The 57,671-nt window shown below is 69.8% G+C and carries 43 protein-coding genes, 4 tRNA genes and 1 pseudogene (1 of these 48 running past the window's edge); 29 read left to right on the plus strand and 19 right to left on the minus strand.

What is annotated here, in order from left to right:
* Positions 1 to 1,754, minus strand: a 1,754-nt coding sequence (locus ACIBK1_RS36515; RefSeq protein WP_396740222.1) for a tetratricopeptide repeat protein, incomplete at its 3' end; no start/stop codon positions are given.
* A 1,643-nt stretch (positions 1,755 to 3,397) separates the two neighbouring features.
* Between ACIBK1_RS36515 and ACIBK1_RS36520 the strand changes: the two genes are divergently transcribed.
* The 8 genes from ACIBK1_RS36520 (at position 3,398) to ACIBK1_RS36555 (ending at position 12,316) form a co-directional block, all read left to right on the plus strand.
* Positions 3,398 to 4,066, plus strand: a complete 669-nt coding sequence (locus ACIBK1_RS36520; protein WP_396740224.1) for an HAD family hydrolase — start codon at positions 3,398 to 3,400, stop codon at positions 4,064 to 4,066.
* A 79-nt stretch (positions 4,067 to 4,145) separates the two neighbouring features.
* A tRNA-OTHER gene (locus ACIBK1_RS36525) sits at positions 4,146 to 4,214 on the plus strand.
* Positions 4,215 to 4,927: 713 nt separating this feature from the next.
* Complete coding sequence (locus ACIBK1_RS36530; RefSeq protein WP_036409127.1) at positions 4,928 to 5,755, plus strand: cyanophycinase; 828 nt, start codon at positions 4,928 to 4,930, stop codon at positions 5,753 to 5,755.
* 44 nt (positions 5,756 to 5,799) lie between these two features.
* Complete coding sequence (gene cphA / locus ACIBK1_RS36535) at positions 5,800 to 8,529, plus strand: cyanophycin synthetase (RefSeq protein ID WP_051762733.1); 2,730 nt, start codon at positions 5,800 to 5,802, stop codon at positions 8,527 to 8,529.
* A gap of 169 nt (positions 8,530 to 8,698) precedes the next feature.
* Positions 8,699 to 8,772 (plus strand) — tRNA-Phe (locus ACIBK1_RS36540).
* A gap of 147 nt (positions 8,773 to 8,919) precedes the next feature.
* Positions 8,920 to 9,096 (plus strand): class I tRNA ligase family protein, encoded by a 177-nt coding sequence (locus tag ACIBK1_RS36545; protein WP_396740226.1) that lies wholly within the window; start codon positions 8,920 to 8,922, stop codon positions 9,094 to 9,096.
* Positions 9,093 to 9,215, plus strand: a complete 123-nt coding sequence (locus ACIBK1_RS36550) for a hypothetical protein (protein WP_269321832.1) — start codon at positions 9,093 to 9,095, stop codon at positions 9,213 to 9,215. The genes ACIBK1_RS36545 and ACIBK1_RS36550 overlap by 4 nt, the downstream gene beginning before the upstream one ends.
* Positions 9,216 to 9,238: 23 nt before the next feature.
* Positions 9,239 to 12,316 carry a helix-turn-helix transcriptional regulator gene (locus ACIBK1_RS36555; protein WP_396740228.1) on the plus strand — a complete coding sequence of 1,026 codons (3,078 nt, stop codon included), beginning with the start codon at positions 9,239 to 9,241 and terminating at the stop codon, positions 12,314 to 12,316.
* 208 nt (positions 12,317 to 12,524) lie between these two features.
* Here ACIBK1_RS36555 and ACIBK1_RS36560 read toward each other — a convergent pair whose 3' ends face one another.
* Both ACIBK1_RS36560 and ACIBK1_RS36565 read right to left on the minus strand, forming a co-directional pair.
* Complete coding sequence (locus ACIBK1_RS36560) at positions 12,525 to 13,064, minus strand: RICIN domain-containing protein (protein WP_030512059.1); 540 nt, start codon at positions 13,062 to 13,064, stop codon at positions 12,525 to 12,527.
* A 145-nt stretch (positions 13,065 to 13,209) separates the two neighbouring features.
* Positions 13,210 to 13,398 carry a hypothetical protein gene (locus tag ACIBK1_RS36565; RefSeq protein WP_030512058.1) on the minus strand — a complete coding sequence of 63 codons (189 nt, stop codon included), beginning with the start codon at positions 13,396 to 13,398 and terminating at the stop codon, positions 13,210 to 13,212.
* A gap of 20 nt (positions 13,399 to 13,418) precedes the next feature.
* Here ACIBK1_RS36565 and ACIBK1_RS36570 point away from each other — a divergent pair.
* Positions 13,419 to 13,484, plus strand: a tRNA-Phe gene (locus ACIBK1_RS36570).
* Between the two features lie 195 nt (positions 13,485 to 13,679).
* Here the strand turns inward: ACIBK1_RS36570 and ACIBK1_RS36575 are convergent.
* Both ACIBK1_RS36575 and ACIBK1_RS36580 read right to left on the minus strand, forming a co-directional pair.
* Complete coding sequence (locus ACIBK1_RS36575) at positions 13,680 to 14,318, minus strand: HD domain-containing protein (RefSeq protein ID WP_396740231.1); 639 nt, start codon at positions 14,316 to 14,318, stop codon at positions 13,680 to 13,682.
* Positions 14,319 to 14,477: 159 nt separating this feature from the next.
* Positions 14,478 to 15,506 carry a sulfite oxidase gene (locus tag ACIBK1_RS36580; RefSeq protein ID WP_051762730.1) on the minus strand — a complete coding sequence of 343 codons (1,029 nt, stop codon included), beginning with the start codon at positions 15,504 to 15,506 and terminating at the stop codon, positions 14,478 to 14,480.
* A gap of 240 nt (positions 15,507 to 15,746) precedes the next feature.
* Between ACIBK1_RS36580 and ACIBK1_RS36585 the strand changes: the two genes are divergently transcribed.
* The 4 genes from ACIBK1_RS36585 (at position 15,747) to ACIBK1_RS36600 (ending at position 17,705) form a co-directional block, all read left to right on the plus strand.
* Positions 15,747 to 16,091: a YidH family protein gene (locus ACIBK1_RS36585; RefSeq protein WP_396740234.1), complete on the plus strand. Its 345-nt coding sequence runs from the start codon at positions 15,747 to 15,749 to the stop codon at positions 16,089 to 16,091.
* A 351-nt stretch (positions 16,092 to 16,442) separates the two neighbouring features.
* Complete coding sequence (locus ACIBK1_RS36590) at positions 16,443 to 16,877, plus strand: nitroreductase/quinone reductase family protein (RefSeq protein WP_030508721.1); 435 nt, start codon at positions 16,443 to 16,445, stop codon at positions 16,875 to 16,877.
* Between the two features lie 172 nt (positions 16,878 to 17,049).
* Positions 17,050 to 17,128 (plus strand) — tRNA-Ser (locus ACIBK1_RS36595).
* 88 nt (positions 17,129 to 17,216) lie between these two features.
* Entirely contained in the window at positions 17,217 to 17,705 is a 489-nt protein-coding gene (locus ACIBK1_RS36600; RefSeq protein ID WP_396740236.1) for a hypothetical protein, read from the plus strand.
* Positions 17,706 to 17,801: 96 nt separating this feature from the next.
* Here the strand turns inward: ACIBK1_RS36600 and ACIBK1_RS36605 are convergent, their stop codons facing one another.
* Positions 17,802 to 18,356: a CGNR zinc finger domain-containing protein gene (locus tag ACIBK1_RS36605; RefSeq protein ID WP_030508723.1), complete on the minus strand. Its 555-nt coding sequence runs from the start codon at positions 18,354 to 18,356 to the stop codon at positions 17,802 to 17,804.
* 116 nt (positions 18,357 to 18,472) lie between these two features.
* Here ACIBK1_RS36605 and ACIBK1_RS36610 point away from each other — a divergent pair, with 116 nt between their 5' ends.
* On the plus strand, positions 18,473 to 19,336 hold the full coding sequence (locus ACIBK1_RS36610) for an NAD(P)-dependent oxidoreductase (protein WP_396740238.1): 864 nt from the start codon (positions 18,473 to 18,475) through the stop codon (positions 19,334 to 19,336).
* Positions 19,337 to 19,515: 179 nt separating this feature from the next.
* Here ACIBK1_RS36610 and ACIBK1_RS36615 read toward each other — a convergent pair whose 3' ends face one another.
* Positions 19,516 to 19,917: a PIN domain nuclease gene (locus tag ACIBK1_RS36615; RefSeq protein ID WP_357312228.1), complete on the minus strand. Its 402-nt coding sequence runs from the start codon at positions 19,915 to 19,917 to the stop codon at positions 19,516 to 19,518.
* A complete protein-coding gene (locus tag ACIBK1_RS36620; protein WP_030508726.1) occupies positions 19,914 to 20,138 on the minus strand; it encodes a type II toxin-antitoxin system VapB family antitoxin in 225 nt (74 codons plus the stop codon). The genes ACIBK1_RS36615 and ACIBK1_RS36620 overlap by 4 nt, the downstream gene beginning before the upstream one ends.
* A gap of 604 nt (positions 20,139 to 20,742) precedes the next feature.
* Between ACIBK1_RS36620 and ACIBK1_RS36625 the strand changes: the two genes are divergently transcribed.
* Complete coding sequence (locus ACIBK1_RS36625) at positions 20,743 to 23,424, plus strand: fibronectin type III domain-containing protein (protein WP_396740241.1); 2,682 nt, start codon at positions 20,743 to 20,745, stop codon at positions 23,422 to 23,424.
* A 141-nt stretch (positions 23,425 to 23,565) separates the two neighbouring features.
* Here the strand turns inward: ACIBK1_RS36625 and ACIBK1_RS36630 are convergent, their stop codons facing one another.
* The 3 genes from ACIBK1_RS36630 to ACIBK1_RS36640 form a co-directional block, all read right to left on the minus strand.
* Positions 23,566 to 24,909, minus strand: coding sequence for an FAD-binding oxidoreductase (locus tag ACIBK1_RS36630; RefSeq protein WP_396740243.1), 1,344 nt, complete (start codon positions 24,907 to 24,909; stop codon positions 23,566 to 23,568).
* 126 nt (positions 24,910 to 25,035) lie between these two features.
* Entirely contained in the window at positions 25,036 to 26,031 is a 996-nt protein-coding gene (locus ACIBK1_RS36635) for an alpha/beta fold hydrolase (protein ID WP_396740245.1), read from the minus strand.
* 32 nt (positions 26,032 to 26,063) lie between these two features.
* On the minus strand, positions 26,064 to 26,861 hold the full coding sequence (locus ACIBK1_RS36640) for an alpha/beta hydrolase (RefSeq protein ID WP_396740247.1): 798 nt from the start codon (positions 26,859 to 26,861) through the stop codon (positions 26,064 to 26,066).
* A 224-nt stretch (positions 26,862 to 27,085) separates the two neighbouring features.
* Here ACIBK1_RS36640 and ACIBK1_RS36645 point away from each other — a divergent pair, with 224 nt between their 5' ends.
* The 7 genes from ACIBK1_RS36645 (at position 27,086) to ACIBK1_RS36675 (ending at position 38,784) form a co-directional block, all read left to right on the plus strand.
* Positions 27,086 to 29,869, plus strand: a complete 2,784-nt coding sequence (locus tag ACIBK1_RS36645) for a helix-turn-helix transcriptional regulator (protein ID WP_396740249.1) — start codon at positions 27,086 to 27,088, stop codon at positions 29,867 to 29,869.
* 190 nt (positions 29,870 to 30,059) lie between these two features.
* The gene (locus tag ACIBK1_RS36650; RefSeq protein WP_396740251.1) at positions 30,060 to 32,327 is read left to right on the plus strand and encodes a helix-turn-helix domain-containing protein; all 2,268 of its coding nucleotides are present in this window, start codon (positions 30,060 to 30,062) and stop codon (positions 32,325 to 32,327) included.
* Between the two features lie 128 nt (positions 32,328 to 32,455).
* Positions 32,456 to 33,139 (plus strand): alpha/beta fold hydrolase, encoded by a 684-nt coding sequence (locus tag ACIBK1_RS36655; protein ID WP_396740253.1) that lies wholly within the window; start codon positions 32,456 to 32,458, stop codon positions 33,137 to 33,139.
* The gene (locus ACIBK1_RS36660; protein WP_396740255.1) at positions 33,136 to 35,940 is read left to right on the plus strand and encodes a LuxR C-terminal-related transcriptional regulator; all 2,805 of its coding nucleotides are present in this window, start codon (positions 33,136 to 33,138) and stop codon (positions 35,938 to 35,940) included. Before ACIBK1_RS36655 ends, ACIBK1_RS36660 begins: the two co-directional genes overlap by 4 nt.
* Before the next feature lie 243 nt (positions 35,941 to 36,183).
* Positions 36,184 to 36,990: an alpha/beta fold hydrolase gene (locus ACIBK1_RS36665; RefSeq protein ID WP_081903615.1), complete on the plus strand. Its 807-nt coding sequence runs from the start codon at positions 36,184 to 36,186 to the stop codon at positions 36,988 to 36,990.
* A 51-nt stretch (positions 36,991 to 37,041) separates the two neighbouring features.
* Positions 37,042 to 37,830: an SDR family NAD(P)-dependent oxidoreductase gene (locus ACIBK1_RS36670; protein WP_030508736.1), complete on the plus strand. Its 789-nt coding sequence runs from the start codon at positions 37,042 to 37,044 to the stop codon at positions 37,828 to 37,830.
* A gap of 228 nt (positions 37,831 to 38,058) precedes the next feature.
* Complete coding sequence (locus tag ACIBK1_RS36675) at positions 38,059 to 38,784, plus strand: alpha/beta fold hydrolase (RefSeq protein WP_030508737.1); 726 nt, start codon at positions 38,059 to 38,061, stop codon at positions 38,782 to 38,784.
* Between the two features lie 32 nt (positions 38,785 to 38,816).
* Here the strand turns inward: ACIBK1_RS36675 and ACIBK1_RS36680 are convergent, their stop codons facing one another.
* The 3 genes from ACIBK1_RS36680 to ACIBK1_RS36690 all read right to left on the minus strand — a co-directional run bounded on the left by ACIBK1_RS36680 (position 38,817) and on the right by ACIBK1_RS36690 (position 41,933).
* A complete protein-coding gene (locus ACIBK1_RS36680; protein WP_396740258.1) occupies positions 38,817 to 39,770 on the minus strand; it encodes a D-2-hydroxyacid dehydrogenase family protein in 954 nt (317 codons plus the stop codon).
* A 104-nt stretch (positions 39,771 to 39,874) separates the two neighbouring features.
* Positions 39,875 to 40,852, minus strand: a complete 978-nt coding sequence (locus tag ACIBK1_RS36685) for an aldo/keto reductase (protein WP_396740260.1) — start codon at positions 40,850 to 40,852, stop codon at positions 39,875 to 39,877.
* A gap of 187 nt (positions 40,853 to 41,039) precedes the next feature.
* Positions 41,040 to 41,933, minus strand: a complete 894-nt coding sequence (locus tag ACIBK1_RS36690) for an MBL fold metallo-hydrolase (protein WP_396740262.1) — start codon at positions 41,931 to 41,933, stop codon at positions 41,040 to 41,042.
* Between the two features lie 110 nt (positions 41,934 to 42,043).
* Between ACIBK1_RS36690 and ACIBK1_RS36695 the strand changes: the two genes are divergently transcribed.
* Positions 42,044 to 42,469 carry a MarR family winged helix-turn-helix transcriptional regulator gene (locus tag ACIBK1_RS36695; protein WP_396740264.1) on the plus strand — a complete coding sequence of 142 codons (426 nt, stop codon included), beginning with the start codon at positions 42,044 to 42,046 and terminating at the stop codon, positions 42,467 to 42,469.
* Positions 42,470 to 42,693: 224 nt separating this feature from the next.
* On the opposite strand, the gene ACIBK1_RS36700 is transcribed toward ACIBK1_RS36695, so the two are convergent.
* Positions 42,694 to 42,897, minus strand: a complete 204-nt coding sequence (locus ACIBK1_RS36700) for a cold-shock protein (RefSeq protein ID WP_030508742.1) — start codon at positions 42,895 to 42,897, stop codon at positions 42,694 to 42,696.
* Between the two features lie 297 nt (positions 42,898 to 43,194).
* On the opposite strand from ACIBK1_RS36700, the gene ACIBK1_RS36705 reads away from it, so the two are divergent.
* The 6 genes and pseudogenes from ACIBK1_RS36705 (at position 43,195) to ACIBK1_RS36730 (ending at position 53,404) form a co-directional block, all read left to right on the plus strand.
* Positions 43,195 to 43,983 carry a hypothetical protein gene (locus ACIBK1_RS36705; RefSeq protein ID WP_396740266.1) on the plus strand — a complete coding sequence of 263 codons (789 nt, stop codon included), beginning with the start codon at positions 43,195 to 43,197 and terminating at the stop codon, positions 43,981 to 43,983.
* A gap of 169 nt (positions 43,984 to 44,152) precedes the next feature.
* A pseudogene (locus tag ACIBK1_RS36710) lies at positions 44,153 to 44,389 on the plus strand (low temperature requirement protein A); the annotation flags it as partial.
* A gap of 13 nt (positions 44,390 to 44,402) precedes the next feature.
* Positions 44,403 to 44,615 (plus strand): hypothetical protein, encoded by a 213-nt coding sequence (locus tag ACIBK1_RS36715; RefSeq protein ID WP_396740268.1) that lies wholly within the window; start codon positions 44,403 to 44,405, stop codon positions 44,613 to 44,615.
* A 176-nt stretch (positions 44,616 to 44,791) separates the two neighbouring features.
* Positions 44,792 to 46,795: a WD40 repeat domain-containing protein gene (locus ACIBK1_RS36720; protein ID WP_156080956.1), complete on the plus strand. Its 2,004-nt coding sequence runs from the start codon at positions 44,792 to 44,794 to the stop codon at positions 46,793 to 46,795.
* A 322-nt stretch (positions 46,796 to 47,117) separates the two neighbouring features.
* Entirely contained in the window at positions 47,118 to 52,709 is a 5,592-nt protein-coding gene (locus ACIBK1_RS36725; RefSeq protein WP_396740270.1) for a metallophosphoesterase, read from the plus strand.
* A gap of 167 nt (positions 52,710 to 52,876) precedes the next feature.
* Entirely contained in the window at positions 52,877 to 53,404 is a 528-nt protein-coding gene (locus tag ACIBK1_RS36730; protein ID WP_030508747.1) for an EF-hand domain-containing protein, read from the plus strand.
* A 13-nt stretch (positions 53,405 to 53,417) separates the two neighbouring features.
* Here the strand turns inward: ACIBK1_RS36730 and ACIBK1_RS36735 are convergent, their stop codons facing one another.
* The 4 genes in view from ACIBK1_RS36735 to ACIBK1_RS36750 are tightly spaced (at most 4 nt apart) and all read right to left on the minus strand, a layout consistent with a single transcriptional unit that may run on beyond the window.
* Positions 53,418 to 54,344, minus strand: coding sequence for an alpha/beta fold hydrolase (locus ACIBK1_RS36735; protein ID WP_030508748.1), 927 nt, complete (start codon positions 54,342 to 54,344; stop codon positions 53,418 to 53,420).
* Complete coding sequence (locus ACIBK1_RS36740) at positions 54,341 to 55,333, minus strand: NAD-dependent epimerase/dehydratase family protein (RefSeq protein WP_396740273.1); 993 nt, start codon at positions 55,331 to 55,333, stop codon at positions 54,341 to 54,343. The genes ACIBK1_RS36735 and ACIBK1_RS36740 overlap by 4 nt, the downstream gene beginning before the upstream one ends.
* Complete coding sequence (locus tag ACIBK1_RS36745; RefSeq protein WP_396740275.1) at positions 55,330 to 57,072, minus strand: fatty acid CoA ligase family protein; 1,743 nt, start codon at positions 57,070 to 57,072, stop codon at positions 55,330 to 55,332. The genes ACIBK1_RS36740 and ACIBK1_RS36745 overlap by 4 nt, the downstream gene beginning before the upstream one ends.
* Positions 57,073 to 57,076: 4 nt before the next feature.
* A protein-coding gene (locus tag ACIBK1_RS36750; protein ID WP_396740277.1) for a 3-oxoacyl-ACP synthase III family protein crosses the window boundary here: on the minus strand, positions 57,077 to 57,671 show its 3' portion. The gene runs 422 nt beyond the window's last position; only the last 595 of its 1,017 coding nucleotides appear in the window; its start codon lies off the right edge, out of view; its stop codon occupies positions 57,077 to 57,079.

Consider the following 57,671-nt stretch of genomic DNA (forward strand, 5'->3'; position numbering starts at 1 on the left):
AGGTCGTGGCGGTAGCGGTCGGGGTAGGTCGCGGCCAGCTCTCGCCGGATCTCGACGGCCTCCTCGTCCACGGGCAGGGCGTCTGCCGGGCGGCCCACCTCCAAGTACCGTGCACCGAGGTTGGACAGGGATGCGGCGAGGTCGTGGCGGTAGCGGTCGGGGTAGGTCGCGGCCAGTTCGCGGTAGATGGTGACGGCCTGCTCGGCCGCCGGGAGGGCGTCTGCCGGACGGCCCAGTTCTGAGTACCGTACGCCGAGGTTGGTCAGCGAGCGGGCGAGGTCGGGGCGGTAGCGGTCGGGGTAGGTCGCGGCCAGTTCGCGGTAGATGGCGACGGCCTGCTCGGTCACCGGGAGGGCGTCTGCCGGGCGGCCCAGCTCCGAGTATGTGATGCCGAGGTTGGACAGCGAGGAGGCGAGGGTGGGGCGGTAGCGGTCGGGGTAGGCGGCGGCCAGTTCGCGGTAGATGGTGACGGCCTGCTCTTCTACGGGCAGGGCGTCTGCTGGGCGGCCCAGCTCCGAGTACCGTACGCCGAGGCTGGACAGCGATCCCGCGAGGTCGGGGCGGTAGCGGTCGGGGTAGATCGCGGCCAGTTCGCGGTAGATGGTGACGGCCTGCTCGGTCACCGGGAGGGCGTCTGCTGGGCGGCCCAGTTCTGAGTACCGTACGCCGAGGTTGATTAGGGATGCGGCGAGGTCGGGGCGGTAGCGGTCGGGGTAGGTCGCAGCCAGTTCGCGGTAGATGGTGACGGCCTGCTCGGTGACCGCGAGGGCGTCTGCTGGGCGGCCAATCTGGGAGTACCGTATGCCGAGGTTGGACAGTGAGCGGGCGAGGTCGGGGCGGTAGCGGTCGGGGTAGGCGGCGGCCAGTTCCCGGTAGGTGGCGACGGCCTGCTCGGTCACCGGGAGGGCGTCTGCCGGGCGGCCCAGCTCCGAGTATGTGATGCCGAGGTTGGACAGCGAGGAGGCGAGGGTGGGGCGGTAGCGGTCGGGGTAGGCGGCGGCCAGTTCGCGGTAGATGGTGACGGCCTGCTCTTCTACGGGCAGGGCGTCTGCCGGGCGGCCCATATAGGAGCATGTGGTGCCAAGGTTGGTCAGCGAGCGGGCGAGGTCGTGGCGGTAGCGGTCGGGGTAGGTCGCGGCCAGTTCGCGGTAGATGGTGACGGCCTGCTCGGTCACCGCGAGGGCGTCTGCTGGGCGGCCCAGTTCTGAGTACCGTACGCCGAGGTTGGACAGTGAGCGGGCGAGGTCGGGGCGGTAGCGGTCGGGGTAGGTCGCGGTCAGCTCTCGCCGGATTTCGACGGCCTCCTCTTCTACGGGCAGGGCGTCTGCCGGGCGGCCCACCTGGGAGTAGACGGAGCCGAGATTGGACAGCGATCCGGCGAGGTCGGGGCGGTAGCGGTCGGGGTAGGTCGCGGCCAGTTCGCGGTAGATGGTGACGGCCTGCTCGATCACCGCGACGGCGTCTGCTGGGCGGCCCAGCTCCGAGTACCGTACGCCGAGGCTGGACAGCGATCCGGCAAGGTCGGGGCGGTAGCGGTCGGGGTAGGTCGCGGCCAGTTCGCGGTAGATGGTGACGGCCTGCTCGTTCAGGGGCAGGGCGTCTGCTGGGCGGCCCAGCTCCGAGTACCCTACGCCCAGGTCGGCCAGCGAACGGGCAAGGTCGGGGCGGTAGCGGTCGGGGTAGGTCGCGGCCAGTTCGCGGTAGATGGTGACGGCCTGCTCGTTCAGGGGCAGGGCGTCTGCCGGGCGGCCCACCTCCGATAGATGGGCACCCAAGGCGGATAGCCAACCTGCACTTTCACCGGGATTAGCATCTGCCGGAATGCTGTCCAGCAGCCTTCGGGCGAGCACAGCATTGGCCTCCGCCCAGGTGTCTGACGGATAAGGCAGGGCAGCGTACAACGCCTGCAGCGTCTCTCGGGATGCCGGAATTGAGCCGACCTCACCGACCACTTTGGGCAGTAGCTGTTGCAACAGCTCAGTAGCAGTATCGAGCTCCTGGGCCGCCCGAGCCAGTGTCACGAGAGCTTGTCGGCGTTGACGTTCATCAACGCACTCCATGCATGCATCCAGCAACTCGGAAATCCCGTACAGGGTCTGGGTAACGTGCAGTTCGGCTAACCTGTCCGGGCGTAGCCGTCCTAGCCACTCGTGACTATCCGTCGGTGGGTACAACTCGCGGAGCCACTCGGCGAGTCGCCCCGCGTCCACAAGTACCGGGCGACCTGGTATCCGCTGCACTACTTCCGTCGCTTGTGCGCGATCACGGGCACCCAGCAGAGTGCCAATAGCAACCAATTGCTCAATAGTTGTCAAGCCTAGTCCATGTCCACCACCCAAGAATCCCCAGGCCGCAGCGCTCTGCTGCCAGTAGCGACGTTCATGGCCGAGCAGCTCATTCAGCACATCAGCTACCTTCAGCCGCACCTGCATGCCGCCCGTACGGGCCGAGCGCAGTACCGCCACCAGAGCAGCCGCGTGCAAATCTAGGATCCGGGGCTCCTGGTCGCCGAACTCAACAATCACACGTGCGGGGGCACTTACACCGACCTTCTCGGCGAAGAAAGGGACCGCTCGCATCACCTCGCCCTGTTGAGCGCCAAGGCTGTGGTCCTGGGCAAGTTGAATTCCCTCCCCAGCTTCGGCAACCATCTGCCGTACCCGGACCGATCCGCCGCCGAGACGCTGCCACCATTCCCCGGCACTTCGGGCCACCAACAGCACCCGCGTCCGTCTCGCCTCATCTGCAGCGACCTCCTGTAGCAGGGACGCCAGATCGGTGCGGGTTTCGGCGTAGTCAACCACCATAAGTAGTTTGCCCTGCTCGGCCGCCCGCCATCTCGACAAGGCTTCCTTCTCCGCGTCGTCGCGAACCTCCACAAATCCCCATGAAGAGTCGAGCCGGTTGCTCAACTCCACGGCAAGCCGGGACTTGCCCACCCCGCCTGAGCCAACCAGTAATCGCAATCGCCCAGAATCCCGTGTGTGACACCAGTTCAGCAGTTCAGAGAGTTCCTGGTCTCTGCCCCGGAATGGGACCACCTGCTGGGAAGGGTGCAGCATGTACGCCACACTGTCTTTAGGCGTATCGGGTAACAGTTCTGCCACGTCTTCCAGGGACCGAAGGGCTTCGTCGCGCTGTTTCCAGTGCTCCCACAACGTCGGTGCGAACGCGCCAGCGGCACCACCGGCGGCAGCCCACAAGACTGTACCGAGGGGCTTGCTGTCCGCCGCTGCCGCCGCACCCGCCGCGGTAGCGGCGACTGCGAAAGCTGTCGCCAAGCGCCATCGCAAGGTCATGTCTCATTATCTAGGCCACCTTCGACGTACCAGGCATGGTCTGTTACGTAATCGCAAGCGCGGCGCCTGAGAAAACCCAGTGGATACCCTGATCGTCCATGCAGCAGCTCGCGCTCTTCGATATGGACAACACCCTCATAGACCTTGACGCGGCGTTCCGGATGTGGGTTGAGGAGTTCGCCAGCGAGCACCGGTTGAAGGACGGGGCGGTCGACTGGCTGATCGGGCTTGACCGGGACGGCTACCCACACCGAGAGGTGTTTTTCGGCAAGGTACGTGAGCGCTTCGCCCTGCCTGCTTCGGTGGAGGAGTTGTGGGGCCGCTATCGGAGGCGGATGCCGTACCTCGTGCGCTGTCGACCTGAGGTGCTGGACGGCCTGGGCCAGCTACGCGCTTCCGGGTGGCGCGTCGCTATCGTCACCAACGGGACCGCAGACAACCAGCTTGGGAAGATTCAGCAAACAGGGTTGGCCGAGGCCGTAGACGCGTTTGCGCTGTCAGGGGCCGAGGGCATCCGGAAGCCCGATATCGGTTTGTTCGAGATCGCGGCCAAGCGGTGTGGGGTGACTCTCGACCGGGGCGGGTGGATGATCGGTGACAATCTCACCGCGGATATAACGGGTGGACGAGCGGCCGGCCTCCGGACGATCTGGATCGACCGAGGAACCTGGCCCGGAGTCGACCACCAGGCCGACCATGTAGTCACGGACGTACTCCAGGCCATCGAGATCTTGCAGACGAGCAACGAAGGCGGCAGCTCACGATGACAGCAGTGGTGACAGCAACGTCGGCCACCAAAACCATCCGGCGGCAGCTATTCACCGCCCTCTGGCCTCGGCCTCCTGCAGAGGAGCAGGGTGATTGTTCCGCCTGAAAAGCGGAAGGTCGGCAGTTCGACCCTGCCCCTGACCACCACCCTTGAACAGCCCAAACGCCCCGAGCCGATCACGGCCGGGGCGTTCTTGTTTGGCTTTGACGACAACGTCTCCTGGCTAGGGCGTGCGGCTCCTACTGGCATCGCTTGGCAGCTCTGCTCTGTTTCGCACCGATCGCATGGCCTCAGCTCGCGCTTGCTGGCGGCACCCAAAGTCAGTTCTTCGGTCGAGTCGCCGATGAGTCCACATAGCCGGGAGCCGTGGTAGACCCGAGGCCGGCCATGGTTCCTGACGTTGACAGTCGGGTAGTCCCGCCAGCCCATCACTTCTGCGATCTCAGCCGCTGCCCTCTCTTCAGCAGACCTTATGGCGTCTTCAACTGCGTCCGACGATCTCGCGGACCACGTGCGGAGGCACGCCCAGATCGAGGAGGAACGAGACGGCGGTGTGCCGGATGTCGTGAAATCGGTACGTCTCCAGTCGGGCACGCTTCCGGACCGCGTAGACGTGCCGCAACAGTGAACCCGGGGCGCGTATGGAGGCTGAGGTTGGTGATGGTGTGGGCAGGGTGCGCTTTAGCTGCCCGAGGAGCTGTCCAGGGAGCGCTCCGGGCCCGGGCACGGCCGGCACGTCCGTGGCGCCCTGCGCTTCGAGTCACGCGAGCACCCGCGCTCCCACACCGGCCCATACGGTACGAAGTTGCTCTCGGATGATATCTGACGCCTAAGGGTAACAACTGGTCGAGGAGGGAGCATGGACGCGGACGAAGGGGATAAGCCTGGTGATCCGGGCCGCCTGCTTATCATCGGGGGCGCCGAGTGCCGCGGTTCCGGCCTGCTCGAGCGATTCGTGGAGCTGTCCGGCGGCGAGGCGGCCCAGATCGTGCTGGTCACTACGGCCACCGGGGCGCCCGAGGAGGTGCACGCCGACTACGAGCGGGTGTTCCGCAAGCTCGGCGTGGACCACACCAGGGAATTGCGGCTGCGCGGGCGCTCCGACGCCGACGGCGACAACGCGGCCAAGCTCCTCGACGACGCCACGGGTGTGTTCTTCTCCGGCGGCGACCAGTCGCGGCTGCGCGCCCTGGTCGGCTCACGGGCCAACGAGATCCTGCGCGACCGGCTGCGCACAGGCGGCGCGGTCATCGCCGGGACCAGCGCCGGCGCCACCGCCATGGGCCGCACGATGATCCTCGGCGGCGAGGGCTCCAGCGTGTCCGCCGCCACGGTCCGCACCGGCCCGGGGCTCGGCCTGCTCCCGAAGGCGCTCATCATCGACACGCACTTCAGCGAGCGCGGCCGGCTCCCCCGGCTGCTCAGCGCCATGGCACTCGACCTGGAGTACCTGGCCGTCGGCATCGGCGAGAACACCGGGATCCTGGTCGACGGCACCCGCTTCGAGGTGCTCGGCGCCGGCGTGGCCACGGTGGCTGACGGGCGGAACGCCACGGTCATCCACGCCGCCGGAGACGAAGATCCGATCACCCTGTTCGGCGTCCGGCTGCACCTGCTGCCCGCCGGGTGTGTCTTCGACATCGCGACCCGCGAGGCCACCATCGGGCCCGCCCACGACCGGTACTGATCACCGCCGGCCCGCCCATCCGCCCAACCCTTGGGGAGTGTCACGTGCGTCTCGACGACCTGCGTCACCTGAGCGGACCCAACTCATTCAGCACCCGGCCGGTCACCATCGCGCGGCTCGAGCTCGAGGAGCTGACCGGCCGGAACACCACCGAGTACCCGGGCTTCGCCGGGCGGCTGACCGCGGCCCTGCCCGGGCTGGCCGAGCACCACTGCGCAGCCGGGCGTCCGGGCGGGTTCCTGGAGGCGATGGCCCGGGGCACCTACTTCGGCCACGTCACCGAGCACGTGACGCTGGAGCTGTCCAGCCTGGTGGGTCGCGACGTGTACCTGGGCCGGACCATGTGGGCCGGCGCCGACGGCCGCTACGACGTGATGACCGAGTGCCCGCAGGACGAGCCCGCGCAGTCCTCGGTGCCGGCCGAGCTGCTGGAACTGGCCATCACCACGGTCAAGCACATTCTCCTTGAACGCATCCCCGACCTGCCGCTCGAACTGGCCAGGATCGCTCGGATCGTGGATCGGGAGCGCCTCGGCGTGAGCACGGCCGCGCTCGCGGGCGCGGCCCGCCGCCGGGGGATACCAGTCCGCCGGGTCGGCCGGCTGAGCATGCTACGGCTCGGCTACGGGCGCTATCGCCGGCTGGTGTGCGCCGCGCTGACCGAGCAGACGTCGGTGATCGGTGTGGACATCGCGTCCGACAAGATGCTAACCAAGCAGCTGCTGACCGACGCGGGCATCCCGGTGCCCGATGGGGTGGTGGCCTGGAGCGCGGCCGACGCCGCCGGGGCGCTGGGCCGGCTCGGCGGGCCGGTCGTGATCAAACCGCTCCACGGCAACCACGGTGCCAACGTGACCGTCGGCGTGACCACCGCCGCGGCCGCGGCCGCCGCATACGCTCAGGCGGCGGCCGACGGCGAGGGCGCGATCGTGGAGAAGTTCGTGCCCGGCACCGACTACCGGGTGCTGGTGGTCGACGGCCAGGTGGTGGCCGCGGCCGAGCTGCGGCCCGCCTCGGTGACCGGCGATGGTGCCTCTGACATCACCCAACTCGTCGATATGGTGAATGCCGACCCGCGCCGGGGCGAGGGCCACTCCCGAGAGCTGACCAAGATCAATCTGGACGAGCGCGCGCTCGCGCACCTGGAGGCCCAGGACCTGGGCCCGGCGTCGGTCCCGGCCCGCGGCCAGCTCGTGACCCTGCGCCGGAACGCGAACCTGTCCACCGGCGGAACCAGCCGCGACGTGACCGACCTGGTGCACGAGGACGTGGCCGACATGTGCCGCCGGGCCGCGGCCGTGGTCGGCCTGGACATCTGCGGCATCGACGTGCGGCTGGCCGACATCGCGGCACCGATGCGCTGCGGCGGGGCCGGTCACGGCGAGGCCGAGCCTGGCGCCGTGCTCGAGGTGAACGCGTGCCCGGGGCTGCGGATGCACCTGTCCCCGGCCGAGGGGGCGCCGCGGGATGTGGCCGGCGCGGTGATCGACAGCCTGTACCCGCCCGGCGCCCCAACTCGGGTCCCGGTCGTCGCGGTCACCGGGACCAACGGGAAGACCACGACGGTCCGCATGATCGGCCACATCCTGAGCAAGGCCGGGATGCGGGTGGGGATGTCCACCACGGATGGGGTCTACTCGGGCGGCCGGCTGGTCTACGACGCCGACGCCTCGGGCCCGCGGTCCGCGGACATGGTGCTCGACGACATCAGCATCGAGGCCGCGGTGCTGGAGACGGCGCGCGGCGGGATCATCCGCGGTGGGCTCGGCTACAACCAGGCCGACGTGGCCGTGGTCACCAACATCACCGCCGACCACCTGGGCGCGGACGGCGTGGAGGATCTCGGCGAGCTGGTCGAGGTGAAGGCGCTGGTCGCCGAGGAGGTTCGCGAGGGCGGGACCGTGGTGCTGAACGCCGACGACCCATTGGTCGCCGCGCTCGCCGACCGGCCGCGGGTGCGCAGGAACGCGTCCGTGATCAGGTATTTCAGCCTGGTGAACGGCAACCCGGTCATCGAACGGCACCGGCAGGCGGGCGGCCTGGCCTACGAGCTTCGCAACGGCGAGCTGGTCGAGTTCGATGCGGACCGGGATCGGGCGCTGCTCAGCGTGGCCGAGCTGCCCGGCGCGTTCGGCGGGCTCGCCCCGCACGTGATCGCGAACGCGCTGGCCGCGGTGGCGGCCTGCCGCGGGCTCGGGGTCAGCGCCAAGGACATCCGGCGCGCGCTGGGCACGTTCACGCCGGGCGAGTCGAACCCGGGGCGCGGCAACGTCTACCTGGCCGGCGGCCCGGTGATATTGGACTACGGCCACAACGCCGCCGCGCTCGACGCGACCGGCCGCATGATCAGCGATGTCTGGGACGGCGAGCCCGTGGCCGCGATCACGCTGCCCGGGGACCGCCGCGACGATCTGGTGGCCCGCTCGGCCGAGGCCGTCGCCGCGTGGTTCGGCCGGGTCGTCGTCTACGAGGACGCCGACAAGCGCGGCCGCCGCCCCGGTGAGATGACCGGGCTGATCGCGGAGGCCATGCGCCGGGCCCGGCCCGGCATCGGCCTCGCCACCGCCGAAGGACCGCAGGCTGCCCTGCGCATCGCGGTCACGATGGCCGCCGGCCACCCGGTCCTGTTCGTCTACGAGAAGCTAGCCATGGCCCGCCAGGCCCTCGAGGCCCTGAACGCCCGCCCCTGGCCCGCCGGCGCAGTCCCGCCCGCACCCGCCGACGCCGGTCCCGCCTGCTCCTTCTATCGAGACGCCGCAATCACGGATGACTGAAAGCCCCCTCCGGGGGATGAAGGCGAAGGGGTGAGCTGCCGAGGGTTTTCGGAACGCTTCGAGCCTGTGCCGCCGACTACAGGACGTAGGGCTGACGACAACGGCGACGACAACGTCGGCCACCACGAGCACACCGCGGCAGCCGTCCACAGCCTTCTGGCCTCGTGTGGGCCGAGCGGAGCAGGGCGGTCGGTCTGCCTGAAAAGCGGAAGGTCGGCAGTTCGACCCTGCCCCTGACCACCACCCTTGAACAGCCCAAACGCCCCGAGCCGATCACGGCCGGGGCGTTCTTGTTGAGCGTTGACGACAACGCCGAGCTGGTGAAGTCGCGCGCACGGCTCGGACGCGGCGGCGGCCTCCGCACGCGCGGCCCCGCGGCGGGCGCTTGACGTGTTGCTGCGGCTGTTCGCGCCGTTCCTGCCGATGGTGACCGAGGAGGTGTGGTCGTGGTGGCGGGACGGTTCCGTCCACCTTGCGCCGTGGCCCTTGTCCGAGGAGCACAGCGGCGCGTACGACGTCCCGCCGCTCATGCGAGAGAGTCATGGGAGCTCTACGGCCCAATCGTGATGAAGGGGACGCGGATGTCGGCGGGCTACAACCGCGTGGAGCTGGCGCTGATCATCGGCTTCCTACGCGGCACCCGCGAGCTCTACGAGCGAAACTTAGAGCAGGTGCGCCATCTGTAAGCTTAGATTCGATTGTGTCCAATATGCGCGACATTGTGGCGAGTCCCGTGTTCGTGGGGCGCCAGGAGGAGTTGGCCAGTCTCGCGCGCGAGGCGGCACAAGTGGCCGCCGGCGCCGTGCGCCTTGTGTTGGTGGGCGGCGAGGCCGGGGTAGGCAAGACGCGGCTGGTCGAGGAGGCCGCGCAGGCCGCGGCGGGATTGCATGTGCTGTGGGGCCACTGCGTGGAGCTGGGGCCGGAGGGCCTGCCACTGGCGCCGCTGGTGGAGGCCCTGCGCATGCTGGCACGGTCGGCTTCGCCGCAGCAGTTGGACGACTGGCTGGGGCCGGCTCGCGGTCCGCTGTCCCAGCTGCTGCCGAGCCTGGATCCCACGGCCGTTCCAGGCGCGGGGCATGGGATGGGGCTGGGTGCCCAGCTCCCGGAGCTGGTGCTGGGGCTCATCGAACGGGTCAGCACGTCGCGACCGCTGTTGCTCGTGATCGAGGATCTGCAATGGGCGGACCAGTCCACCCTGGAACTCCTGGCCTTCCTGGTCAGGGGGCTGCGCGACGCTCCGGTCCTGTTCGTGGCGACATACCGCTCCGATGAGATCGACCGGCGCCATCCGCTGCGACCGCTGCTGACCGGTTGGGAGCGGATGCGCGAGGTGCGTCGCCTGGAGCTGCGCCGGTTCCGGCCCGATGAGGTGGCCGCTCAGGTCGCGGGCATCCTCGGCCGCCGCGCCGACACTGAGCTGCTGGACCTTGTCGTGGACCGCTCCGAGGGCAACGCGTTCCTGGTCGAGGAAGTCGTGAGAGTGGTGCGTGACGGCGGTGACCCCGAAGGTCTTTCCCCCTCGTTACGCGACCTGCTGCTCGTGCGGGTGGAGGTGCGTTCTGCGGCGGCCCAACGGCTGCTGCGAGCCGCGTCCGTCGCCGGGCGGCAGGTGCCGGAGCGCCTGCTGGCCGCCGTAACGGGCATGGAGCCGCCGGCGTTCTTCACGGCGCTGCGCGAGCTGGTGGAGAACCATCTGCTGCTGGTGGACGAGGCGGGGCAGGGCTACACGTTTCGCCACGCGCTGGCGCGCGACGCGGTCTATCACGACATGCTGCCCGGCGAGCGGGCCGGCTGGCACATCGCTTTCGCGCGGACGTTGTCGGGCGACGCGCGACTCGCGCCCGAGGGGGCCCTCGTTCCGGCCGCGCTGGCCCATCACTGGCTCGCAGCCCTCGATCTCCCCTCGGCGTTGCCGGCGTTGCTTGCCGCCGCGGAGGCCTCCTCGGCGTACGCGCCGGCGGAGGAGCTCAAGCACCTGGAGCGGGCGCTGGAGATCTGGCCTTGGGTACCGGATGCCACGACGCTCACGGGCACCGATGTGATCGAGGTGTTGACCTCCGCCGCCGACGCCGCGTATAGCGCCGGATCCGCGAACCGGGCGATGTCCTTGCTGGACCAGGCATTGGCTGAGCTGGGCGAGGGCAGCTCGGCCTCTCGCCGGGCGCTGCTGATGGAGCGCCGCGCACGCGCGCTTCGGGACCTGGGCAAGGAAACGGAAAGCCTGGCCGTGCTGGAGGCGGCTCAGGAACTGCTGCCCGCCGAGCCGTGGACGTATGCCCACGCCGCCGTCTTGACCTCGCTGGCGAACACGTTGATGCGAGGCGGCAACTCCTGGAGGCGGACGCAGGCCACCGCTGAGCACGCGGTCGCCGTCGCTTCCGCCGTCGGAGCTGAAACCGAGCAGGCCGAGGCTCTCATCACGCTCGGCGTCACCCACGCCTACCAGGGAGACGCCGAGAAGGGCCTGTCGACGCTGCGGGCGGGCCTGCGGCTCGCCGAGCAGATCGGGGCAGCGGAAACGACGCTGCGCGGCCACGCGAACCACAGCGACCTGCTGGAACTGCTCGGCCGTCATCAGGATGCGATCGAAGCGGCGAAGGCGGGCCTGGAGCTGGCGGCACGGACCGGCACCAGCAGGACGCTCGGCGCGTGGATCACGGGGAACATGGCCGAGCCGATGCTGCGGGCCGGCCGCTGGCAGGAGGCCGAGCACGCCGCCGTGGAGGCGCTGCGGGGTGAGCCGGAGGGTGTCTTCGCAGCGACGCTGCTCGACTTCCGTGCCCAGCTCGCCGCCCTGGCCGGGCGGCGTGAAGACGCGGAACGGCTCGCCGGCCGGGCGGGGCAGCTGGTGAGCGCCTCGATCGACTGGCAGTTCCGGCTCTCCCTGACTTTCACCATGGTGGAGTGCCATCGGCTCGCCGGCGACCTGGACACCGCTGCCACGACCGCCATGGAGGCGCTCAGGGCCACGCCCCCTGTGGGGGCAGCCCGCTATTCATGGCCGCTGGTCTGGCTGGGCACCCGGATCGCGGTGGATCGCGTGATTCTGGCGCGTGATCGTCGTGTGCCCGATTCCGACGCGGCCGCCATGGTTGCCCTGGTCGACGGGCTGGCCGCCATCGCTGACTCGCTGCCCACCCTCATGTCGGCGTACCGGGGCTATGCCGCGGCGGCAGCGGCCGAACGTGCCCGTCTGGCCGAGACGCCGGCCGTTCAGGAATGGAGCGTGGCCGTCGACGCCTGGCGGCCCGTCGGTGAGCCGTACCTCCTCGCGTACTGCCTGCTGCGACTGGCCGAGGAGCTGTGCACCGCCAACGACCGGCGGGCCGCCACCACGGCCCTGCAGGATTCGGTACGGCTGGCCGCCGAGATGGGCGCGCTGCCGCTCTCGCGGGAGGCGGAGGCGCTAGCCCGCCGGGCACGGCTCACCCTCGTCCAGCGCGACGACGGCGAAGCCGCGGGAAATGAGACGGCAGGGGGTGGGCAGGGCCCCGATGAAAGAGGCCCCGACGAGAATGCGTCGCACGCCGGAGCACAGGGGGCCGGGCGACCCGCGGCCCAGCCGGAGAACCCCGATCCGCTCGCGCATCTCGGCCTGACCGAGCGCGAAAGGGAGGTGCTCCGATTGCTGGTCGACGGCCGCTCGAACTCCCAGATCGCCACGACCCTGTTCATCAGCCCGAAGACCGTGAGCGTCCACGTCTCCAACATCCTCGCCAAGCTCGGCGTCAGCCGTCGTGTCGAGGCCGCAGCCCTTGCGTACCGGTTGATCACCGCGCAGAGCTGACCGGTGCCGGACCGGCGCTGTCGCCGGTCCGGTTCGATCCGATCAGCTGCAGAGCCGGCGCGGCCAGCCGACCCGCCGGTCTGTGAGCGGTGAGCGGCGAGCCGGCGGGTGCCGCGGTCGTTGAGCTGTCGCACTACCGTCGGCCGGTCGAAAACGGGCCGCCACGGGTGGTGACGTGGCGGCCCTGGTCGGTGTGCGAGGTGGGCGGCTAGGAGTTGTTCAAGGCGTTGAAAAGTTGGTTGGTGCCGCCGGTGTAGTGGTAGCCGATGACGGCCGCGCCGGACGTGATGCTGCCGCCGGCGATGTCAGCGACGAGGTTGCTGGCGGGGTTTTTGATCGTGCCGGGGACGAGGGACGGGCCGCCGATGCCGGACGTGAATCCGATGTCCCAGAGCTGGCCGGGCGTGCCCTCGCAGTACCACTGGTAGAGCTGGTGACCCTCGACGCCGTCGGTAGTCATGCACTTGTTGCTGAGCTTGTTGACGATCTCCGTGTGGCCGTTGACGGCCCGGAAATACCAGAGATCGTTATCGCCGCTGACAACGTACTGGATGATCTTCGCGCCGTCGCCCTTCGAGCCGCCGCTGACATTCAGGTAGAGGAAGGGATTGGAGACAGGAAATATCTGGTATTCCAGGCCGCTGTCCGCGTGCGCGGCGCCCGCACCGAGGGCGAGCATTCCGGCGGCGAGCGCACCCGTGGCGACGGTGATGACGGCCTTCCTGATGGAAAGCGAAATTCTGAACATTTTCTGGCCCCGTTTCTAGATCTGTTTTCTTCCGGCTTTTCGCGGCAGAAGTAAACGTACTTGCTAAGGTAGGGCGCTCGGTTAGGGTGACAGCCTTATCTTGAGGCGGTGAGGCACCTCAGATTGGTCGCCGCAGTGCCTTAGCTCAGAGGTTCTTCAGAAGAAATCTGCAGAGATCGGCGATGTCGTGGCGTACGCCGCCGATCAACAGGCTGACCACGTGGTTACCGACGTACTGCAAGCCATCGAGATTCTCGAGCGCCACGGCGGATGTGACGACAACGCTGACGACAACGTCGGCCACCATGAGCGTGCGTCGGCAGCCGTACAGCACCGGCGACCTCGGGACGGACCGGGGGAGCAGGATGATCGCTCCGCCTGAAAAGCGGAAGGTCGGCAGTTCGACCCTGCCCCTGACCACACTCTTTGAACAGCCAAGATGCCCCGTAGCGATTATCGCTCCGGGGCGTTTTCGTCTGTTGACGGCAACCCGCAAGCTGGCAGAAGCGTTGATGGGTAGCCGCAGGTGCGCCCGCCTCGTCCAAGTCGGCGACGAGGAGCGCCCTGTCTCACCATGTTGCTCCCTGTGGGATTTTGATCACTTCGATATTCCCATCAGCTCGGCCAGGCCGAACCCATGACGCGCTCGACCATGCTGACGCGACGGAAACCGGGAATGAAGTGCATCAATACGTCCGCGCTAATGGTGCCGAAGGTGGTGTCCGGGCGGTCTCTCGTTCCCTCGAGAAGGGCCTGCAGGAACCCGTTCTTGAAGTCGCCGCGGGGGTGAACAGTGGTGATCTCGTCCACCAGGCCACGATCCAACTTGTCCAAGCCCGCGCCCTGTACGTCGATCAGCACGCCGTGGTACGTGGCGGCGACCTCCGGGCCCATCCGGCCGGGAATCCTCGGCGTGCTGTGCAGCGCGATCGCTTCCCAGACCACATCGGCGGCCGTGGCCGGAAAGCCGCGATCGAGTAGGAACTTGCGTGCGTGGTCGGCGCCATCGAGCTCGAAGCGCTGCTCCACGTCGGAGAAGGGCGTCCGCAGGCCGAGGTCGTGGAAGATGGCGGACAGGTAGAGCAACTCCGGGTCCGGCCGCAGACCGGCCTCGCGAGCGTGAAGCGCGGCGAAGAAGAAGGTGCGCCGGGAGTGATGGAAGATGAGGGGGCTGGTCATCTCCCGGATGTGGCGGGTGGCTTCGGCGACCGCCGCCGTCTCGGGAACCTCTACCCCTGCGATGATTTCGGTCATGAGCTGGGCCCTTCTGGTCTCGGCGTTGCGAGTGGGCGGTGCGTCCATCTGCATCAGAAGGTTGTGGGTTCGGGTCCTCTCGGCCGCGCACATGTGAAAGGCCCACCACCAGGGGGAACCTGAAGTTCGTCCGCCTGTTCTCCGAGCCCTTGTGCGGCCTCAGGTCGTGGATTCGACTCGGATGGGGTGGGACAGCACCGGGTGGAAGCAGTAGCCCAGGTCATTCCATGGGACGGTGTCGGGCTGCGTATGGCCCTGGTCGTCGGTGGCGCGTACCCGGATGGTGTGATCGCCGGGCTCGGGATCCCAGCCGAACTGCCAGCGTACCCACGCCCCCGGTATCTCCGGCGGAGCCAGGGACGCCTCCTGCCAGGAACCCCCGTCGATGCGGTATTCGACCGCCGTGACCCGGTTCTCTCCCGCGAACGCACGCCCACGGGTGATTTGCGGTACCGGCTGCAGCAGTGCCGGCCAAGGCAGTTCCACCAGGCTCGCCACCGGCATGCCGGTGATCGGCATACCGAGTGAGGGTCCCTGCGGGGGATAGTCCGGACCGATCAGTACGTAGTCTTCGGTGTTCCACGGAACGTGCAGCGGATGTTCGGAGACCTCGATCCGGCCCACCCACTTGATGCTGGCGGCACCGAGCCATCCGGACACCACGACCCGAGCCGGGTACCCATGATCGAGCGGCAGCGTCTCGCCGTTCATGGCCAGCGCGAGCAGGGTGTCGTCGGCAAGCGCCTTGGCCAGCGGCATGGGCCGGCGGGTCTGGATCTCGTCGAGCGCTTCCGGCATGACCTCGCGGGCTCCAGGGGTGATCTCCGCCGGTTCGAGCAGGTCGCGCAGCCGGACGCCGGTCCATTCGGCAGTGCCTATCGCGCCGCGGCCCCACTGGGTTCCCTCGAACTTGCGTCCGTAAGTCTCGCCGAACAACACACGGCGGTTACCGGCGCACTCGATCGTTCGGACCATGGAAACCAGCGAGAAGTGATTCCACAAATCGGCGTAGGTGTAGGTGATCGGCTCGCGTACCCCACTTCCTTCGATCCGGAGCGACCATCTCGCCGCGTCCAGACGGGGGGTCGGTGCGTGGCTGCGAAGGAAGAAGCGGTCGATCGGGGTGATGTAGCCAGGCATGCGGTCCGGCCGAATCCCGTAGTCCAGACCGGTCCCGGCGTCCTCCATGAGCTCGGGGGGAGTCGGCTTGACGACTTTTCGTTCTCTGACCCCCTCAGGCGAGGGATGTACAGGTTCGCTTCCGCGTAGGGGACCACTCAAGGTGCATCGCCTCCCACGGCTGGCTTGAGCCTCTTCCCGAGGCCCCCACCTGGCATAACCTCTGTATCATCGTGCCATAGCGGATTTCGGCTTGCCCTGAACGGGCCGCTGTGAGGGCCCAATCGGTCGGACGGGAGTGCCTGATCGGTGAACGAGTCGTCCATCGCAGCCGGCGATCTCCGGGTTCGCGAGCACCTGGCCAACGAGCGCACTTATCTCGCCTGGCTGCGGACGAGCTTGGCCATGATGGCCTTCGGTCTGGGAGCGGCGAAGTTCGGCTCACCCAACGAGATCTACGCGTTTGCCGCAGGCGGCGTGCTCGTATGCGCGGCAATCGCCGGCTTTGGCTACGCAACCGTCCGTTACCGTGTGTTGAATCAGGAAATCAAGCGGGGCCGCGTCGTCATCGGAGCCAGCACTCATGGCCCAATCGCTGCGGCCACGGCCCTCGTGCTCGCGGCCTTCATCGCATTGGTACTGCTCGTTCGCTGATACATCATCCAGCACTGTCTGTGACAGTCCGTTTCGACGGCGTGAATGACGGCAGCGACCACCACCGCAGCCGCACGTAGGGCACCGTCGGCACCCCTCCAGTCGCAGCTCCCGGCAGGTGAGCAGGGCGATTGCCACGCCTGAAAGGCGGTAGGTCGGCAGTTCGACCCTGCCCCTGACCACCACCGCTACAGGGCGAGAACCACGTGTGTGGGAGCCAACCGAGTCTGTTCCGCGCCGAGATCGGCGCACAGATCAGAGAGCACCGCTCTTGACTGTGGGCGACTTCTCAAGCATTCTTGTTCTCGGGCGAGAGCAGTGCTCTCGGAGGAATGTGCTGAGGAGCTGGCCATGACCCGCTACATCGAACCGACCCGCATGGATCACCTGTTCAACCGTACGGTTGCCGGGCTGACCCGTATCGGGATCAGCATCTGGGGTTCTCGGATCCTGTACGTCCGCGGCCGGTCCAGCGGCGAATGGCGCACCACGCCGGTGAACGTGCTGACTCTGAACGGCTCTCGCTACCTGGTCGCACCCCGAGGCGTCACTCAGTGGGTCCGCAACCTGCGAGTCGCCGGAAACGGCGAGCTACACGTGGGCCGCCGCATCGAAACGTTCACCGCCAGCGAGCTCTCCGACGACGAGAAGCCGGCCATTCTCCGGGCGTACCTGAAGCGCTGGGGCTGGGAGGTCGGAAGGTTCTTCGAGGGAGTCGACGCGAGCGCCTCCGAGGAACAGGTGCAGGCGATCGCTCCGGGCTTCCCCGTCTTCCGGATCAACTAGAGAGGCTTTATGGCGGGGGTCAGGGCGGGTGGGAGTCCAGGCCGGTCTTGGCGGTCAAGCGCTGCCGCGGACCACCCCGTCGGGCCTTGCCATCGGGTGACAATGGCCGAGGTGACAGCAAGCTCCCCAGGCGAGAGCACACGCCGGCTATCGTCGGCAGCCCTCTGACGACGGTTATCGCTGTCTCGGCAGAGTGATTGGTCGGCCTGGAAAGCGGAAGGTCGGCAGTTCGACCCTGCCCCTGACCACCATCTCTGAACAGCCCAAACGCCCCGAGCCATTACGCTCCGGGGCGTATTGATCTCGTGGATGCCATGGGGGAATGCGATGTTACGACGTGTGGAGATCAGCGCCACTCTGTTGATCGATCCCGTCCATCGGTCGATCGCTCACAACCTGTATTGGAACGACAAGGTTGAGCTGAGCTTGGACTGTTTCATCTGCGAACGGACTGGCCGTACGACCACCCTCCAGCGCGGTGCCGAGCGAGCCGTATGCACTGCGGACGAGGAGCATGGGGAGCACTATTCCGCCGTCCAGATCACGGCGTTCGATCACACTCAGGGACCGCAGAGCCTCTCGCTCAGGGCTCTCATCGATTTCTGGTGGGCGCCCTTCCACGATGCGAAGCGGGATCGGAGGGCGATGGCGCCGAGCGCGATCCCGTGGGTACGTCTGCATCTGGGCTCCTATTGTCCTGAAGCTGAGCAGGCCGGGCAGAACTCGGTCCAGACCAACCTGGTGCGTCCGGCGGGGCTGTTCTGCGAACACTGTGAACGAACGCTGGCTGTCAGCGCCGAAGCGCCGCGGATTCACCTGCTCACCTGAGCCGCATCTCAGCGCGGGCCGGCGGTACGGAGGCGCGGACGAGAAGGGCCGTGCCTCAAGTGGCCGGGCTCGCCGGGCCTGATCACGGCTGTCAGGTCAGCTCCCGGCGAGTCGTGCCTTCTTGACCTTGTTGCCGCAGGTGTTCATGGAACACCAACGGCGGTTGGCTCCGCGGCTGGTGTCAAGGAAGAGCCCCGCGCATCCGGGGCCTTCGCAGTTCTTGATGCGGCTTCGGTGGGGGCCGCCGAGGATGAGGATGGCATCTGTGGCCAGGACTCCGAGGGCGTCACCGACAGGCGTCGTCTCCGTCAGGCGCCATCCCGCGAGATCGCGTTCGAGCGCGGCCTTCGCGTGCCCAGCGGCCGCGACCGTGTTGAGAGTGCGCACATCCTTCGAATCGGGCTGTTCATCTGTGGCGATCGCCGACCCGATGCGGTAGATCGCCTCGCGCAGCTCGACGGCGTCCTTCAGATCGGTCGGCGACACGTCCGTGGCGTCAAGCCCTGTCGCCTGCAGCCACATCTTCAGCCGTGCGGGGTCGGTCAGCCGCTCTCGCGGCGCCATGCCGGCTCTATCGCTGAGGGTGGCGGTGAACCGGAACGCCAGGACCTCGTTGTCCATTCGGAACACACGACGTACGTCCTCGGTCATTCCGGCCTCCGCAGTGAGCGACAACACCTTTCGAACCGCCTAAGCCGGTTCGACACGATCGTATCCCGCGTGACATCGTGGAACCGCCTCAGGCGGTTCAGAGAGAGGGTTCTCCAATGAGTGACATCGCGGTCATCGGACTGGGAGCAATGGGGCGGCCCATCGCACGCAACCTCTTGAGGGCCGGGTACGACGTCGTGGTGTGGAACCGCTCCGACAGGCCCGCGGACGAGCTTGTCGCGGCGGGTGCCCGTCGAGCCGCCTCGGTCGCAGAGGCCATGCACTCGCCGGTGGTCTTCTCGGTCCTGGCCGATGACCGGGCCGTCGCCGAGACGTTCATCGACTCCGGTGTTCTCGCTCAGGCCCCGGGCGGGACCGTTCACGCCAACCTCGCGACGGTGAGCGCCGGCCTGGCTCGCCGGGCCGGCGCAGCGCACGCCGAGCATGGTGTCGGGTACGTCGCGGCACCGGTCTTCGGCCGTGTTCCAGTCGCCGAAGCCGGAGCACTCAACATCCTCGCGGCGGGCGAGCAGGGGCTGATCGACCGCGTGCAGCCGCTCTTCGATGTGATCGGCTCGCGGACCTGGCGACTCGGCGATCGTCCGGAGCAGGCCAACATCGTGAAGATCCTCGGGAACTACTTGATCGCCTGCGCGATCCAGTCGCTGGGCGAGGCTGTCAGCCTCGCGGAAGGCGCCGGTGTCGACTCGGGGCAGTTCGTCGAACTGCTGACCTCAACACTCTTCCCGGGAGCCGTCTACGCCGGCTACGGGTCGATGATCGCCGAACGGCGCTACCAGCCGCCCGGATTCACTACAGTCCTGGGCCGCAAGGACCTCCACCTCGCACTCGATGCGGCGAACGACCACGACATCCCGCTCCCGATCGGTGAACTCCTGCGGACTGTCTTCGATCAGGCCGTCGCCGACGGTCGCGGGGCGGACGACTGGGCGGTCATCGCGGAACAGCAGCCGCGGTGACCGCCGCGGGCCAATGACGGCCAATGACCGTGGCCGCGGCCTGGCGATCACGCCACGAGGCAGCCGGACGAGCCATTCACCTATTACGACGTCATCCTTTCCATCTTTCATGACCACGACGTGGCCGTGGTGTTGAGGTGATCTGGTGAGCGGGCCCGGGTGTCCTACTGCCGGTTCCGTCAGCTGATCCAGCGCACCGGTTGTCCGGTCAGGCGGGCGATGGCGTCAAAATCGGCGTCCGCGTGCAACACGGTGAGCTTGTGATGGCGAGCCGTTACCGTCATGAGGAGATCGACCGGAGAGGCGCATTGGTGCCATCCCCTGTCAGCGAGCTCGCGTTGCAGCCGGCTTGTCTCGTCCCAAGCGGATTCGGGGATGAAGTAGTACGGAAAGGTCTCCCGGAGCAGGCTGTCGGCTTCGTAGAAGGCCGGTCGGCCGCCGACTGCTCTGAGGTACTCCTGCCTAACCGGCTCACAGATGCCGACAAGCCCGGCGGAAACCGTGTGATCCCATTCCGCACCTACCTGACCACGGTAGAAGCGGACCAAGGCACTGGTATCGATGAGGTAGAGCTCTGTCACGCCACAGCCTGTTGTGCGCCATCACCCTTTTCGATGGCCGAGAAATCGATTTCTCCTTCGGCCACCATCTCCCGCATGCGAGCTATGGCGGCTGCACGTCTGCGCCGGTCGACGATCTCTCGTAGAGCGGCGTTGACCGTGTCTTTCTTGGAAGAAGTGCCGAGCAGCTTCGCGGCCTCGGCCAGGGCCTCGTCATCGAGGTCGATCAGGGTCTTGGTCATGGGCGCCGCCTCGCTCAATATATATAAATCCAGATTAGTATATCAGCAGACGTCGGTCGGCGAGAGTCTCCACCGGCAGGATCTGTGCGAAGACCTGGCCGATTGCCGGTCTGCTTTGGCTGTGTTGCCGGTTGCCGGCCGCTACCCCCGGGAAAGCGGAAGGCCGGCAGTTCGACCCTGCCCCTGACCGCCGGCGTTCAACAGCCAGGCCGCCACGTGGCGATCACCGCCCGGGGCCTGGCGTTCGCTGACGGCCGTCGGCGACGAGGGACCGGAGCCCGACACCCGATCGACTCCGTGTACCCAACCGGGGGCGATTTGTTGGACTTTGAGGATTCATGCCGGGTTCGCGTACCCGGTGCGGCCCATTCTCCCTGCGCTGATTAGGTACGTGCGTCACATGGGCATCAGCGACCCCATGCGTCTCCGCATGCTCGCTGACGGTCGGTGGTGCTGGGGATCGGTACTGCGGCTTGGACTGGCCGGCCCCGGCGGCACATCGATGGTCCCGGCTTGGCGGTAGGCCGGCACCGCGGTGGCGCCGCCTGTTCCGCAGCACCGAGCACCCGGCAGCGTCCCCCGAAAATCGAAAGGACCCATCACATTGGGTAACCCCCGTACGAGATCGCGTCTTCATCCGGGATACGCGATCGCCGCCGCGGCGACCATCGCCGTCGCCCTGACGCCGATCGCGGCGGCCGGGCCCGCGTCCGCGGCGACCGACGCCGCCGACGCGACCCCCGTGCACATCGTGCTCACGCCGGCGGAGCACGCCGACACCGCTGAGTCCTTCACCTGGCAGACAGGCTCGAAGGTCGAGGACGGACAGGTGCACCTCCGCAAGGCGGGCACGAAGAAGTGGAGCGTCGTCGACGCCCGGGTCAACGAGGAGCTGGTGAGCTCGGGTGTCGCCACCCGCACGCACTCGGCGACCATCGACGGCCTCAACCCCGGCACGCGGTACGAGTACTACGTGGGCAACGCGGCCAAGGTCAGCGACACCTACACGTTCACCACCGCGGGCAAGGCCGGCGACCCCTTCTCGTTCATCTACTTCGGCGACGCGCAGAACGACATCGGCGCGAAGTGGAGCCCCGTCGTCGCCCAGGCGTTCGACCGCTTCCCGGACGCCGTCGGCACGGTCAACGCGGGCGACCTCGTGGACGTGGGCAGCGACAACGGCCTGTGGAACGAGTGGTTCGGCGCGATGAACGGCTACAGCCAGACGCGTAACGTGATCGCGGCCCCGGGGAACCACGAGTACAAGGAGGGCGACTTCCTCAAGACGTGGAAGTCGAATTTCGAGTTCCCCGGCAACGGACCGGTCGCCTCCGCGTCCACCAAGGGCATGACGGACGGCGAGAAGCAGACGGTCGCCTACCAGCAGCAGATGCAGATCGCGCTCGCGGAGACCGCGTACTACACGGACTACCAGGGCGTGCGCTTCATCTCGCTCAACGCGAGCCGTTCGGAGGCCGTCCCGCTGATGACCCCGAAGGACCTCCCCGAGTGCCACGTCGCCTGTCCGAACCCCACCGAGCTGTGGCTCGAGATGCAGCGCAAGTGGCTCGACTCGGCGCTCAGGAACAACCCCAACAAGTGGGCGATCGCGGTCTTCCACCAGCCGGTCTTCTCGGCCTCCGAGGGCCGTGACGAGGCCGATCTGCGCGCCGCGTGGCTGCCGGTCTTCGAGCGGGACGACATCGACCTCGTCCTCATGGGCCACGACCACAACTACGTCCGCGGATACGTGAACGCCGACAAGACCGACACCCCCGGCATGACGACCGGCCCGGTCTACGCCATCTCGGTGTCCGGACCGAAGTACTACGAGCCCGCCCCCGCCGACGACAACACGTGGACGCAGAACGGCGCGACCCAGGTCGTCCACGCCGCCCACACGTCGACCTTCCAGGGCATCCAGGTCTCGAAGGACCAGATCCGCTACGAGTCGGTCGTCGCCGCGAAGTGGGATGACAAGTCGGACACGGATGTCCCCGTCGGTGGCACGCTCGACTCCTTCACCATCACCAAGTACGACGACGGTGAGAAGTACGTGACCGAGGCCGGCATGCCGATCCCCAAGCCGAAGAGCACCGCCGAGGTCAGCAACGGGCGCGTGGCGGACGAGGCCCCGGCCCAGGAGCCGGCGGACGTACCGCTCGGCCACGAGCTGGTCGGCACCCTCACCGCGCCGACCGTGGCGAAGCCCGGACCGACGACCGTGAACCCGACCACCGGCGCCGTGTACGTCGCCGACGGCACGAGCACCGGCAAGGGACGGGTCGAGGCCGTCGACCCCAAGACCGGCGAGGTCGTCGACTCGTTCGAGGCCGGCGCGCCGATCAAGGACCTCGCCTACGACCCGGCCTTCAACGGCGTCCTCGTCGTCTACCAGGACGGTCGGATCGCGTCGTTCATCGTCGCGCCGGGCAACTTCGGCGCCCCGTACATCCCGCCGATCGAGACGGGGATGAAGGTCGTCTCGATGCAGTACGACAGCCTGACCGGCCAGGTCTTCCTCGGCCTCGCGGACGGCACCGTCGTCTGGCTCGACGAGGACTTCAAGCCGGTCGGCCAGGCGAACGTGGGAGCCGGGCTCTCGGCCATCCGCATCGACGACGGCTCCGGCACCCTGTACGTGACGTACGACAACGCCACTGACGGCGAGCCCGGCCTCCGGCTGTTCGACACCCGCGACGGCATGCGCAGGCTCGCCGAGTACAGGCTCGACGCCGGTGCCGCCTTCCTCGACGTCGACATGAAGGCCGGCGTCGCCTACGTCGGCCACGCGCCGGTGACAGGAGACGCCGGAAACGGCGGTCTCTCCGTCGTCGACCTGCTCGGCGGGACGGTGACCCGCTTCGACAAGCCGGAGTTCGGCACGTCGATCGGCGGTGTGGGCGTCGACTCCGGAAAGGGCATCGTCTACCTCGCGAGCGCCGACCGGTCCCCGGCCGCGCTGATCGCCGTAGGCCGTCAGCAGGCGCCGCGCATCGACCAGTCCCCGGTCGCGCGGATCGCCATCGCGGGCGAGACCGCGACCTTCGACGCGAGCGGACACGGCATGCCCGCCGCGACGGTGACCTGGGAGATGCGCAAGCGGGCCCCGGGCAACGACAAGTGGACGCCGATCCGCGGCGCGGCCTCAGACGTCCTCGAGGTCGCCGCGTCGAAGTCCGTCGACGGGACGCAGTACCGCGCGGTCTACTCCAACACGATCGACGGCAAGGTCTACGAGACGCGCAGTGGGTCCGCGACCCTGCGGGTCGTGGGTAAGAAGTGATTCCACGCCGTCCTCCGCTGCACGGCTGATCACCGGCGTCTCCCGGACGGGGCCGTCGCGAGTCTCTCGCGGCGGCCCCGTCCCCGCACGAGCCGCTCGACTCCGGGCACCGCCTTCGCGCCCTTACATCCGTAGCTCTCGTCAGTTCATGGGCGGGATGTTGTGGTTGATCCGGAACAGGTTCGCCGGGTCGTACCGCCTCTTGATCTCGCGTAGCCGCGGGTACGCCTCCTCCGACCAGGCCAGCGCGGCGGTCCGCGGGTCCGCGTCCCCTCCGAACATGAAGTTCAGATACCGGCGGCCGGTCGACCACGGTGCCAGGGCGTCGATCAGCGTCTGCTCGTAGTCGTGCAGGGCCGTGGCGTCGGGCGGGCCGCCCGCCGCCACGAGGAAGACGTTGTAGAGCGTCGCGTCGCGGTTTCCGACCGCGTTCGGCACCGCCGGCGGCCGGGCCAGCGCCCCGCCCATGTGACGGATCTCCGCCAGAACCAGCGGCGAGGCCGCGTCCGGGCCGGCCAGCCGGAGGAACTCGTCCACCGCCTTGGCCGGCAACTCGCTCAGGAGGGCGCCGTGCTCGAACAACGGCAGCGGGTCGATCGGGTCGTTGTGCACCGCCGCGACCGCCGAGTACGGCATCTCACCGACCGCGTCGATGATCGGCTCGCCCAGCGCCCGGAACGGCGCGACCAGCCGTTCGCCTTCCGCCGGGTCTCCGAGGTACGTGATGCGCAGATGGGCCACCAGCCGGTCGCGCAGCGGTTCCGGCACGAACGGCAACGCGGGGAGGTGCAACAACCCGACCGAGCCTGACATCTCCTCCGGCACGCCGGCCGTCCACTCGCGGAACAGGTGCAGCACCTTCCCGGACAACTCGCCGGGAAAGAAGATGCCGCCGCCGTAGAAGCCCCGGATCGGGAACAGGCCGAACTCGATCGCCACCACGACCCCGAAGTTGCCTTTCCCGCCGCGCAGCGCCCAGAACAGGTCGGGCTCGGATTCCGCGGTGACGCGTCGCAACCGGCCGTCCGCGGTCACCACTTCCACAGCGGTGACGTGGTCGGCGGCGTACCCGTGTTTGCGGCCGAACGGCCCGAGACCTCCGCCCAGGGTGTAGGAGACGACCGTCACCGTCGGCGACGAGCCGTTCAGACCCGCCAGACCCACCGTGGACGCCTGCTCGATGAAGTCGGCCCACCGGACGCCCGCCTCGACCCGGGCCGTGCGGGCGCCCTCGTCGATCGCCAGCCCGGTCAGGCGCCGCGTCGTGATCAGAACCGAGCCCGTCGACGGCACGGAACTGCCGTGACCCGCGCCCAGCACCGCGACCGGCAGGTCACGAGCCGCGGCGAACTCCACCGCGGCCTGAACGTCGGCCGCGTTCTCGGCGCGGACCACGACGGACGGCGCGTGCACCACTGTCAGGTTGTAGGTGCGAAGCTCCTCCGCATAGCCCTCGTCCTCCGGTAGGAGGACGAGGCCGGTCACCTTCGCTCGAAGGTCGCCAATGGACGATTGCGTACTCATAGGAGAGTGGCCTTTCTGGGTGGTGCCGGACCGCCGGACCGTCGCGCCCGGCTGACCGCACCTCTTCCGACGACCGGCGATCGGCGGCTACTTGAAGAAGGTGAGCAGGCGCTGGGTCATCTCGTCGGGATGCTCTTCGTAGATCCAGTGGCCGGAATCGGGGACGACGACGCCGGTGACGTTCTTCGCGTACCGCTTCACCTGGTCCGGCACGGAGGAGCCGAGGCTCCCGGAGGCCCCGATCGCGAGCACGGGCATGGTGAGCTTGTGCTTGCGGTAGACGGCGTTGTCCGCCATGTCCTGCGGCAGCGTTCGGAACCACGCGAAGCTCGCCTCCAGGTGCGCCCTGTCCCGCAGGTAGCCGGCGAAGACCGAGACCTCGTCCGGGGTGACGGCGCCCCGCTTGACCTCGAGGTCCTCGATGAATTTGCCGGTCCACAGCGTTTCGCGGCCGGAGACGAGGTCTTCGGGCAGGCCGTTGGCGAGCGCGAAGAAGCCGAAGTGCCACGGGCCGGGACCGTCCGCGGTCAGTGACGGGTAGGAGTAGATGCCGGGGTCGGGGATCGGCGCCTCGCTGAGCACCAGTTTCCGCACGTCCGCCGGGTGCGCGGCGGCGTAGGAGTACGCGACCATCGTGCCGATGTCGTGCCCGACGATCCGGAGGTCCTTGTCCCGTCCGAGTCGCACCAGCAGCGCGTGCAGCTCCGCGGCCATCGTCTTCTTGTCGTAGCCGGCCGCCGGGGCGTCGCTGCGCCCGGCGCCGGGCAGGTCGGGGGCGATGACCGTGTAATGCTCGGCCAGTGCCGGCATGATGTGCCGCCACTCGTACCAGGTCTGCGGGTATCCGTGGATCAGGACCAGAGTCGGCCCGTGGCCGCCGATCACGTAGTTGATGCCGACCGAGCCGGCCCGCACCTTGTGTTCCGAGAAGCCGGCGGGCATCTGCTCCTTCACGGAGTGGGCGGACGTCGGCGAGGCGGCGCTCACGGGCCCGGTGACGACGACGGATGTCAGTCCGACGGCCGCGGCTACGGCGAGCAGTCCCAGACTGCGCAGTTTGGACGAGGCGAGGGAAGGTCTCATCGATGGCTCCAGGGTGAGGAGACGGGACGGTCCTACAGGGACTGCCGGCTCAGCCAGGTCAGCGTGGTGTCGGCGACCTCTCGCCAGCCCGCGTCGATGGTCAGCGAGTGGCCCCGGTCGGGGAACGCGGTGATGTCGGTGACGGCGTCGGAGTGCCGGTACTGCTTGAGCGTCGCGCGGACGACCGTCTCCGGGACGGTGTGGTCCTTGCCGCCGGTCATCAGCAGCAGCGGGCCGCGTGCCTGGTTGGCGGTGTCGACCTTGGCCGGTGAGTGCGGGTTGAAGTTGGCGGCGGCCGCCTCGAACAGCGGCTTGCCAGGTGCGGGGATCGTCCATCTTTCATACAGCGTGTCCGACTCGGCCTCGGAGATGGCGTTGCCGAACGCGAACCGGAACTGCTCGGCGGTCAGTGAGACCGCACGGTGCTTGTTGGCGGGGTTCTTGAACACCGGCAGCGTGGCGCGCAGCGCGGACAGCGGGAGCGGCAGGACGCCCTTGATCTGCGCGGCGTCGATCGCGACGGCGGCGCGGGCCAGGTCCTGTCCGAGCAGCTTCTGCGCGATCATTCCACCGAAGGAGTGGCCGACGAGGATCGGCGGGGTGTCCAGGGTGCGGATGATCCCGGCGAAGTGCTCCACGACGTCGTCGATGCCATGGTCGGCGATGCTTTCTGGGTTCTCGCGTGCCTCGGCCACGGTGTCGGGGTCACCCGGCCAGCCGGGGGCGGACGGCGCGTAGCCCGCGTCGCCGAACAGCTCGATCCAGGGGGTCCACGACGTGGCGTGCAGCCATAGGCCGTGAATGAAGATGACGGGGATCGGTGTCGTCACGGTGCCTCCACATGTGTTCTCGTCTGTCGCAGCAGGAGAACACCGGCACCGGAGGCTTCGTAACAGGGAAAGTCCACAGTCCCTCCGCGTCGCTTGCCACAGGCGGTGCGGTTTTCCAACTTCGGAGCGCATGAGATCTTCCGCTCGTTTTCCCGCGAGAATGCTCATGTCGGAGGTGACAGGCAGCGCTCCGCAACGACTGGCACTGGGAGGGGTTCGGGAACGTGGACCCTGGTGTGGTGGACGAGTCGTTCGTCGGGCGTGCGCGCGAGTCCGACCGGCTTCGGTACTGTGCGGACAAGGTCAGGGAAGGTGACTCCTGGCTGGCCGTCATCGAGGGTGAGGCCGGGATCGGCAAGAGTGCCCTCGTGCGCAGGTTCGCCGCGTCGCTGGACGACTTCACGGTCCTCCGGGCGATCGGCGACCCGTCGGAGGCCGACCTGCCGTACGGCGTGATCGGACAGCTGGCCCGGCATGTGGACCGAGCGGTGCTGGAACAGTTCCCCTTGCTGGCCGAGAGTCCGCCCGCGGGCACGAATCCGCATGTGGTCGGCGGGCAGTTGCTGCTCCTGCTGGGCGCGTTGCAGGAGTCAGGGAACCCCGTCGCCGTGATCGTGGACGACGTCCAGTGGGCGGACCGGTTGTCGGTCCAGATGCTGGGCTTCGTCCTGCGCCGTCTCTGGGCGGACCGGGTCCTGGCGATTCTGGTCACCCGGCCGGAAGCGGAAGCGTCCGGCGAAACGCTGGAGAGGCTGCTGCGGTCGTCGGAGCGGACGGTGAAGGTCGATCTGGGCGGGCTCGGCCGTGACGAGATCGCGCAGCTGGCGCAGGCCCTGATCGAAGGCCGGTTGGCGCCGGGCCTGGCCGACCGGCTGCACGCCTACACCCGGGGGCACCCGCTGTACGTCCGGACCGTGCTGGCGGAGATTCCCGCCGAGGTGCTGCGAGACGGCATGTTGGAGCGCTGGCCCGTCCCGCGATCGCTTCAGGTCGGGATCAGGGCGCAACTGGACCGTCTCCCACAGGAGTCCCGCCACCTCCTGGAGGCGATGGCGGTGCTGGACGCGCAGGTTCCGCTGTCGGCGGCCGGCCGGCTCGCCGGCCTCCCGGACCCGGCGCGCGCACTCGGGCCTGCTCTGGCCGCCGGGCTCGCGCTGTGGTGGCCCAAGGAACCTCAGAGCCCCGTCGCCCTGGTGCACGCACTCCAGCGCGACACGATCTATGACTCGCTCACCCCCGAACGGCGTCGCCTCCTGCACGCCGGCGCGGCTGCGCTCGTGAGCACGGCCGCCGGCTGGGCCCATCGGGTCGCCGCTGCCGCGACCACCGACGCCGGGCTCTCCGACGAGCTCGACCGGTCCGGAATGGAAGAGGCGGCGAGCGGACGCAACGCCGTGGCCGCCACCCGCCTCCTGTGGGCCTCGTCTCTGTCGGCCGACCGCGCGGATCGCGAACGACGGCTCCTCACCGCCTGTGCCCAGTCGCTGCTCACCATGCAGCCCGGCTGGGCCGCGAACCTGCGGCAGCAGGTGGAGGACTGCTCGCCGGGGCCGCTGCGCAGCTGCGTCCTGGGGACCCTGGACATGATGGCGGGCCGGTTCGCCACCGCCGAGGCGCACCTCACCCAGGCATGGCAGGAGGCCCTGTCGCTCCCGAAGCCCGGCTGGGTCGCCGTACTGGCCGGCACCTTCCTGACCAACATCATGCTCTGGCGCGGGCGGGGCGCCGAGACGGTGGAGGTCGCCCGCCGCACCCTGGCCATAGGCGATCTCGACGCGGCGACGACCGACTTCACCCGCGCGGCCCTGGCGACCGGCCGGCTCTGGCACGAAGGTCCGCGCGCGGCATTGCGGGACATCGCGCATCTGCCGGTCCAGGGCACCACGGTGGGCAACCACAATCTCGACACGCTGGCCACGCGCGGCGTCCTGCGTCTGTTCCTGGGCGAGCTCTCCGCGGCGCGCACTGATCTTCAGATCGTGGCGCAACGCGACCAGCAGGGGGCCGGATCCAAGTTCGGCCCCCTGACGATCTCCCTTCTGTCCGTCGTCCACTACGTCGCCGGCGACTGGGACGAGAGCGAGTCCACCGCGGAGCGGGCCCTGGCCGTCGCGTCGTCCCAGGACCAGCTGGCGGGCGAGGCCCCGGCCCGTTTCGCGGCCATCTGCGTCAAGGCCGGCCGGGGTGAGTGGGACATCGCACAGCGACACCTCGACGACCTGGCGCGGATCGCTCAGTCCCTCGACTCGGCAGCCGAGATCGTCTACTCGGCCCTGGCGGCCGCGACCGTGGCACAGGCCAGGGGCGACCACACGGCCATGCTGCGCTCGCTCCGGCCGATGCTCGACGGGACGGCCGAAGACGGCCGGTTCCGCCTGCTGTACAAGCCCTTCTGGCTGTGGCAGCAGTCGCTGCTCGTCGAGGCGCTGACCGGCACCGGACGGGTGGACGCCGCAGCGGTGGCACTGCGTGAACTGCGGGCGGCCTACGACGGCAACGGGTATCTCGGGGTCGTCATCGCCGCACTCGGCGGTCGGCTCGCCGAATCCCAGGGCCGTCCGCACGACGCCCTCGCGATCTATGAGCAGGCCGTCGCCGCCGACGCGGACGGTGACACCGGGCCCCTTCACCTGGCCATCGTGGAACAGGCCTACGGAAGGCTTCTCCTGGCCACCGGTTCCACGTCGCGGCGGGAGGCGGCAGCGTGGCTCCACAAGGCGCACGGCCGTTTCAGCACGCTGCGCGCCGTGCCGTTCGCCCGGCGGTGCGAGGCCGATCTGTCCGCGAGCGGGCTCACGGCCTTCGAGAAGGATCCCGGCCGGCTGTCGGCGCTGACGGAACGCGAGCTGTCCGTGGCACACCTCATCGCGAGCGGACGGACGAACCAGGCAGCCGCGGCGGAGCTCTACGTCAGCCAGAAGACCGTCGAATACCACCTGTCCCGCATCTACGCCAAGCTCGGCATCTCCTCCCGCCGCCAGCTCGCCGAGGCCCTTCGCTCTACGTGAGCCTCGCCCGGCCCGACCCTGGGATCGACGACTAGGGGCAGTCCCCAGTGTCCAGGTCGGGCGCCGAGTGCTTCCCTTGGTCGAGGAGATCACCGCCTCAGCGGTCTCCGAGTGGTGCCCGCTCAAGCGCGCGGTTGATCGACGCCTCCGTGACGGCCGTCGCGGGTCGTGGACCCATCGCTGAGAAGGAGTGGTCTCCATCGCCGATCCACTCAGCTTCGCGGAGGTGCTGCGCCGCCATCGGCACGCGGCGCGTCTCACGCTGGAACAGCTCGCCGAGGCCTCGGGGGTGAGCGCCCGAAGCCTGTCCAACATGGAGCGGGGACGCAGCAGAGGACCTCAGCACCGGACCGTCACCGCCCTCGCGGACGCACTCGCTCTCGATGAGAGCGCCCGCAAGCAGCTCGTCGAACTGGCGCGGGACGGCCGCCTGCGGGATCACTGGACCCGCCCGACCGGTCTCTGCGCGCTCCCGCGATCCGTCGGCGACTTCACCGGCCGGGCTGCCGAGCTGGCCTGGACGAACGATCTGGTGCACGCCGGCGCCTCGCCGGGGGCGGCCGGCATCGGCCTCATCACCGGCCCCGCCGGTCTGGGGAAGACCACGTTCGCCGTTCGCGCCGCCCATGCTCTGCGGGCCGATTTTCCGGACGGGGTGTTCTTCCTCGATCTGTTCGGCATGTCCTCGCAGCCCGTCGCCGCGGGAGAGGCTCTGGCGCTGCTGCTTCGTGCGCTCGGCGTCGCGGATCACGAAGTACCCAATGACGTCCCCGATCGTGCCTCCTTGTACCGGTCGTTGCTCGAGGGGAAGCGCGTTCTGGTCGTGCTCGACAACGCCGCCTCCGAGGAGCAGATCCGGCCGTTGTTGCAGAGTGGTGGCCACGGCCGGGTCCTGATCACCAGCCGCCGGCTGCTGGCCGGCCTGGAAGGGGTGCGCAGGCTCAGCCTGGGACCCCTGCCCGTGGCGGAGGCCATAGAACTGCTGACCGGGATTGTGGGCGACCGCTCCGCATCGGACGGCGAACCGGCGCTGACGCAGCTCGCGCAGCTGTGCGGCGGCCTGCCTCTCGCGTTGCGGATCATCGGGAACCGGTTGGTCAGCCGTCCCGGCTGGAGCGCCGCCGAGCTCGCCGCCCGGCTGGCGAACGAGGAACGCCGGCTTGAGCAGCTCAGTGCGGGTGACCTCAAGATCGCCAATGCGTTCGGGATGTCGTATGAGCAGCTCGCGGTGTCCGCGCGACGGGTCTTCCGGCGGCTCGCCCTGGTGCCGGGCCGGGACTTCGACGCCGCTCTGGCCGCGGGCGCCGGCGGGATCTCGGCCGAGGAGGCCTGGGACGCCCTCGACGAGCTCGTCGACCTCGGTCTGCTGCAGGACGGCGCGTCGGGCCGGTACCGCTTCCACGACCTGGTCCGGCTGTTCGCCCGCGACAGGCTTCAGGCGGAGGACACCGCGGCCGAGCGCGATGCTCTGATCGAGAGGGCGACGTCGTGGCTGCTGCGGATGGCCACCACCGCCGGGCGGTGGTTCGAACCCGCCTACGGCCGTCCCGACCGGCCCGACGCCGACCTCGCCGACCTGTCCTCCCAGGAGCAGGCCGACCGCTGGTTGCGCGTGAACGTGGACAACTGGCTGGGCGCGGTGCGTCACGCGGCGAGTGGCGGCCTGCACTCCGCCGTCCTCGACTGCGCCGAGTCGATGTACTGGTTCTCCGACCGGTGGATGCACGCGCCGCACTGGCAGGAGGTCTTCACCCTCGGCGCGGAGGCCGCCGCCGCCCTGGACGATCCGGTCCGACAGGCCACGCAGATGAACTTGCTGGCCTGGGTCCATCTGGTGCCGCGAGACGACCCGGAGACCGCCCTGCGGTACACAGCCCGGGCGATCGACCTGGCTACCCGCGGCGGCGTCACAGCGGAGATCGCCTCGGCTCACCACCAGGCGGGAGGCGCGCTGCGACGACTCGGCCGGCTCGATGAGGCCATCGCGGCGGAAACCCGGGCGGCGCGGATCCACAAGGCCAACGGCGACATGGACCGGTACTGCCACTGTCTCGCCAGCCTCGGCACCTGCCTCCTCGACGCCGGAGAACACGCCAAGGCACTGGAGCAGTACCTCGACGTGCTGGCCCTGATGAACGACGACCGCTCGGGGATGACACCGAGCGTCGCGGCGTTCAACCGGCCGATCGTGCTCGCCCGCGTCGGCGAATGTCTGGGACTGCTCGGCCATGGGGCCGAAGCGATCATCAAGCTCACCGAGGCGATCGGCCTCATGGAGCAGGCGAAGCTGCCCGTCCCGCAGGCACGCTCCCTGAAGACACTGGCGGGCCTGCTGGCCGGCGAGGGCCGGACCGGCGAGAGCCGCAATGCCTACGCGCAGGCGGCCGAGGTGTACGAGGCCATCGGCGACGCCGAGGCGAGCAGCCGCTGCCGCGAGCTTGCGACCGCTTCTTCTTGACCGCCGAGAGCCGGTTGCGCGCGAACTTCTTCGTGCTGTTGTGCGTGGTCCGGTTCCTTCCGCGCGACTTGGATTGAAGGCACGGGACAGGCGTCGCGCCTGTCCGTCCATCCAGGTCAGGAGCGACCATGACGACAATCGAGAACGTCGTGCTGGTGCACGGCGCCTTCGTGGACGGATCCGGCTGGCACGGCGTCTACGACGACCTCGTGAGGGACGGTTTCCGTGTCCGGATCGTGCAGAACCCGACGGTGTCGCTCGGCGACGACGTCGCCGCGACCCGCCGGGTCCTGGACGCGCTCGACGGTCCGGCCGTCCTGGTCGGCCACTCCTATGGCGGGGTCGTCATCAGTGAGATCGGCACACACCCCGACGTGGCGGCGCTGGTGTATGTCGCCGCTTTCGCCCCCGACAGAGGCGAGTCGGCCGGCACGCTCATCGCCGATCCGCCGCCCGGGGCGCCGGTGCCGCCGATCCTGCCTGCGCACGAGGGATTCCTCCGTCTCGACCGGGACAAGTTCCACGGCGCGTTCGCCGCAGACGTCTCCGCGCGGTCGGCGGCGTTCATGGCCGACGCGCAGGTCCCCTGGGGTGTGGGAGCCCTCGCCGGGGCGGTCACCGAGCCGGCCTGGCGGCACAGGCCCAGCTGGTATCTCGTCGCCACCGAGGACCGGATGATCCCGCCGCCGGCCCAGCGTGCCATGGCCGAACGCGCCGGGTCGTTCGTCGTGGAGGCGATCGGCAGCCACGCCGTCCACGTCTCCCAGCCCGCCGCGGTCGCCCAGCTCATCCGCCAGTCGGCCGTCCGATGACGGCCGTCACGCGCGACGTGCGCGCGCTTCGCACGGAGGGCCCGTCCGGCCGCGCCGGCGACCGGCCGCTGATCGGCCGCATCGAGGAACAACGCGTCCTGGCCGGTCTTGTGGCCGGCGTCCAGGAAGGGCTGAGCGGCGTGCTGGTGCTGGTGGGCGAGCCCGGGACCGGCAAGACCCGGCTCCTTGCCCAGGCCGCGACGGGATGCCCGGATGTGCGCGTCGCCAGGATCGTCGGTGTGGAGTCCGAGGCACATCTCGGCTTCGCCGCGCTGCACCGCCTGCTGCGCCCGTGGTCGCCGCGTATCGAGAGCCTTCCCGCCCCGCAGCGCGACGCGTTGCGCTCGGCGTTCGGCCAGCTGGCCGGAGTCGCGCCGGACCGATACCTCGTCGGCATGGCGGCTCTCACGCTTCTCGCGGACGCCGCCTCGGTCCAGCCCCTGTTGTGCGTGGTGGAGGACGTGCAATGGCTGGACCGGGAATCGGCCGAAGCCCTCGCGTTCGTCGCTCGCCGGCTCCATGCCGAAGCCGTGGGGCTCCTGTTCGCCGCCCGCCCGCGCTCCGACGGTCTGGCCCTCTTCGACGGGCTGCCCGTCATGACGGTGTCCGGGCTGCCCGAGCGCGATGCCGGCAGGCTGCTGTCGGCGAGCGCTGCCGGGCGTCTCGACGACGCGGTGGCCGCGAAGATCGTCACGGGCACCGGCGGCAACCCGCTGGCGTTGATCGAGCTCGCCCGCACGCTCACCGCTGAGCAGCTGTCGGGCCGTGCCCCCCTGCCCAGCCCTCTCCCGGTCGGCCGGCTCCTCGAAACGCATTTCCTGCAGCAGATCCAGGCCCTCCCCGCGGACACCCGGACCCTGCTCCTCGTCGTCGCCGCCGCGCCGCCAGGAGACCAGTCGCTGCTCTGGCGGGCCGCCGGTCACCTGGGGATCGCCGCGAGCGCGGCGGACACCGCGCTGTCCGCGGGTGTTCTCACCCACCATGGCTCCCTGGACTTCCGGCATCCGTTGATCCGCTCCGCCGTCTACCGCGGCGCCGACGCGGTGGAGCTGCGCAGTGTCCACGCCGCCCTCGCCGCCGTGAGCGATCCGGATCGCGACCGGGACCGCCGCGCGTGGCATCGCGCGCACGCCACCATCGGCCTCGACGAAGAGGTCGCGGCGGAGCTCGAAAGAGCCTCCGAGCACGCACGTTCCCGCGGCGGCCACGCGGAACAGGCCGCCTTCCTGTCCCGGGCGGCGGAGCTTACTCCCGATGTCCGCGATCAGGCCGCACGGCTCGTCGCGGCGGCACAGGCCTACGTCATGGTCGGGGACTCGGCCGCGGCGCGGAAGATGCTCGGCCGTGCCGAGCCCGGCCTGGACCGTCCGGTGCTGCGCGCCCGCGCGCGGCAGATAAGGGCGACGGCCGAGCTGTACCTCGGCCAGGTCGCCGCCACCCCCGCGATTCTCCTGGAGGCCGCTGAGTCGATCGCCGACCAGGATCCCCGTCTGTCGCGAAAAATGATGTTCGAAGCACTCCAGGTGGCTCTGATCACGTACGACCGCTCCGTCGGAGTCACCCCGCAGGGCCTCGCGCGCGCGGTGCTGGCCTCACCGGCGATGGAGTCGACGGAACCGACCTTCTCCGACCTGCTGCTCAACGCCTATGCCACACGCATCGCCGTCGGCCACCGGCCCGCCGTGCCGTTGCTGCGCGGCGCGCTGGAGGCCCTGCACACGGACGAAAGCCTCACCGAGGACGGTCTGCCGCTGGCGGTCGTCAGCATGTTCGCGTCCGAAGACCTGTGGGACGACGAGGGAGGGTGGCGGGCGTGGAAGCGGCTCGAAGCCTTCGACCGCGAGAACGGCGCGCTGGGCGCTCTGCGGACCACACTCATGGTCGGATCCATGTGGGAGCTGCGCGCGGGCCGGTTCTCGGCGGCGGGTGCGCTCCAGGACGAGCTCGCCGATCTGGCCGGCATGATCGGGCAACCGTCCTCCGGAGACATCCAGCGGATCGAGCTTCTGGCATGGAGCGGAAGGGAGGCCGAGACACGGGCGCTGGCGGCCGCCGCGCGGACCGGCTCGACCACCGGTCTCGCCGACTTCGCCGGGAACAGCCTGGCGGTGCTGGAGCTGAGCCTCGGCCGCTACGCCGAAGCACTGGCCCGCGTCCTTCCGTCGTTCGAAGCCGACAGGCCGGGCACGGGCACCAGATCGTTGCACGAGATCGTCGAGGCAGGAGTAAGGAGCGGCGACCACGTCGCCGCGAAGGCGGCCCTCACCCGTCTGGAGGAGCGCGCCCTGGCCGCCGGCACCGCCTGGGGCCTCGGCCTGCTCACCCGCTGCAGGGCGCTGATGGTCGACGACGAGCACGCCGAGCGGCTCTACCGCGAGTCGATCGAGCTGCTGGGCCACACGCGGATCACGACCGAAGTCGCGCGAAGCCACCTCCTGTTCGGCGAATGGCTCCTGCGGCACAAGCGCCGCAGCGACGCGCGCTTCGAGCTCCGAACGGCCTACGAGATGTTCACAGAAATGGGCGCCGCGGCGTTCGCCGAACGAGCCCGAGCCGAACTGTCGGCGACCGGCGAGCACCCCCGCAAGCGAACCGCCCCCGACGCCGATGCCCTGACCCCCCGCGAAAAGCAGATCGCGACCTTCGCCGCGTCCGGAGCCACCAACAGCGAGATCGCCGCCCGCCTGTTCCTCAGCACCTCGACCATCGAATACCACCTCAACAAGATCTTCAGAAAGCTCGACATCACCTCCCGCCGCAAACTCGCTCCGCTCCTCCAGGGTGCGTCCAGACCAGCCTGAACCCTCCGTACGGTGTTGCGCTGGGAGCCGTGGAGACGGTCATGACTGCGCCGGTGATCCGACCCCCGAGCCTGGACACACTGGGGTTTTTCCCTGATTCGGCGACCTGCTCCGGCGCGGTTCCATGAGGACGACCGGTCAGGGCGACGTGATCGCGGCCTCCGGCCACTGGATCTCGCGGGACATCCGGCCGAACTCACTCGCCACCTGCTCGCCTTCCTCGACTGAGAGCGGTATCCGACGATGACGAACCGACCCCTCCGCCGGCGCGGTGCGATGATCGCGCTGGCCGCCCTCGCCGTGTTCACGCTCGCCGCCCCGGCGTCGGCCGCCGGCCGTCCCGATCAGCCCAAGCCGACCATCGTTCTCGTGCACGGCGCCTGGGCCGACGCGTCGAGCTGGTCGGATGTGACCGGCCGGCTGCAACGGCTCGGGTACACCGTGCTCGCCGCGCCCAACCCGCTGCGCGGGCTCGGCGGCGACGCCGCCTACCTGTCGGCGTTCCTCGCGCAGCGGACCGGCGGCCCGGTCGTCCTGGTCGGCCACTCCTACGGCGGCGCGGTCGTGACCAACGCGGCCGGCGCAGACCCCGACGTGAAGGCGCTCGTCTACGTCGACGCGTTCGCGCCCGACGAGGGCGAGACGATTCTCGGGCTGCAGGGCGGCGGCGACCCCAGCGCGCTGTTCGACGTCGTGGCCTACCCCGGGGCGCCGGCCGGAGACGTCGACCTCTACATCAAGCCGGCGGTGTTCCCGCAGGCGTTCGCGGGTGATCTGCCGGCCGCCACGGCCGTGCGGCTGGCCGCCGAGCAACGCCCGATCGCGCTGAGCGCGCTGCAGGAGCCGTCCGGGCCGCCCGCCTGGAAGAAGCTGCCGAGTTGGTACCTGATCGGCACGAAGGACGGCATCCTGCCGCCGTCTCTGCAGGCCACCATGGCGAACCGGGCGCACAGCCATGTCACCGAGGTCGCCGCGTCGCACTTGTCGATGCTGTCCCGGCCGCAGGCCGTGGTGGACGTCATCGTCGCCGCCGCCAGGTCCGTCCGCTGAACCCGCGCGCGGCCCCCGGGGGCGGGCCGCGTCCCGAAGAAAGGGCCCGTCGTGGAGCTGCATCTGTCAGGCAAGACCGCCGTGGTCACCGGCGCGAGCAAGGGCATCGGGCTGGCGATCACCCGGGCGCTCGCCGCGGAGGGCGTCAGCGTGACCGCCGGAGCGCGGCACATCAGCGCCGAGCTGTCCGCGCTGGCGGCGGAGGGCCGCGTACGCCCGGTCGCGGTGGACCTCGCCACCGTGGACGGCCCGGCGGAACTGGTCGAGGCCGCCGGCGCGGCCTTCGGCGGCCTGGACATCCTGGTCAACAACGTCGGCGCGGTACGCCCGCGCACCGGCGGCTTCGCGTCCGTCGCCGACGCGGACTGGCTCGCCACCCTGACCGTCAACTTCCTGTCCGCGGTGCGCACCACCCGCGAGGCGCTGCCGCTCATGCTCGGCCGCGGCGGCGGCGCGATCGTGTCCGTCAGCTCGGTCAACGCGTCGCTGCCGGACCCGTTGGTGATCGACTACAGCGCCGCGAAGGCGGCCCTGGCCAGTTTCAGCAAGTCCCTGTCGAAGGAGCTGGGCCCGCACGGGATCCGGGTCAATACCGTCAGCCCCGGGCCGGTCTCCACCGACCTGTGGCTCGGCCCGGACGGCGTCGCCGCCACGCTCGCCCGCCGCGACGGCGGCGAGTCGCAGGCGGTCGCGAAGCAGGCCGCCGCCGACTCGGTCACCGGCCGGTTCACCCGCCCGGACGAGGTCGCCGACCTCGTCGTCCTGCTCGCGGGCGAGCGCGCCGGCAACGTCACCGGCGCGGACTTCGTCATCGACGGCGGCCTGATCGATACCCTGTGACCAGGGCGGACGGCGGCGCTCACCTCGCCGGTGAGCTGGTGGGCGGGCGGACACGCGCGGTGAGGCTCCGCGCGGAGACACCGTCCCACCGCTGCCCGCCGCCCTGGACGCCCTCGAAGGACTGCCGCCCGCGTTCGCCGTCGCCGAGAACGACGTGCCGCGCGGCGCCGCCGTCACCCCGGCCATCGAGCTGATCGAGGCCGTCCCGACCTCAGGAAAGGCGAATTCATGACCACCGCAGAACAACCCGTCGTCGTACTCGTCCACGGCGCCTTCGCCGAGTCGGCGAGCTGGAACCGCGTCATCCAGCGTCTGCACGGCCGCGGGCTGACCGCCGTCGCGGCGGCCAACCCGCTGCGGAGCGTGGAGGGCGACGCCGCCTACGTGCGCGACGTCATCGCCGGCATCGGACGGCCGGTCGTCCTGGTAGGCCACTCCTACGGCGGCATGGTGATCACACAGGTGGCGGCCGGCAACGACGCCGTGCAGGCCCTCGTGTACGTCGCCGCCTTCGCCCCCGAGCCCGGAGAGAGCGCGCTGGCGCTGACCGGCAGGTTCGAGGGCAGCACCCTGGGTGGTGCGCTGGTGGCCTACCCGGTCTCCTCCGGCGGCGACGAGTTCCGGATCGCCGAGGACAAGTTCCACCACCAGTTCTGCGCCGACCTCGACGCCGATGAGGCCGCCCTGATGGCGGCGACCCAGCGCCCGGTCACCGAGCAGGCGCTCGCCGAGGGGCTGACGGTCGGCGAGCCGGGCTGGCGTACCACGCCGTCCTGGTTCGTCCACGGCGACAGCGACCTCAGCATCCCGGCCACGGCACTGAGGTTCATGGCCGAACGCGCCGGCTCGCGCGGAACCCGTGAGATCGCGGGCGCCTCTCACGCCGTCGGGGCGTCCCAGCCCGACGCGGTGGCCGCGGCCGTCCTCGACGCCGTCGGGCACGTACAGGGCTGAACGAGCGTGTCGGCCCTGCGCAGCCGAGTGAGTCAGGTCAGCACCCGGATCGGGGTGCCGTCGAGGTAGGCGCCGATGTCTTCCGTGGCCTCACGGAAGAACGTCGCGTAGTTCAGCTCGCTGACGTAGCCGAGGTGCGGCGTGGCCAGCACGTTCGGCAGCGTACGGAACTCGTGTCCCATGGGCAGCGGCTCCTCCTCGAACACGTCGAGACCGGCTCCCGCGATCCGCCCCCCGCGCAGCGCGGACGCCAGGGCGGCCTGGTCGACGATCGCCGCCCGCGAGGTGTTGACCAGGTAGGCGGTGGGTTTCATCAGCGCCAGTTCCCGCGCGCCGACGAGCCCGCGCGTCCGGTCGCCGAGCACGAGGTGGATGGAGAAGACGTCGGAGCCGGCGAGCAGGGCGTCCAGGCCGGGGGCCGGCCGCGCGCCGCACTCCTCGGCCCGCTCGCGCGTCAGGTTCCGGCTCCAGGCCAGCACGTCCATGCCGAACGCCCGCCCGATCGCCGCCACCTGAGACCCGATCCGGCCGAGGCCGAGCAGCCCGAGAGTGCGTCCGTGCAGGTCGGTGCCGAGGGTGTGCTGCCAGGGGCCGCCGGTGCGCAGCGCGGTCGCCTCGGGCAGCAGGTGGCGGGCCAGGCCGAGGATCAGCGCCCATGTCAGCTCGACCGTCGAGGTCGAGCCGCCGCCCGTGCCGCAAACCGTGACGCCGTGCGCCCGCGCCGCCTCCAGGTCGATGGCGGCGTTGCGCATGCCGGTGGTGACGAGCAGCCGCAGGTGGGGCAGGCGGTCGAACACCTCGGCGGGGAACGGCGTGCGCTCCCGCATGGCGACCACAATCTCGCAGTCGTGGATGGCCGCAACGAGCTCGTCGGTGCTCGTGAAGTGCTCGTGGAAGCTGGTGGCCCGGACCCGGGACCAGTCCGCCAGCCCGAGTGCCACCCTCTGGTAGTCGTCCAGCACGGCGCAGCGGAAATCAGTTGGCATGACGAAATCCTCAGCTCGGGGAGGAACGGTGTCGGTCGGAGTTCGTGGGGGGTGATGCCGTCCGTGCGCGAACGGCAAGGGCGTGTTCGTGCAACGGGGCCGGGTCAACGCTCCAGCGTACGCATGCCGGCTTCGTCGTGGGTGTCGCCGATGGCCGGGGGAAGGTCGTTGAGCTTCTCGATCTGTTCGGCGGTCAGCTCCACGGCGTCGGCGGCGGAGTTCTCCTCGACGCGTGCCACGCGCTTGGTGCCGGGGATGGGGGCGATGTCGTCGCCCCGGGTCAGCAGCCAGGCCAGGGCGATCTGTGCCGCGGTGGCACCCGCGTCGGCGGCGATGGCCTGGACCTCGTCGGCGATGCGCAGGTTGTGCTGGAAGTTCTCGCCGGTGAAGCGGGGCATTGTGCTGCGCATGTCGGTGTCGTCGAAGCCGCCGGTGGAGCGGATCTTCCCGGTGAGGAAGCCGCGTCCCAGCGGCGAGTAGGGCACGAAGCCGATGTTCAGCTCGCGCAGCAGCGGCAGCACCCGTGCCTCCGGTACCCGAGTCCACAGGGAATACTCCGACTGGACGGCGGCGATGGGGTGCACGGCGTGGGCACGGCGGATCGTCTCCGGCCCGGCCTCGGACAGGCCGATGTGGCGGACCTTGCCCTCGGTAACCAGTTCGGCCAGCGTCCCTACGGTGTCCTCGATGGGCGTGTTCGGGTCGACCCGGTGCTGGTAGTACAGGTCGATGTAGTCGGTGCCCAGCCGCTTGAGCGAGCCCTCGACGGCGGTGCGGATGTTGGCCGGGCTGCTGTCGAGATGTCCTGGCCCGCCGTGCGCATGGGAGATCATGCCGAACTTCGTCGCCACCACGGCCTGGTCGCGGCGGCCCCTGAGCGCCCTGCCGAGAAGTTCCTCGTTGACGTACGGCCCGTAGACCTCGGCGGTGTCGAGGAAGGTGACACCCAGCTCCAGGGCCCGGTGGATGGCGCGGATCGACTCGGCGTCGTCCGTGCCGGCTCCCGTGTAGGCGTAGGACATCGATACCAAGCCCAGACCGATACGGGAGACGTCCAGGCCTCCCAGCTTGATGTGCTTCATGCCAGTTCTCTGTTTCTCTAGCGGTTTGTGCGACGTGCTGGCCCTGCGAACGGCTCCGCCGCGCGGCCAGGCGTTTGGCGAGGCCGGAGGGCAGGGCGGATGCTGCGCTGCCCGGCCGTGGGCATGACGGCCTCGGCGCGCGGTGGCGCGGCCCGTTCCCGGGATCGCACCACCGGGTGGCGGACGGTCAGGCGACGGGGACCCAGGTGAACCGGCCGTCCGGGCGGCGCTCGGCGCGTCCGAAGACCACGTCGGCGAAGTGGTTGCCGTAGCCGATGGTGCCGGGGCGGCTCAGCTCTTCCACCAGGCGGCGGCGCTCCTCGGTGGCTTCGGCGGGGTCGTGATCGAGCACGCAGCCCCATTCGGGGTGGGTGACCTGGATCGGGGCGTGCATCACGTCGCCGAACGCGATGAGCCGCCGATCGCCGCCGGTGATCGTGTACGTGGTGTGGCCGAAGGTGTGTCCGGCAGAGTACGAAACCCGCACGCCTGGGAAGATCTCGTCGCCGTCCTCGGCCGTACGGACGCGGGGTGCGAAGGCGGCCAGCCGTTCCTCGGTCGCCCCGCCCTCGGCGGCCAGGTCGCGCCGCTCCCACTCGGGTGCCGCGACGAAGTGGGTGGCGTGCGCGAACGGCGGCGCATCGGTGCCGGGCTCGGCGCTCCAGGCCCAGCCCAGGTGGTCGAGGTGGAGGTGGGTGATGGCGACGGCCTCGATCTGGCGAGGCTCGCGGCCCAGCCGCCGCAGGCCGTCCAGCATCTCGCCGCCGTGGATGCTTCCAATGACCGGGTTGGCCGGGTCGTCGGGGTGGGACTCGGGTCCGAACCCGGTGTCGATGAGCAGGGCCCGGTCACCCCGCTCGACCAGCAGCCCGCCGATGGCTGCGGGCAGGAAGCCGCCGTCGTCGAGATGATCGCGGCTGGCCGCCCAGTCCGCGTCGGTGGCGCCGGTCAGCCAGCCGCGCGGTTTGCACAGGCACAGCCCGTCCGGAACAAAGGTGATCTTCAGTTCGCCCAGACGGAGCGAGCGAACGCGCGGTGCGCTGGTCAGCCGTGCGCGGTCGAAATCGGTCGTCGTGGCCATGTGGTCCTACCTCGTGCGTGAAGAGGCGTCGCCGGGGTGGCGCTACGAACCAGAAGTTACAACTAGAATAGCTATAACTGCAACTATTTGAGTTTTAGTAGACTCGTGCGATGGCCACCGAGCGCGAGACCCAAGTCCAGACCGACCGCGTGCTGTGCGGGCTGGTCAAGGGCCTGGCCAATCAGATCGAAGCCAACATCCGGGTCCGGGCGGCCACGCTCGGCCTGACCGCCTCACAGGGCACCGCGCTGTGCGAGCTGACCCGCCCCATGACCCTGCGCGAACTCGCCGAACGGATGGGCTGCGAACCCTCCAACGCCACCTTCGTCGCCGATCGCCTCGAAGAGCAGGGCTACCTCGAACGCCATCCACACCCCGACGACCGTCGCGCCAAGCAGCTCGTCCTGACCCCCAAGGGCACCGAGCTCCGTGAACGCCTCATCGAGTTGCTCTCAGAAAACTCCCCCCTGGCCCCCCTGGCCCTCGAAGAGCGGGACGTCCTGCAGCGGCTCCTCACCCGCGCCCTCATCCGCTGACCCGCTCCGCCGGGCCTTGGCGGGGCGAGGCGTCTGTGGAGGTCTGCCGCCCCGAACGACCGGTGCGACCCGGCGGACGCGCGGATCGTCCCCAGCCGGCCTCGGCCGCTGGAGATCGTACGCCCGCATGACGAAGCCCCGGACTCCGTGAGGAGCCCGGGGCCGGATGCCGTCGGATGACGGGCCACCTCTCGGTGTGCCCGGCATCGGCGGTGAAGCGTTGCTTAGAGCGGGCGGACCTGCTCGGCCTGCGGGCCCTTGGCGCCCTGGCCCGCGGTGTACTCGACGCGCTGGTTCTCGTCCAGCGAACGGTAGCCGCCGGCGTCGATGGCCGAGTAGTGGACGAAGACGTCCGCAGAGCCGTCGTCGGGGGCGATGAAGCCGAAGCCCTTTTCAGCGTTGAACCACTTGACGGTTCCCTGAGCCATGATGCTTTCTCCTTGATTAGACGATCTCGAGGGCCACGGATGTGATCCCCGGGCTGCTGCGACCGACCGCCTTGGGAAAGCCTCTGCTCCGCACGGTAACGCCCGCTGTCATAACTCCGCAGGCGCTGTTAGGCAAACTGGGACTTCGACACAACCTGTTTCTCTGAACACTACACGCCGCGACCCCGTCCCCGCACCACTCCCCGGCGAAACCCCGTACGCGTCCCTCGAAGGCCCATGTTGGAAGGGAGCCGCGCGAGGATGAACCAAGGTGACGGCGCTTACGTGGTGGGGAGCATGAGACTACGAATGATCCTGCTCATGGCGGTGATGGCGCTGACCGCGGCCTGTGGAGGAGGGGAATCGGACACGTCGGCGGCCGCGGCCGACGACGGGCCGGCGCAGCCGGTCGCCGTGTGGGGCGCGGAAGGCGGGTTCGTGACCGCGACCATGAACGTGCTGCGTCCGCCGAGGGTGGTGCTGTACGGCGACGGCCTGGTGATCGTCGATGCGAGCAGGCAGCTGACGCTCAGCGATGCCGAGGCGGGCGAGGTGGTCGCGCGGATGGAGAAGGACCTGACCGGGCAACCGCCGACCGCGGCGCCGAAGCCGGGTGCTCCGCAAGTGACGGACCTGCCGGACACCGTCCTCGGCGTACGGGGCAAGGACGGGAAGATGCTGGAGGTCCGGGTCCCGGCCTTGCAACAGCTTGCGGACTTCTATCCGAGGCAGCTGGTGGACGCGAAGGAGCTGATGGAGGGCCTGGCGAACCGGGCCACCGCGGAGGGGGCCGGCTACGTCTCCGACCGCGTCCGGGTGGTCGCCGAAGGGGCCGAGTCGGCGGAGGGCAAGCCGTCGCCGTGGCCCGAGGGCGTTCCCGAGCCTTCTGGCGTGGTGGATCCGGTCTGGCAGGAGGATGTCGAGGGGGCTGCGGCGAGCGCGATCACCAAGGCGGTTCCCCCCGGCCAGCAGTACGGCCGGCCGCTCTTCAGGACCGGCTCGGGGACGACCTACGTGCTCTCCTGGCGGTACCTGCTGCCCCACGAGCAGTCACCGGCCTCCCCGGCGCCGGGCCAGAGGGGCTAGATCCTCAGACCACGGACGCTGCTGGCGGAGACCGCGAACCGCGGGCCGGAGACGGCCACATTTCCGGATATGAGTTATGTCCGCTCGCTTCGGCCGGACTCCGGCTCGTGACCGCGGACGCTCCGGCGGCCGATCGTGCGGCACGAACACCTGAGGGCACGCGGGTCACCTGTTCGACCTCGTCTTCGTCTTCGCCGTCACGCAGCTGTCCGCCTCGCTGCACGCGGACCACTCCCTGGCCGGGCTGGACCGGGCACTGGTGCTCTTCGTCCCGGTTTACTGGGTCTGGGTGAGCACGTCGGTCCATGCGAACACGTGCGACGTCGACAACGTGGTCGACCGTGTCGGGATCCTGGCCGCCGGACTCGGCAGCCTGGTCATGACGCTGGCCATCCCCGGCGCGTACGGCGAACGGGGCGATGCCGTTCGCCACCTCCTACCTCGCGGTCCGGACGCTGTTGCTGGTGTTGGTGGCCCGCACCCGTGGGTGGTTTGCCAACCCGTTCAGCGTCGCCGTGTTCGTGGCCGCGCCGCTGCGACCGGCCGGCACGGCTCTGGGCGCGCTCTGCCTGCTGGTTGTAGTGGTCGTCGCCGTCCACGTGTGGGAGTGCGCCGCCGGCCGGCGCGGATGACCCGGGCGAGTCGGCGACCTCGGGCACGGCGAGCCCCACGGCTCGGGCCTTCGGGTAGCGGAGCGGCGCTGCGAAGCGCCCGACGACGACAGCGCCTCTGCCGGGCTTGACGTGAGCCGGTCCGTGTGTCTTGATCAAATGGTTTCTCGTACTGGTGAACGAGTTCTGGAGGAACCATGCTGTCGGCGCGACGCCCTGACCGCGCTCCGTTGTCGCCTGGCCCCAAGCTCTTCCGATCAGCCTGGCGGCTGCTCGCCCTCGGCATCGTGCCGATCATGGCAGCGGGCCTGATCGTGACCCCGGTGCCCGCCGCTGCCGCAGCAGACATCAAGGCAGATCTCGGCGTGTCCCTCCAACCCTGGGAAGAAGGGGGTGATGTCGCGGCGGGCCAGGACAAGATTTTCGTCTCCGCCAAGGACCGCATCGTCGTCGCGGACACCCAGGCCGCTGTCACCGACACGATCAGCAACCTCCCCGGCCTGAGGGAACTCGCCCTGACGGCCGACGGGGCCCACCTGTACGCGGCGGTCGCGGGTTCGAATCAGGTAGCCGAGATCGACACCGAAACCCTCGCCATCACTCGGCGGATCGACATGACGGCGTATCCCTGCCCGTCGTCCCTGTCCCTGTCGGGGAGCCGGCTCTATGTCGGTTACGGCTGCAGCACGAACATGAGCGGCGTCGTCAGCCTCGACGTGTCGGCGGCGGAACCGGAGTACACCCAGATCCTGGCGGGTTTGTACAAGGCTCCTCTGCTGGCCGCCGCGGCGATGACTCTGGTGGTCGGCGACACAGGCCTCTCGCCGAGCAGCCTCCTCATCTATGACGTGTCCGGCGCCGTCCCCACCCGCCGCGGTGTGATCAGCGGTTCCACTTACAACCTGTCCAACCTGCTGGACCTCGCCGTCACCCCAGACGGCGCCACGGTGTTCTCGGCTTTCGGCTCGCCATACAGGTTCGACAGCTGGGACACCACCACGGTGACCCACGTCCGTAGCTACGGCCAGCAGGCCTACTCGCAGGCCGTCGCGCTCAGTCCGGACGGTGCCCTTCTGGTCGGCGGACGGTCGCGGGGGATTCCCGTCGAGGTGTTCGACGTCGCTACAGGAGAATCGAGGTTCACTCACGAGAACCGGGACGACGAGGTGATCCCGGGAAGTATCGCCATCCTCGGCACCACCGTCTTCGCTCTGCGGAGAGACCCGTCCTACCGGCTCTCCCTGTGGCGGCTGCCCGATGTGGCGCTCCCCGCGTCCTCGCTCACCCTCACGGCGCCCTACACGGCGACCGTGCTCGATCCGATCACACTGACGGGCCGCCTCACCCTGTCGGACGGCTCGGCTCCCGGCGCCCAACCTCTGAAGGTCACCCGTCATGGATACGACGGAACCGCGGAATCCCTTCCCATGACGACCACCGCCGAGGACGGCACGTTCACCGTCACCGACATCCCACAGGCCATCGGCAGGTTCACGTACGACGTCGCCTGGGACGGCAATTCGGCCTTCCGGTGGAGCAGAGCCTGGTGGTGGGCGGGAACCCTCGTGGAGAAGCGCATGCCGCCACTCACCCTGTCGCGGCCGTCCACGCCGCAGACGGCGCTCGAACCGCTCACGATGACCGGCCGACTCACCTTGGTCCCCGGATCGGTTCCGGGCGCGCAACGGCTGACGGTAACCCGAAGACTCCCCGGCGACGACACCGAAAAGCCTCTCCCGGAGGTGACCACCGACGATGACGGCACGTTCACCGTCACCGATACCCCGCCGGTCGGCGGGACCGTCACCTACGAGGTGAGCTGGGCTGGGAACGCCATCTACGACCCGAATTCGGATTCGCGCGTCCTGAGAGTCGCCAAGCGCCGGACGACCCTCACCGTGTCGGGACCTGAGGAGACCGTCGCCGGCAGCCAGATCGAGTTCAGCGGTGAACTCGACGGCGATGGCCGGCTTCCTTCACCGAACGCCGTGCTCATGGTGCGCCGCACCCTCGTGGGCTCCACCGGCACCACCACCACGCCGCTGTCGAATGTGACGGTGTCCGATGACGGGTCTTTCCGCTTCACCGATACGCCCGGTGAGGCCGGCGAATACACCTACAGCGTCAAATGGGCAGGTGACGATACGTTCTCGGCCGTGGAAGGTGCCCGCGTGGTCACGGTTGCGGGGTGGCCCGACTGAGTGACGGAGCCCAGTCAGCCGAGAAGTGCCGAGGACCTCGGGTGGATGGCCCGCCACCCGGGGTCGCCGGTCCCTCCGTCGCCTATCGCCGGCCTGCCACCGCCCCGGTTCTCGGGTCTTGTCTGACACTTCCTGTCGCGAGAACGGCGTTCCCGATGAGCCGTTTCGGCCTAATGCCCCACGATTCCTCCAATGCATCCGAAATATGAGATTTGTCAGGTTTCCTTGTTGGTTCACCTTTGCTACACGCAAGCGACGCCAACCGTTTCAGCTGCCGTGATTCCTATGATCGGCACGCTTGATCCATTGAAACGGTAGAAACATGACGCGCAGCAGCGCACCACGAGCACTCACCTGGCCCGGTGCGATCTCGGCGATCGCGCTCGCAGCCGGCGCACTGGTCGGTGCACCGGCTTCCCCGGCCGCGGCCGCCGGCGAGGACCGGCCGACCTACCTCGGCACGTCCCTGTACACCGGCGAGTTCCACGCGCACACGTCCGTGAGCGACGGTGCCGAGCTGCCGCCGGACGCCTACACGCATGTCCACGACGAGACCGACGCCGACTTCTTCGCGGTGACCGAGCACGACGTCATGTGGGACATCCGCAACGGCGACGACTTCGTCGACGACTGGCGCAACGCCGACTCCGCCGAGTGGCGTTACCTGCACGAGAGCGCCGCGAAGTTCAACGCAGACCAGAAAGACCTGGTCGCGGTCCCCGCTACCGAGAACACCTGGTATGACGGCACCGGCCACATCAACGTGTTCGACACCGACTGGCACGTGACGGCGCGGGCGACCGAAAAGGGCAGCGTCGACGGGTACGGCAACGTGTTCGGCACCGGCGACATGAAGTACGACTACTTCACGTTCCTGGCCCGCCTGAAGCAGGACCCGGACGCGATCGGCCAGTTCAACCATCCGTCCACCACGGACAAGGGCGACTTCTTCGGTTTCAAGGGCCTCGACCCGGTCGCCGACGACCGGATGGACCTCATCGAGGTGAAGTCCGCCGACGCGGTGGGCGAGTTCCAGAAGGCGCTGGACGCCGGCTGGCACCTGGCCCCGACGTGGAACGGCGACGAGCACTCCGCGACCTGGGTGTCCGGGAACCCGTCGATCACCGGCGTGTGGGCCAAGGGTCACTCCCTCGACGCCCTCTACGCGGCGATGCGAAACCGCAGCCTCTACTCGACGGCGGACGCCAACGCCGTCCTCGGGTTCGGCGGCAACGGCTCGCTCATGGGCTCGATCCTGCCGGGAGACACCACGAGCCTGGACGTCGAGCTCCGCCTCGCCGACCCGGACGAGAAGGACTCCTTCACCTCCGCACGCCTGATCACCAACGGCGGTGTGGTCGCCCACGACTTCGGCCAGGTCAGCGGCAACGACCTGACGCTGAAGACCACGCTGAACGTCCGGGACGGCGACTTCTACTACGTCCGCGCCGAGCAGGCCGACGGCAACTTCCTGGTGTCCGCCCCGATCTGGATCGGGAAGACCACCCGCGGCGCGAACTACGCCCCGACGATCACCGTCCCGGGTGGCTTCACAGCCACGGCTCGGTACGGCGACACGGTCACGCTGCCGCAGGTGACGGCCACCGACGACTCCGGCACCCAGCCGGCGGTCACGTTCGAGGTGTTCGACTCCGCGGGAAAGGTGCCCGTCTCGGGCGACGCTTTCCGGATCCGCTCGTACGACGACGCGTTCGTGGTCGTGAAGGCGACCGACAACCTCGGCAACACCAACGCCGAGCTGCTGCGCGTCCAGGTCTCCCAGGAGGCGCCGGACCCTGCGGGCGTCTTCCGCTTCGGCAGCAACGCGTCCGTGGGTGAGAAGCCCGGTGCCGCCGGGATCGCGGTCACCACCGACCGCGACGTCAGGCAGGTCTACGCGCAGGTCCTGCCCGAGGGCTCGGACGACTGGTCCACGGCCGAGGTGCTGACCTCGGCGAACGACCGGCCGTACGAGGTCGACACGGTCGGCGACGACGAGCCGGTCTACCAGCACTCCATCACGGGTCAGACGCTGCGCTCCCACGAGTTCCGGCTGACCGGGCTGAAGGTCGGCACGACCTACCGGTTCCGGTTCGGTGTGGCACGCGACGGCCGTGCGCCCAGTGCCGCCGACGCGTCGGCCTGGACCGACGTACGCGGCAGGTTCCTCGCGGGCGGCGCCAAGGGGGAGCCGGTCTACATCCTGGGCGACGTGCAGGTGCCCGACGGCGACGCCGACCAGCTCACGCTGCCGGGGCGGGTGCTCGACCGGCTCAAGAGCCAGACGCCGGGCGGCGGCACCGTGATCCAGGTCGGCGACCTCGTCGACCGCGGCGGCCGGGGGAAGAAGTGGGCCGAGATCCACGACTCCTTCCTGTCCAGGCTCGATCTCCAGTACGCGGGCCTGGTCGGCAACCACGAGACCTACGAGGACCTCGACTACGACGCGGTCGGCGGGCAGCCGAGTGCGATCTTCACCAACACGTTCGCGCTGCCGGGCAACGGTGTGATCGGCGAGAGTAACTACTCCTTCGACCGCGGTGACATCCACTTCTCCGTCCTGAACTCCAACGCCCGCCTGGACGAGCAGCTGGACTGGCTGGTCGACGACGTGCGCGCCTCGGACGCGGCATGGAACGTCGTCGTCGGCCACTTCTCCTACTACGGTGGCCAGCACGCCGACGACGGCGGCATGGACATCGACCGCGACAAGGTCACGCGCGTGCTCGACCGGCTCGGCGTCGACCTGTACGTCGGCGGGCACGACCACGTCTACAAGCGGTCGACGATCTACGACGGGCGCCTGGCCACGACCCCCGAGGAGGAGGCCGCGGGCACCACGTTCGTGACGATGGGGTCGTCCGGCCCGAAGTTCTACGACAACCAGAAGTTCTGGTGGGACGACAAGGTCTTCGACGAGGACGTCCAGATGGGCGGCGTCCTGAAGGTGACCGACGCCGGCCTGCGGCTGTCGACGTACACGATCGACGGGCGGCTGGTCGACGAGGTGACCGTCGCCAAGCCGCACGGTTCCTGGAAGGTCTCCTCGGCCGAGATCAAGGACCATGAGCTGAAGGGCGTGGGTCTCCTGTCCTCCCCGGGCAGCCTCGACAAAGTCACCGTCGTGGCCGCGACGTACGACAACGCTCAGCAGCGGATGCTCGACGTGCGCAGCGTCGACGTCACGCTCGACCACCTCGGCCGCGAGCAGTACGTCCGCTTCGACACGCCGCTGGCGGTGGCGCCGAGCTCGACGGTGAAGCTGTTCACCTGGGACTCCCTGGCGTCCGGAAAGCCCCTGCAGCCGGCCGTGACCCTGCGCGAGGGCCTGGCCGGCGAGGGCACCGAGCAGTCGCCCTACCTGATCGACTCGCCCGACGACCTCGCCAAGGTCGACAACGACCCGGCGGGTCACTACCGGCTGACCGCCGACCTGAACCTGACCGGCCTCGTCCGTGCCCAGATCGGCCGTACGACCACGTTCACGGGCGTCTTCGACGGCGACGGGCACACGATCTCCGGGCTGGCCGCCCTGGCCGACCAGGGGCCGGGCCTGTTCGCCGACAACCACGGCACGATCGAGGACCTGGTGGTCCAGGGCGACGTCGTCACCGACCGTACGACCGCCGGTCTGGTCGCCGACGCCAACCACGGCACGATCCAGCGGGCGCGCGCCGACGGGTCGCTGACCGCGAACAGCTACGTCGGCGGTATCACCGGCCACCAGTTCGGCACGGTTCGTGACAGTGTCTCCACCGTGGACGTGCACGCCACGACCCAGTACGCCGGGGGTGTCGTCGGCGTCTCCGTCGGCGGGTCGGTCACCGAGAACGTCCTGGCCACCGGTGCGGTCGTCGCGGACAGCGCGTCCGCGGGCGGCGTGGCCGCCTACGGCTACACCGACACCCAGGTGCGCCACACGGTGGCGCTGAACGCCAACATCTCCGCGTCCAGCTACGCGCACGCCATCGTCGGGCGCGTCTACACGGGGCAGACCGCCACGCTCGAGGACAACCACGTCAGCAGGTCCGTGCCGGTCAGCGGCCAGACGCTGACCGACCCGCCCGCGGCCGACAACCAGAAGGGCAACGTGGTCGCGCCCGCGGAGATCCAGAAGCAGGCCTTCTACGAGGCGCGCGGCTGGGACTTCGCGACCGTCTGGCAGTGGAACGACGTCGCCAGGCGCCCGACCCTGCGGATGGCGCCGGAGACGCTCGAACCGGTCCCGGCACCCGGGCTGCCGACGGACGAACGCGGTTTCTACAAGGTCGGCAGCGTCGACGACCTGACCCTGATGGGCAGGCACCCGTCCTACGACTACGTGCTCGCCGCCGACATCGACCTGACCGGCGCGCCGTTCACCAGCCTGCCAGGGCCGTTCACCGGCGAACTGGACGGCGCCGGCCACACCGTGAAGGGCCTGACCTCCACCACCGGCGGTCTGTTCGCCCAGATCTCCGGGCACGTCCACGACCTCGCGGTCCTCGACGCCACGGTGAACACCACGACCGCCCGCGCCGGCATCCTGGCCAACAGCAGCACCGGCGCCGTCGAGCGCGTATGGGTCTCCGGTTCCGTGACCGCGGGCTCTCGCGCGGGCGGTCTCGTCGGCGACTCCCAGGGCGTCGTGCGCGACGCCTACTCGACGGCGGACGTGCACGTGCGCACCACCGAGGCCGGCGGCGTGATCGGCGTGGCCCTGGCCGGCTCCACCACGGAGCGGGTCTTCTCCACGGGCGCCGTCACCGCGGACAGCCGCAACGACGGCGGGGTGGCCGGTTACGGCTACACCGGCACCACCATCCGCGACTCGATCGCGCTCAACCCGACGGTCACCGCGCCGTCCTGGGCGCACCGCTTCCTGGGCCGGGTGCTGGCGAACAACGTGGCCACGCTGAGCGGCAACTGGGCGGCCGAAACGGTCGACGCGAAGTCCCAGACCGAGACCGCGGTCGGCCCGGCCACGCTCAACGGTGCGACCGCGACCCGGGACGAGGTCGCGGGGCAGGACTTCTGGGCCGGCAGGCTCGGCTTCGACTTCGCGTCGGTGTGGCGGTGGGACGCCGGCCTCGGGCGACCGGTCCTGCGCGGCACGGCGGCACCGGCCACCGAGCCGAGCGCGGCACCCTCCACCGAGGCGACGGCGGCACCCTCCACCGAGCCGAGCGCGGCACCCGGGACCGAGGCCGAGCCGGCCGCGGCCGGATCCGAGGCCGGATCCGCGGCAGCGGGGGAGACCGCCACCGAGGCCGGGGCGGTGCGGACCGTCGCGTCCGCCACTGCGGTCCCGCCGGCGGCCGGGGCCACCGAGACCGGCGGCATCCGGCACGAGGCGGTGGTGAACGACGACGGCACCGTCACCGTGACGGTGTCCGCCGGGACCACGGCGGCGGCCAAGCAGTTGTCGTTCCTCCTGCTGAAGGCGGGTGCCTCGACGTCGGCGCCGGCCGAGGACGACATCGCCTACCTCGGAGAGGCACCCCTCGACGAGCAGGGCACCGCGACGCTGACCGTGCTCGTGGACCAGCCGGACGGGACGACCCTCGCGCTGAACACCTCGGGCGACACCGAGCGTCACGTCGCCTCGCTCCTCCCGCGGACGCCCGGGACGCCGGCGATGCGGGTGCTCCACGACACCGTGACCGCGACCGTCAAGACGCAGGGGAACGCCCCCGCCCAAGCGACGATCACCCTGATCTGCGCGGGTGCGGACAAGTGCCAGGAAGACGTCTCCGTCTCCCACGACGGCCGGCCTCTCGACACCAAGAAGGTCACGCTCCAGCCCGGCAAGACCAGGGACCTGAAGCTCAACCTCCGCGACGAGGCCCGCGCCGCCCTCCTCGCCGGCAAGCCGATCATCCTGGACGTCCGGATCGGCACGGCCCCGGCGGTCCAGGTCACCGTCACTCCGTGACGTACCGGCTGGAGAGGATCCGGCCTCTGCGGTGACTCCGGAAACCCATGGCGCCCGCGGCTTCGGCCGCGGGCGCCATGACCGTAACGGAGTAGTCACCATCTGTATATGGTCACCTAAAGTGACCTCTTGGCAGCATGGAGTCTTCCCGAAGAGCGGAGACGGATGTGGCCAGTGAGTTCCAGCGGAAGAAAGTCGGCGGAGTGTTCCGGGCGATGGACGTGGACGGAGACGGCCGGCTGACCGAGGCCGACTTCCAGGCGCTCGCCCGTCGCTGGACGGCCGTCGCCGGATCGGTCGATCCGGCGCGCCTCGCCTCCGTCATGACCGGCTGGTGGCCGGTGCTCCGGTCCGCCTCCGGCCCCGACGGCGCCGAGGCCGTCACTCTCGACGAGGTGCTCCTCGTCGTGGACGGCCTCGGCGACCGGGCGGACGCCGTCTCCGCCACCGCCGACGCGATGTTCGAGGCCGTCGACCTCAACGGGGACGGCCGCATCTCCCGCTCCGAATACGGCGTCCTCGTCGAGACGTGGAGCGGGACGCCGACCGCGACCGACGAGATCTTCCCGCGCCTGGACCTGGACGGCGACGGCCACCTCACCCGCGACGAGTTCCGCACCCACTGGACGGAGTTCTGGGCGGGCGACAATCCGAACGCTCCCGGGACCTACGTCTTCGGCGTGCTGGTGGAGTGACCCGGAGGCGGCGTCACGGGCGAGCCGTGGTGTGCAGGAACGAGCGGATGGCCGGGACGAGATCGGCGTGGGCGTCTTCCAGCAGGTAGTGGCCTGCGCCGTGATAAACGCGCGTCCGGGCGGCGGGAAAGCGCCGCTGCCATTCAGCCAGCATCGCGCGGTCGAAGACCGGGTCGCCCAGTCCCCAGGCGATCAGCGTGGGCCGGTCGGCGAACTGCGCCAGCGACATGCCGGTGCCGTGCAGAACAGGCCATGAAGGGTCGCCGGGGCGCAACGGGATGTCCTGGACGAAGCGCTGGATGGCCACGCGGTGCTCGGGCCGGTCGTAGGGGGCCAGGAACGCCGAGCGCACCGGTGCGGGCATCCGGCGCCGGACGCCCAGCGGCCGCCAGGTGGCGCCGCGGGCGAAGAGGTTGTGGCGCAGGAACAGACGGGTGCCCAGCCGCGTGTGGCGCAACACCCGGAACGGCAGTCGCAGCAGAGGACGTACGCGTTCGCCGTGCGGGTTGGGGAAGGCCGCGGTGTTGAGCAGGACCAGGCGGGCGACCCGGTCGGGGTGGCGGCAGGCCCAGGTCATGCCGATCGGCCCGCCCCAGTCGTGCAGGACGAGGGTCCACCCGCGTTCGGGGGCGCCTCCGCTGGTGACGAGGTGTTGGATCAAGGCGTCCAGGTCGTCCACGCGGGCGGCCAGGTCGTACGGGTAACGGTCGGCTCCCGGCTTGTCCGACAGCCCCATGCCGATGTGGTCGGGGGCGATGCAGCGGAACTCCTCGCGCAAGGTGAGGATCGGCCGCCGCCACAGGTAGCTCCAGGAAGGGTTCCCGTGCAGGAACAGCACCGGCTGTCCCGCCCCTTCGTCCAGGTAGTGCTGGCGCAGGCCGTCACGGTGCGGCTGGGCGAACCACCGGGAGGTGAACGGGTAGCCCGGGAATCCGGTCACCGGGTGTTCCCCGCGGACAGGTGGGCGGTGAGCCGGGCCAGTCCTTCCGCCATGCTCACCCGGGGCCGGTAGCCGAGATCGCGGCGGGCCGCGGAGATGTCGAACCAGTGCGCCGTCGATGCCTGCTCCACCAGGAACAACAGTGGCGGCAGGTGCGGCGTCCACGGTAGTCGTCGAACCCGCTCCAGCAGCCGGGCCGCCCGCAGGACCGGTCCGAGCGGTGCCCGGCGTGTCACCGGGGGCAACCTGGCGGCACGCAGCAGCAGGTTGAGCCATTCCCCGAAACCGCAGGGCTCGCCCTGCGTGATGAAGTAGGCCCGGCCCGCCTGCGGTGATCCGGGGCGTAGCCGTTCGAGGGCGAGCAGATGGGCGTCGGCGGCGTTGTCGATGTAGACGGTGTCGATGGTCTTGTCGGTCCTGCCCGGCAGCCACAGCAGGCGGTGGTGCGCCACCAGCCTGGGCAGGAAGTGCGGATCTCCCGGCCCCCAGATGAGATGCGGACGCAACACGACCGCCGTCACCCGTCCGGCGGCGGCACCGGCGAGGACGAGCCGTTCGGCCTCGGCCTTGGTCCGCGGATAGGCGGCGGGAAAACGGCGGGGATAGGGCGCGGACTCGTCCACTCCCGCCAGGTCCCGCCCGTCGTGGACGACACTCGGTGAGGACGTGTGGACCAGGCGTGCCCCGTAGCGCGCGCAGGCGTCCAGCACGTTCCGCGTTCCCGACACGTTGATCTCCTCGTAGTCCCGGTCCCGTCCATGTACGCCGGCCTTCGCGGCGCAGTGCACGACCGCCTCGCATGACTCGACGGCGGCCAGCACCGCCGCGCGGTCACGGATGTCGGCCAGGTGCTGGGTGACCCCGAGAGCCGCCAGCGCGGGGCTGCGGTGACGCTGAAGAGCGTGGACGGTGTCACCGCGGGCGGCCAGCCGCCGGCAGACGGCCTCTCCCAGAAAGCCGCCGCCCCCGGTCACCAGAACCCTCGTCATCGGCCGGCCCGGACACGTCGCGAGGCCCACCGGGCGAGCCGGTGCCGGCGGATCTTGCTGTTGTGCCGGACGTCGACGGGGAACCCGGGATGAAACAGCACCTCCCGAAGCTCGGCGGTGTGCGGATGCCGGGCCGCCATCTCCAGGATGTCCGCCTTCACGCGGGCGTCGTCCCGGTATCCCGATTCGCACTCCACGATCAGGACCGCACGCTGAGCGCCGGCGAGACCGACGCCGACCAGTGCGGTACGGAGGACCCCCGGCACGGCGGCGAAGACGGGTTCGACCTGGTCGGTGTGCAGGTCGCCGCCGGCGGTGCGGACCCGCTCTGCCTTGCGTCCGGCGAACCAGAGCCTTCCGTGCTCGTCGAAGCGGCCGACGTCACCCATCCGGTGCCAGACGCGGTCTCCGTCGCGGATCCGGGCCAGCGCCGTGGCCCCCGGATCGTCCAGGTAGGGATCGCTGACGGTGGGAGCGGCCACGGTGATCTCCCCGACGGTGCCGGACGGCACGACCAGATCCTCACTCCACCGCTCGATGGGGTCGTCGGTGAGGGCGATGACGCGCACCTCGGCGCCCGGAAGCGGAGCACCCAGGCAGGTGCCCGCCCCGGCGGCGGTGGCCGCGGCGTGCTCGGCGAGCAGCCGGCTCTCGATCGCGGCCACCGGCATGCACTCGGTGGCGCCGTACACCGACAGCACGCGCGCCTCGTCACGCAGGCAGCCGCGCAGGCGCTCCATCACCGGCATCGGCAGCGGCGCCCCGGCGGACACCACGTCGCCGAGCGTGTCCAGCACCAGGCCCCGGGCGGCGCAGTGCCGCGCGAGCCGGTCGAGCAGCGCGGGAGGGGCGAACATCCCGGCCACGCGATACCGCTGGATGTCGGCGACCAGAGCGGCCGGGTCGGCCCGCACCGGATGCCGCGGGTCCATGTCCGGGATCACCACGGTCGCCCCGAACGCCGCCGCTCCCAATGCGAACGGCGCGAACGTCGACAACACCGGCGTGCCCGGTCGCACCGTGCCCAGCGTGCCCAGCAGGTCGAGCTGGGCGGTCAGGTGCCGGTGACGTAGCGGTACGCCCTTGGGCGGGCCGGTGGATCCGGAGGTGTAGGCGATCAGCGCCAGGTCGTCGGGGCCGGCGGGGGGCCACCGTCCCGGCTCGCCGGGACGGCTGCCGCGTACAGGCCCGCGTGACGTCCCTGCCGGGCCGCGGGGCCGCCGCGCGGGGACGGTGACGGAAACGCGGACGTCAGGGGCCCAGCCCAGCAGCCTCCTGGCCAGCTGCACGGCGGGAATCGCGATGAACGCCTCCGGCGCCGCCTGACGCAGACAGCGCTTGATCGCGTCGAGCGGCAGCCCGGGATCGACCAGCACCGGCACCGCGCGGAGCCGCACCAGGGCGACGGCCAGCGCGCCCAGTTCCGGGCCCGGCGGCACCAGCAGGCCGGTACGCATGCCCGGGCGGATCCCGGCCTCGGCGAGGGCCGCGACGGCATGGTCCACCGACCGCGACAACTGCCCGTAGGTGGTGGCCGCCGGGGTGCGGCCACCGACCTGGCAGGCGATGACGTCGGGCTGCTCGCGGAACCAGCGCTCGGCGCGGACGATCAGATCGCTGATCGGCTCGGCCGCTGCGGCCGGTGCCGGTGCCGCCGGTGCAGGCAGTGCGGGCGGCGTGGGCGGCTCGGCGGGGCCGGCGGGGCCTGAGCCGCTCGGAGGGGTCGCCTGTGCAGTCACGGGATCACCACCGCACGACGACGATTCCGGCACTGGCCCCGCTGGCCAGGCCGACCAGGGCGACCAGGTCGCCGCGCCGCACCCGCCCCGAGGAGACCGCCCGCGCCAGTTGCACGAGCAGGGTCGAGGCCACGAGGTTGCCGTGCTGAGCGATGGTGACGACGACCTTGCCCTGCGGGATGCGCACCTGGTCGCAGAACCACCACAACGTCGCCAGCGACGCCTGGTGCACGCAGATGGCCGCGAAGTCGTCCCAGGCCAGCCCGAGATCGGCGAGAGGCTTGTGGAAGACGGCGTAGTCGATGTTCTCGAAGCCCCGCACCAGCTGGGCGGAGTCGACGGTGAGAGGCCCGATGGTGGGCCGGTCCGCCCACGGGTCGCTGGTGAGGTTGTCCACGGCGGAGACCGCCGCCGGCCACCCGGCGGAGTACGCGGAGAACCCGTGGGCGAGCACCCCCGGTTCTGCGCCGGCCTCCAGCAGCACCGCGGCGCCGGCGTCGGAGACGGTGTAGGACGCGGCGACGGTGACGTACTCCTCGGCGCTGGACAGGATCCACGGGGTGCCGGCGGTGGGCAGCTCCCCGCAGCAGATGAGGACC

It is taken from the genome of Microbispora rosea, assembly GCF_044460045.1.
Lineage (GTDB): Bacteria > Actinomycetota > Actinomycetes > Streptosporangiales > Streptosporangiaceae > Microbispora > Microbispora rosea.

Bases quoted from the DNA above. Each gene is read 5' to 3' on its own strand.
- ACIBK1_RS36520 (WP_396740224.1), top strand. From the start codon at position 3,398: ATGCAGCAGCTCGCGCTCTTCGATATGGACAACACCCTCATAGACCTT.
- ACIBK1_RS36530 (WP_036409127.1), top strand. From the start codon at position 4,928: ATGGACGCGGACGAAGGGGATAAGCCTGGTGATCCGGGCCGCCTGCTT.
- ACIBK1_RS36555 (WP_396740228.1), top strand. From the start codon at position 9,239: ATGCGCGACATTGTGGCGAGTCCCGTGTTCGTGGGGCGCCAGGAGGAG.
- ACIBK1_RS36560 (WP_030512059.1), bottom strand. From the start codon at position 13,064: ATGTTCAGAATTTCGCTTTCCATCAGGAAGGCCGTCATCACCGTCGCC.
- ACIBK1_RS36575 (WP_396740231.1), bottom strand. From the start codon at position 14,318: ATGACCGAAATCATCGCAGGGGTAGAGGTTCCCGAGACGGCGGCGGTC.
- ACIBK1_RS36580 (WP_051762730.1), bottom strand. From the start codon at position 15,506: ATGGAGGACGCCGGGACCGGTCTGGACTACGGGATTCGGCCGGACCGC.
- ACIBK1_RS36590 (WP_030508721.1), top strand. From the start codon at position 16,443: ATGACCCGCTACATCGAACCGACCCGCATGGATCACCTGTTCAACCGT.
- ACIBK1_RS36605 (WP_030508723.1), bottom strand. From the start codon at position 18,356: ATGACCGAGGACGTACGTCGTGTGTTCCGAATGGACAACGAGGTCCTG.
- ACIBK1_RS36610 (WP_396740238.1), top strand. From the start codon at position 18,473: ATGAGTGACATCGCGGTCATCGGACTGGGAGCAATGGGGCGGCCCATC.
- ACIBK1_RS36620 (WP_030508726.1), bottom strand. From the start codon at position 20,138: ATGACCAAGACCCTGATCGACCTCGATGACGAGGCCCTGGCCGAGGCC.
- ACIBK1_RS36635 (WP_396740245.1), bottom strand. From the start codon at position 26,031: ATGAGACCTTCCCTCGCCTCGTCCAAACTGCGCAGTCTGGGACTGCTC.
- ACIBK1_RS36655 (WP_396740253.1), top strand. From the start codon at position 32,456: ATGACGACAATCGAGAACGTCGTGCTGGTGCACGGCGCCTTCGTGGAC.
- ACIBK1_RS36660 (WP_396740255.1), top strand. From the start codon at position 33,136: ATGACGGCCGTCACGCGCGACGTGCGCGCGCTTCGCACGGAGGGCCCG.
- ACIBK1_RS36665 (WP_081903615.1), top strand. From the start codon at position 36,184: ATGACGAACCGACCCCTCCGCCGGCGCGGTGCGATGATCGCGCTGGCC.
- ACIBK1_RS36675 (WP_030508737.1), top strand. From the start codon at position 38,059: ATGACCACCGCAGAACAACCCGTCGTCGTACTCGTCCACGGCGCCTTC.
- ACIBK1_RS36680 (WP_396740258.1), bottom strand. From the start codon at position 39,770: ATGCCAACTGATTTCCGCTGCGCCGTGCTGGACGACTACCAGAGGGTG.
- ACIBK1_RS36685 (WP_396740260.1), bottom strand. From the start codon at position 40,852: ATGAAGCACATCAAGCTGGGAGGCCTGGACGTCTCCCGTATCGGTCTG.
- ACIBK1_RS36690 (WP_396740262.1), bottom strand. From the start codon at position 41,933: ATGGCCACGACGACCGATTTCGACCGCGCACGGCTGACCAGCGCACCG.
- ACIBK1_RS36695 (WP_396740264.1), top strand. From the start codon at position 42,044: ATGGCCACCGAGCGCGAGACCCAAGTCCAGACCGACCGCGTGCTGTGC.
- ACIBK1_RS36700 (WP_030508742.1), bottom strand. From the start codon at position 42,897: ATGGCTCAGGGAACCGTCAAGTGGTTCAACGCTGAAAAGGGCTTCGGC.
- ACIBK1_RS36705 (WP_396740266.1), top strand. From the start codon at position 43,195: ATGAGACTACGAATGATCCTGCTCATGGCGGTGATGGCGCTGACCGCG.
- ACIBK1_RS36715 (WP_396740268.1), top strand. From the start codon at position 44,403: ATGCCGTTCGCCACCTCCTACCTCGCGGTCCGGACGCTGTTGCTGGTG.
- ACIBK1_RS36720 (WP_156080956.1), top strand. From the start codon at position 44,792: ATGCTGTCGGCGCGACGCCCTGACCGCGCTCCGTTGTCGCCTGGCCCC.
- ACIBK1_RS36725 (WP_396740270.1), top strand. From the start codon at position 47,118: ATGACGCGCAGCAGCGCACCACGAGCACTCACCTGGCCCGGTGCGATC.
- ACIBK1_RS36740 (WP_396740273.1), bottom strand. From the start codon at position 55,333: ATGACGAGGGTTCTGGTGACCGGGGGCGGCGGCTTTCTGGGAGAGGCC.